The sequence below is a fragment of the Mesorhizobium sp. WSM3879 genome (assembly GCF_002294915.1).
Classification (GTDB): domain Bacteria; phylum Pseudomonadota; class Alphaproteobacteria; order Rhizobiales; family Rhizobiaceae; genus Mesorhizobium.
Window position 1 is genome coordinate 1 of sequence record NZ_NSFZ01000005.1, and the last position, 55,919, is coordinate 55,919.

General features: G+C 63.5%; 57 protein-coding genes and 1 pseudogene (1 of these 58 running past the window's edge). 22 read left to right on the top strand and 36 right to left on the bottom strand.

What is annotated here, in order from left to right; translation table 11 throughout:
• Positions 1-153 precede the first annotated feature (153 nt).
• The 3 genes from CK218_RS12990 to CK218_RS13000 form a co-directional block, all read right to left on the bottom strand.
• Positions 154-1,014: an NlpC/P60 family protein gene (locus CK218_RS12990; RefSeq protein ID WP_095828002.1), complete on the bottom strand. Its 861-nt coding sequence runs from the start codon at positions 1,012-1,014 to the stop codon at positions 154-156.
• Between the two features lie 50 nt (positions 1,015-1,064).
• A complete protein-coding gene (locus CK218_RS12995) occupies positions 1,065-1,415 on the bottom strand; it encodes a MarR family winged helix-turn-helix transcriptional regulator (RefSeq protein ID WP_066996450.1) in 351 nt (116 codons plus the stop codon).
• Positions 1,416-1,489: 74 nt separating this feature from the next.
• On the bottom strand, positions 1,490-2,854 hold the full coding sequence (locus CK218_RS13000; RefSeq protein ID WP_095828003.1) for a leucyl aminopeptidase family protein: 1,365 nt from the start codon (positions 2,852-2,854) through the stop codon (positions 1,490-1,492).
• A gap of 122 nt (positions 2,855-2,976) precedes the next feature.
• Between CK218_RS13000 and CK218_RS13005 the strand changes: the two genes are divergently transcribed.
• A complete protein-coding gene (locus CK218_RS13005) occupies positions 2,977-3,804 on the top strand; it encodes a tetratricopeptide repeat protein (protein ID WP_095828205.1) in 828 nt (275 codons plus the stop codon).
• A 186-nt stretch (positions 3,805-3,990) separates the two neighbouring features.
• Here CK218_RS13005 and CK218_RS13010 read toward each other — a convergent pair whose 3' ends face one another.
• The 9 genes from CK218_RS13010 to CK218_RS13050 form a co-directional block, all read right to left on the bottom strand.
• Positions 3,991-5,007 (bottom strand): type II secretion system F family protein, encoded by a 1,017-nt coding sequence (locus tag CK218_RS13010; protein WP_066996444.1) that lies wholly within the window; start codon positions 5,005-5,007, stop codon positions 3,991-3,993.
• A gap of 13 nt (positions 5,008-5,020) precedes the next feature.
• Positions 5,021-6,034, bottom strand: a complete 1,014-nt coding sequence (locus tag CK218_RS13015; protein ID WP_066996441.1) for a type II secretion system F family protein — start codon at positions 6,032-6,034, stop codon at positions 5,021-5,023.
• Between the two features lie 131 nt (positions 6,035-6,165).
• Positions 6,166-7,665 (bottom strand): CpaF family protein, encoded by a 1,500-nt coding sequence (locus CK218_RS13020; protein WP_066996438.1) that lies wholly within the window; start codon positions 7,663-7,665, stop codon positions 6,166-6,168.
• 30 nt (positions 7,666-7,695) lie between these two features.
• On the bottom strand, positions 7,696-8,979 hold the full coding sequence (locus CK218_RS13025; protein WP_170950412.1) for a CpaE family protein: 1,284 nt from the start codon (positions 8,977-8,979) through the stop codon (positions 7,696-7,698).
• A 31-nt stretch (positions 8,980-9,010) separates the two neighbouring features.
• Complete coding sequence (locus tag CK218_RS13030; RefSeq protein ID WP_095828004.1) at positions 9,011-9,748, bottom strand: CpaD family pilus assembly protein; 738 nt, start codon at positions 9,746-9,748, stop codon at positions 9,011-9,013.
• 14 nt (positions 9,749-9,762) lie between these two features.
• The gene (locus tag CK218_RS13035) at positions 9,763-11,292 is read right to left on the bottom strand and encodes a type II and III secretion system protein family protein (protein ID WP_095777482.1); all 1,530 of its coding nucleotides are present in this window, start codon (positions 11,290-11,292) and stop codon (positions 9,763-9,765) included.
• Entirely contained in the window at positions 11,289-12,101 is an 813-nt protein-coding gene (gene cpaB, locus CK218_RS13040) for a Flp pilus assembly protein CpaB (RefSeq protein WP_067324575.1), read from the bottom strand. Before cpaB ends, CK218_RS13035 begins: the two co-directional genes overlap by 4 nt.
• 275 nt (positions 12,102-12,376) lie before the next feature.
• A complete protein-coding gene (locus CK218_RS13045) occupies positions 12,377-12,895 on the bottom strand; it encodes a prepilin peptidase (RefSeq protein WP_095777483.1) in 519 nt (172 codons plus the stop codon).
• 169 nt (positions 12,896-13,064) lie between these two features.
• The gene (locus tag CK218_RS13050) at positions 13,065-13,238 is read right to left on the bottom strand and encodes a Flp family type IVb pilin (RefSeq protein ID WP_067324571.1); all 174 of its coding nucleotides are present in this window, start codon (positions 13,236-13,238) and stop codon (positions 13,065-13,067) included.
• 356 nt (positions 13,239-13,594) lie between these two features.
• On the opposite strand from CK218_RS13050, the gene CK218_RS13055 reads away from it, so the two are divergent.
• The 3 genes from CK218_RS13055 to CK218_RS13065 all read left to right on the top strand — a co-directional run bounded on the left by CK218_RS13055 (position 13,595) and on the right by CK218_RS13065 (position 15,502).
• Positions 13,595-14,017, top strand: a complete 423-nt coding sequence (locus CK218_RS13055; RefSeq protein WP_095777602.1) for a pilus assembly protein N-terminal domain-containing protein — start codon at positions 13,595-13,597, stop codon at positions 14,015-14,017.
• Between the two features lie 135 nt (positions 14,018-14,152).
• Positions 14,153-14,752 (top strand): TadE/TadG family type IV pilus assembly protein, encoded by a 600-nt coding sequence (locus tag CK218_RS13060; RefSeq protein ID WP_095828005.1) that lies wholly within the window; start codon positions 14,153-14,155, stop codon positions 14,750-14,752.
• A gap of 129 nt (positions 14,753-14,881) precedes the next feature.
• Positions 14,882-15,502: a TadE/TadG family type IV pilus assembly protein gene (locus CK218_RS13065; protein ID WP_095777485.1), complete on the top strand. Its 621-nt coding sequence runs from the start codon at positions 14,882-14,884 to the stop codon at positions 15,500-15,502.
• Positions 15,503-15,506: 4 nt separating this feature from the next.
• Here the strand turns inward: CK218_RS13065 and CK218_RS13070 are convergent, their stop codons facing one another.
• The gene (locus CK218_RS13070) at positions 15,507-16,433 is read right to left on the bottom strand and encodes a PhnD/SsuA/transferrin family substrate-binding protein (protein WP_066996502.1); all 927 of its coding nucleotides are present in this window, start codon (positions 16,431-16,433) and stop codon (positions 15,507-15,509) included.
• A gap of 128 nt (positions 16,434-16,561) precedes the next feature.
• Between CK218_RS13070 and CK218_RS13075 the strand changes: the two genes are divergently transcribed.
• From CK218_RS13075 to CK218_RS13125, 12 genes and pseudogenes are all read left to right on the top strand, one after another.
• Positions 16,562-17,809, top strand: coding sequence for a phosphopentomutase (locus tag CK218_RS13075; RefSeq protein WP_095828006.1), 1,248 nt, complete (start codon positions 16,562-16,564; stop codon positions 17,807-17,809).
• Entirely contained in the window at positions 17,793-18,683 is an 891-nt protein-coding gene (mutM, locus tag CK218_RS13080) for a bifunctional DNA-formamidopyrimidine glycosylase/DNA-(apurinic or apyrimidinic site) lyase (protein WP_095828007.1), read from the top strand. The genes CK218_RS13075 and mutM overlap by 17 nt, the downstream gene beginning before the upstream one ends.
• 40 nt (positions 18,684-18,723) lie before the next feature.
• Positions 18,724-19,497 (top strand): enoyl-CoA hydratase, encoded by a 774-nt coding sequence (locus CK218_RS13085; RefSeq protein ID WP_095828008.1) that lies wholly within the window; start codon positions 18,724-18,726, stop codon positions 19,495-19,497.
• A 246-nt stretch (positions 19,498-19,743) separates the two neighbouring features.
• On the top strand, positions 19,744-20,010 hold the full coding sequence (gene rpsT, locus CK218_RS13090; protein WP_066996401.1) for a 30S ribosomal protein S20: 267 nt from the start codon (positions 19,744-19,746) through the stop codon (positions 20,008-20,010).
• Between the two features lie 909 nt (positions 20,011-20,919).
• Positions 20,920-22,392 carry a chromosomal replication initiator protein DnaA gene (gene dnaA, locus CK218_RS13095; RefSeq protein ID WP_245299622.1) on the top strand — a complete coding sequence of 491 codons (1,473 nt, stop codon included), beginning with the start codon at positions 20,920-20,922 and terminating at the stop codon, positions 22,390-22,392.
• Between the two features lie 175 nt (positions 22,393-22,567).
• Positions 22,568-23,686: a DNA polymerase III subunit beta gene (dnaN, locus tag CK218_RS13100; protein ID WP_066996395.1), complete on the top strand. Its 1,119-nt coding sequence runs from the start codon at positions 22,568-22,570 to the stop codon at positions 23,684-23,686.
• Positions 23,687-23,773: 87 nt separating this feature from the next.
• Positions 23,774-24,934 carry a DNA replication/repair protein RecF gene (gene recF / locus CK218_RS13105; protein ID WP_095828009.1) on the top strand — a complete coding sequence of 387 codons (1,161 nt, stop codon included), beginning with the start codon at positions 23,774-23,776 and terminating at the stop codon, positions 24,932-24,934.
• A 265-nt stretch (positions 24,935-25,199) separates the two neighbouring features.
• Positions 25,200-25,955: a molybdopterin-synthase adenylyltransferase MoeB gene (locus tag CK218_RS13110; protein WP_095828206.1), complete on the top strand. Its 756-nt coding sequence runs from the start codon at positions 25,200-25,202 to the stop codon at positions 25,953-25,955.
• A 4-nt stretch (positions 25,956-25,959) separates the two neighbouring features.
• Complete coding sequence (locus tag CK218_RS13115; RefSeq protein WP_095828010.1) at positions 25,960-26,448, top strand: GNAT family N-acetyltransferase; 489 nt, start codon at positions 25,960-25,962, stop codon at positions 26,446-26,448.
• A 62-nt stretch (positions 26,449-26,510) separates the two neighbouring features.
• A pseudogene (locus tag CK218_RS31385) lies at positions 26,511-27,003 on the top strand (aconitase X); the annotation flags it as partial.
• Positions 27,004-27,066: 63 nt separating this feature from the next.
• Entirely contained in the window at positions 27,067-27,402 is a 336-nt protein-coding gene (locus tag CK218_RS31390) for an aconitase X (RefSeq protein ID WP_280950825.1), read from the top strand.
• Entirely contained in the window at positions 27,399-27,812 is a 414-nt protein-coding gene (locus CK218_RS13125) for a DUF126 domain-containing protein (protein WP_095828011.1), read from the top strand. The genes CK218_RS31390 and CK218_RS13125 overlap by 4 nt, the downstream gene beginning before the upstream one ends.
• A gap of 14 nt (positions 27,813-27,826) precedes the next feature.
• Here the strand turns inward: CK218_RS13125 and CK218_RS13130 are convergent, their stop codons facing one another.
• The gene (locus CK218_RS13130; RefSeq protein WP_066996380.1) at positions 27,827-28,828 is read right to left on the bottom strand and encodes a D-glycerate dehydrogenase; all 1,002 of its coding nucleotides are present in this window, start codon (positions 28,826-28,828) and stop codon (positions 27,827-27,829) included.
• Positions 28,829-28,996: 168 nt separating this feature from the next.
• Between CK218_RS13130 and CK218_RS13135 the strand changes: the two genes are divergently transcribed.
• Positions 28,997-29,554: an SH3 domain-containing protein gene (locus CK218_RS13135; protein ID WP_066996495.1), complete on the top strand. Its 558-nt coding sequence runs from the start codon at positions 28,997-28,999 to the stop codon at positions 29,552-29,554.
• A 76-nt stretch (positions 29,555-29,630) separates the two neighbouring features.
• On the opposite strand, the gene plsY is transcribed toward CK218_RS13135, so the two are convergent.
• Genes plsY through irrA form a run of 3 tightly spaced genes read right to left on the bottom strand, consistent with a single transcriptional unit; the run spans position 29,631 to position 31,142 of the window.
• The gene (plsY, locus tag CK218_RS13140) at positions 29,631-30,302 is read right to left on the bottom strand and encodes a glycerol-3-phosphate 1-O-acyltransferase PlsY (RefSeq protein WP_095828012.1); all 672 of its coding nucleotides are present in this window, start codon (positions 30,300-30,302) and stop codon (positions 29,631-29,633) included.
• A gap of 17 nt (positions 30,303-30,319) precedes the next feature.
• On the bottom strand, positions 30,320-30,700 hold the full coding sequence (locus CK218_RS13145; RefSeq protein WP_095828013.1) for a DUF4260 domain-containing protein: 381 nt from the start codon (positions 30,698-30,700) through the stop codon (positions 30,320-30,322).
• Between the two features lie 10 nt (positions 30,701-30,710).
• Entirely contained in the window at positions 30,711-31,142 is a 432-nt protein-coding gene (irrA, locus tag CK218_RS13150) for an iron response transcriptional regulator IrrA (protein WP_066996377.1), read from the bottom strand.
• 241 nt (positions 31,143-31,383) lie between these two features.
• Between irrA and fabA the strand changes: the two genes are divergently transcribed.
• The 4 genes from fabA to CK218_RS13170 all read left to right on the top strand — a co-directional run bounded on the left by fabA (position 31,384) and on the right by CK218_RS13170 (position 35,728).
• On the top strand, positions 31,384-31,899 hold the full coding sequence (gene fabA, locus CK218_RS13155) for a 3-hydroxyacyl-[acyl-carrier-protein] dehydratase FabA (RefSeq protein ID WP_095828014.1): 516 nt from the start codon (positions 31,384-31,386) through the stop codon (positions 31,897-31,899).
• A 127-nt stretch (positions 31,900-32,026) separates the two neighbouring features.
• Entirely contained in the window at positions 32,027-33,247 is a 1,221-nt protein-coding gene (fabB, locus tag CK218_RS13160; RefSeq protein WP_066996374.1) for a beta-ketoacyl-ACP synthase I, read from the top strand.
• 12 nt (positions 33,248-33,259) lie between these two features.
• A complete protein-coding gene (gene fabI, locus CK218_RS13165) occupies positions 33,260-34,072 on the top strand; it encodes an enoyl-ACP reductase FabI (RefSeq protein WP_095799331.1) in 813 nt (270 codons plus the stop codon).
• Between the two features lie 102 nt (positions 34,073-34,174).
• Positions 34,175-35,728, top strand: coding sequence for a bifunctional diguanylate cyclase/phosphodiesterase (locus CK218_RS13170; protein WP_095828015.1), 1,554 nt, complete (start codon positions 34,175-34,177; stop codon positions 35,726-35,728).
• A 71-nt stretch (positions 35,729-35,799) separates the two neighbouring features.
• Here CK218_RS13170 and CK218_RS13175 read toward each other — a convergent pair whose 3' ends face one another.
• The 10 genes from CK218_RS13175 to rimP form a co-directional block, all read right to left on the bottom strand.
• Positions 35,800-36,810 carry a class I SAM-dependent methyltransferase gene (locus CK218_RS13175; RefSeq protein ID WP_095828016.1) on the bottom strand — a complete coding sequence of 337 codons (1,011 nt, stop codon included), beginning with the start codon at positions 36,808-36,810 and terminating at the stop codon, positions 35,800-35,802.
• Positions 36,811-36,891: 81 nt separating this feature from the next.
• The gene (gene pnp / locus CK218_RS13180) at positions 36,892-39,042 is read right to left on the bottom strand and encodes a polyribonucleotide nucleotidyltransferase (RefSeq protein WP_095828017.1); all 2,151 of its coding nucleotides are present in this window, start codon (positions 39,040-39,042) and stop codon (positions 36,892-36,894) included.
• Between the two features lie 384 nt (positions 39,043-39,426).
• Positions 39,427-39,738 carry a 30S ribosomal protein S15 gene (gene rpsO / locus CK218_RS13185; protein ID WP_275955123.1) on the bottom strand — a complete coding sequence of 104 codons (312 nt, stop codon included), beginning with the start codon at positions 39,736-39,738 and terminating at the stop codon, positions 39,427-39,429.
• A 147-nt stretch (positions 39,739-39,885) separates the two neighbouring features.
• Positions 39,886-40,980, bottom strand: coding sequence for a magnesium/cobalt transporter CorA (gene corA, locus CK218_RS13190; protein WP_067324768.1), 1,095 nt, complete (start codon positions 40,978-40,980; stop codon positions 39,886-39,888).
• Between the two features lie 167 nt (positions 40,981-41,147).
• The gene (gene truB / locus CK218_RS13195) at positions 41,148-42,110 is read right to left on the bottom strand and encodes a tRNA pseudouridine(55) synthase TruB (protein WP_095828018.1); all 963 of its coding nucleotides are present in this window, start codon (positions 42,108-42,110) and stop codon (positions 41,148-41,150) included.
• Positions 42,111-42,530: a 30S ribosome-binding factor RbfA gene (gene rbfA / locus CK218_RS13200; protein ID WP_067324535.1), complete on the bottom strand. Its 420-nt coding sequence runs from the start codon at positions 42,528-42,530 to the stop codon at positions 42,111-42,113.
• Positions 42,531-42,657: 127 nt separating this feature from the next.
• Complete coding sequence (gene infB / locus CK218_RS13205; RefSeq protein WP_095828019.1) at positions 42,658-45,225, bottom strand: translation initiation factor IF-2; 2,568 nt, start codon at positions 45,223-45,225, stop codon at positions 42,658-42,660.
• Positions 45,222-45,872, bottom strand: a complete 651-nt coding sequence (locus CK218_RS13210; RefSeq protein WP_082980511.1) for an RNA-binding protein — start codon at positions 45,870-45,872, stop codon at positions 45,222-45,224. The genes infB and CK218_RS13210 overlap by 4 nt, the downstream gene beginning before the upstream one ends.
• A gap of 32 nt (positions 45,873-45,904) precedes the next feature.
• Positions 45,905-47,497, bottom strand: a complete 1,593-nt coding sequence (gene nusA, locus CK218_RS13215) for a transcription termination factor NusA (protein WP_066996346.1) — start codon at positions 47,495-47,497, stop codon at positions 45,905-45,907.
• A gap of 45 nt (positions 47,498-47,542) precedes the next feature.
• Positions 47,543-48,178: a ribosome maturation factor RimP gene (rimP, locus tag CK218_RS13220; protein WP_095777503.1), complete on the bottom strand. Its 636-nt coding sequence runs from the start codon at positions 48,176-48,178 to the stop codon at positions 47,543-47,545.
• Positions 48,179-48,410: 232 nt separating this feature from the next.
• On the opposite strand from rimP, the gene CK218_RS13225 reads away from it, so the two are divergent.
• Positions 48,411-48,626 (top strand): hypothetical protein, encoded by a 216-nt coding sequence (locus CK218_RS13225; protein WP_066996340.1) that lies wholly within the window; start codon positions 48,411-48,413, stop codon positions 48,624-48,626.
• Between the two features lie 101 nt (positions 48,627-48,727).
• Here CK218_RS13225 and CK218_RS13230 read toward each other — a convergent pair whose 3' ends face one another.
• The 9 genes from CK218_RS13230 to CK218_RS13270 all read right to left on the bottom strand — a co-directional run.
• Positions 48,728-49,237: a GNAT family N-acetyltransferase gene (locus tag CK218_RS13230; RefSeq protein WP_095828020.1), complete on the bottom strand. Its 510-nt coding sequence runs from the start codon at positions 49,235-49,237 to the stop codon at positions 48,728-48,730.
• A 3-nt stretch (positions 49,238-49,240) separates the two neighbouring features.
• Complete coding sequence (locus CK218_RS13235; protein WP_066996334.1) at positions 49,241-49,540, bottom strand: DUF1778 domain-containing protein; 300 nt, start codon at positions 49,538-49,540, stop codon at positions 49,241-49,243.
• Between the two features lie 180 nt (positions 49,541-49,720).
• Positions 49,721-50,422: a tRNA (guanosine(46)-N(7))-methyltransferase TrmB gene (locus tag CK218_RS13240; protein WP_095777506.1), complete on the bottom strand. Its 702-nt coding sequence runs from the start codon at positions 50,420-50,422 to the stop codon at positions 49,721-49,723.
• Positions 50,423-50,442: 20 nt separating this feature from the next.
• Complete coding sequence (metK, locus tag CK218_RS13245) at positions 50,443-51,720, bottom strand: methionine adenosyltransferase (RefSeq protein ID WP_066996328.1); 1,278 nt, start codon at positions 51,718-51,720, stop codon at positions 50,443-50,445.
• A 167-nt stretch (positions 51,721-51,887) separates the two neighbouring features.
• Positions 51,888-52,310: a helix-turn-helix transcriptional regulator gene (locus CK218_RS13250; RefSeq protein ID WP_066996325.1), complete on the bottom strand. Its 423-nt coding sequence runs from the start codon at positions 52,308-52,310 to the stop codon at positions 51,888-51,890.
• A 140-nt stretch (positions 52,311-52,450) separates the two neighbouring features.
• Positions 52,451-54,040 (bottom strand): apolipoprotein N-acyltransferase, encoded by a 1,590-nt coding sequence (gene lnt, locus CK218_RS13255; RefSeq protein ID WP_095828021.1) that lies wholly within the window; start codon positions 54,038-54,040, stop codon positions 52,451-52,453.
• 200 nt (positions 54,041-54,240) lie between these two features.
• Entirely contained in the window at positions 54,241-55,317 is a 1,077-nt protein-coding gene (locus CK218_RS13260) for a hemolysin family protein (protein ID WP_066996489.1), read from the bottom strand.
• 27 nt (positions 55,318-55,344) lie between these two features.
• Complete coding sequence (ybeY, locus tag CK218_RS13265) at positions 55,345-55,842, bottom strand: rRNA maturation RNase YbeY (protein ID WP_066996319.1); 498 nt, start codon at positions 55,840-55,842, stop codon at positions 55,345-55,347.
• A 10-nt stretch (positions 55,843-55,852) separates the two neighbouring features.
• Positions 55,853-55,919 carry the 3' portion of a PhoH family protein gene (locus CK218_RS13270; RefSeq protein WP_245299624.1) on the bottom strand. The gene runs 926 nt beyond the window's last position, so only the last 67 of its 993 coding nucleotides appear in the window; its start codon lies off the right edge, out of view; its stop codon occupies positions 55,853-55,855.

Here is a 55,919-nt window from a genome sequence, read left to right on the forward strand (position 1 = left end):
CATTCTCAATGCAAAAGCACGCGACGCGCGAAGCGAGTTCGCAAATGCAACTTGACACCTCAGATAGTCGCTCATCCAGATTGCCAACCGACTTCCGAAGAGCAAATCGGGGCAATCCGACTTCTCTCCCATGGGGAGAGGTTAGGGCCGGCGCTAAGGCCTGCGGAACCCGGTCGGGCCGCCATAGAGATAGCCGATCCGCTCGACGGCCTCCTTCAGCCCTTCGCGCGAGACCAGCATCGTGTGGCCATTGGCGTGGATCATGTCCTTCGCGTCGGTCATGATCGCGACGTGGCCCTTCCAGAAGACGAGGTCGCCGCGCTGCAGCCCGGAAAAGTCAGGGCCCGGCTCGAGCGGCGCCCCGATCGATGCCGCCTGCATGTCGGAGTCGCGCAGCACATCCTTGCCGGTCATGCGCATCGACAGTTGCACGAGGCCGGAGCAGTCGATGCCGAAGCCGGAGACGCCGCCCCAGAGGTATGGCGTGCCGAGGAAGCTTTCGGCGACCGTCACAAAGTCGGCTGCCACCTCGGTAAGCGGCCGCAGATGGCGGGCAATGACGGCTTGGCCCGATGGCAGCAGCGCGTAGTGCGTGCCGCGCGTTTCCGCGGAACCCGCCACCGTCACCGCGGAGCCCATCGACAGTTGCCCGCCGATCGGAAAGCGCAGGTCCGGTCCGGGATAGAGGAAGGTGCGCGGCACGGAGACGATGTGGGTGGGCGCATGCTCACGTGCGCCGAGTACATTGTCGGCGGCATAGCCGACATAGCCGTCGCGCTCGGCCTGCACCCAGGCCCAGCCTTCCGCAATCTCGAAGACCAGCACGTCGTCGCCGAACAGCGCCTGCGTGTTGATGCCGGCATCGGGGCGCGGAGCCTTGCGCAGGTCGGCGACGGCGGTGGTGATCCGCGCCGGGCGGCCGGCGACAAAGCGGTCGGCGGCGACTTCCCCCTTCAGCCTGGCATCGGCGAGATCAGAACGAAAGGCGTGAAGGCGGGCATCCCTGGCGGTCAAATCGGTAGTCCAGTCAAATGGGTTAATCGGTCAAACAGACGAGTTATCGGTCAGATGGGCAGCTCATGCGCCTTTGCGACGATACCATCGCCGAAGCGCTCGACAAAGAGCGCGCCCTCCACCGTGCGCCGGATCAGCACATTGCGCTTGTCGAGCTCGTCGCGGTGGCGCGAAACCAGCTTCAGCGCGCCCATCGTGTCGAGCGCGCGGGTAATGACCGGCTTGGTGACGTTGAGCCTCGCGGCCAGCCCGCGCACCGTATGCGGCGGCGGATCGAGGTAGATGGTGAGCAGGATGGCGGTCTGGCGCATGGTGAGGTCGGGCGCGTCGTCGCGCACCTGCGACAGCAATACCTGCTGCCACAGTCGCAAGGCCTGGCTCGGGCGCATCGAGATCGACATTTGCCAACCATGACGGCAAATTGTTTCGCTTCCGTTTCAGTCCGCGGCGGCTTTTGCCAGTTTTCTCGTCACACTCACCCGAAGCGCTTCGAGATCACTCGCTCCAGCGCGCGAATGCCTTGCGCCTCGCCCCCGGTCAGGCCGTGCGGGCGGTCATTCGGGTTCCAGGCAAAAATGTCGAAATGCGCCCAGCCGGGCGTCTTCTCGACAAAGCGCTTGAGGAAGAGCGCCGCCGTGATCGATCCGGCGAAGCCGTCCGCCGTGACATTGTTGACGTCGGCGATCTTCGAGGAAAGCTTCGCGTCATAGGGACGCCACAGCGGCATGCGCCACAGCGGATCCTCGACAGCAAGCGAAGCCGCAGCCAGGTCGGACGCCAGTGCCTCGTCGTCGGTATAGAAGGGCGGCAGATCGGGGCCGAGCGCAACACGGGCCGCTCCGGTCAAGGTCGCCATGTCGAACAGCAGGGCCGGCCTTTCCTCGTCGGCAAGCGCCAGAGCGTCGGCCAGCACCAGCCGGCCTTCAGCATCGGTGTTGCCGATCTCCACCGTTATGCCCTTGCGGCTCCTCAGCACGTCGCCAGGCCGGAAGGCATTGCCGGCGATCGAATTCTCGACCGCAGGGATCAGCACGCGCAGCCGCACATTCCGTTTCGCCGCCATGATCATCGAGGCGAGACCCAGCACGTTGGCGGCGCCGCCCATGTCTTTCTTCATCAGCAGCATGCCCGACGACGGCTTGATGTCGAGGCCGCCGGTGTCGAAGCAGACGCCCTTGCCGACCAGCGTCACCTTCGGCGCGTCGCTCGGGCCCCAGGTCATGTCAATCAGCCGCGGCGCGCCGGCCGAGGCGCGGCCGACAACATGGATCATCGGAAAATTCCGCGCCAGGAGATCGTCACCCTTGACGACGGAGACGTCGGCGCCGTGCCCGGCTGCCAATGCCTGGACAGCCTCCTCCAGCTCATCCGGCCCCATGTCGCTCGTCGGCGTGTTGACGAGGTCGCGCGTCAGGAACATAGCCTCGGCGGTGCGGCGCACATGCGCGCCGTCGGCGCCCGACGGCAGCGCCAAGCGCAACGCCCTGCCGGGTTTCTTGCCGTAGCGGGTGAATGCGTAGCCGCCGAGGACGACGGCCAGCGCCGCAAGATCGGGCGCTGGCAGTACCTGGGCGAAATGCCATTCGCCCTCGGGCAGCGACCGCGCCAGGGCGCCCACGGCAAGCTGGCTCTCGCCGTCGCCGGTGCCGAACAGCGCGCCGGCGAGACCGCCACCTTCGGCCGGCAGAACGAGCGTGCGGCCCGCCTCGCCGGAAAAGCCGTTGGCCCGCGCCCAGGCGATGACGGAAGGGGAAAGGCCAGTGCCGTCGAGGCCATCCTTTCCCACCAGATAGACTGGCAAGGCTGCTTCCGGTTTCTGGTCAACGAGTTCGACAGGCATTCGACGGTCTCCGGCCGGCACGGCGAGTCGGCTTCTTAACGATCCGTTAGGGTTAACAGAATATTTCTGTGGGAGGGAAGACGGCCAGCTTAATGGCCGCGCAGGAATGGAGACAGGCGCCGATGCCGATCAAAGCGTTGACCTTCACAAGCAAGCGTCTGGTCACCACGGCATTGATGGCGGTGCTGGCGGCCAGCGTGGCCGGCTGCGGCAGCACCAGCAAGTTCACGACCGGCTCCATTTCCCGCTCCGACAACCGGCCCCTGGAAACGATGTCGGCCAGCGAACTGCACAGCGCCACGACCAAGCTCGGCGAATCCTACGCCCGGAACCCGAATGACAAACGCATCGCCACCAACTATGCCGCGGCGCTGCAGATGGATGGCGACGCCGACCAGTCGCTGGCGGTAATGCGCAAGCTCGCGATCGCCTATCCCAAGGACCGCGACGTGCTCGCCGCCTACGGTAAGGCGCTTGCCGCCAACGGGCAGTTCGAGCAGGCGCTCGATGCGGTGCGCCGCGCGCAGACGCCGGAATATCCGGACTGGCGCCTGGTTTCGGCGGAAGCCGCCATCCTTGACCAGATGGGGCAGCGGGACGAGGCACGTCAGGACTACCGGAAGGCGCTCGAGCTCAAGCCGAACGAACCCTCGATCCTTTCCAATCTTGGCATGTCCTATGTGCTGGAGGGGGATCTGCGCACCGCCGAGACCTATATGCGATCGGCCGCGCAGCAACCCAACGCCGACAGCCGGGTGCGGCAGAACCTGGCGCTGGTCGTCGGCCTGCAGGGTCGTTTCGACGAGGCCGAAAAGATCGCCTCGCAGGAGCTTTCGCCGGAGCAGGCGCAGGCCAACATCGCCTATCTGCGCCAGATGCTTGCGCAGCAGAATGCCTGGAGCCAACTCAAGGATCAGGACAAGGGCAAGGCGAAGGTCGCGACCAACTGACCGCCCGGCACCTACAGAGGTCACCGTTCTACGGAAACCGCGAATTGCTCTAGCTGTTTGTTTTTTCCGCAATTCCGGACGGAAAACCGTTACACACTTTTCCTGGAATTGCTTCAAGGCTAGGCTAGACAGCAAAGCCGCGCGGCGCCTGCCACGCGGCTTTTGTCATGACTTCGATGGCTTCGCCTATTGGCTGCTGGAATTGTGCTGATCGCCAAAGATGCCGCGCTGGCTGACCTGGATGCCGGCCGGCCCTAGAATGATGGCGAACAGAACCGGCAGGAAGAAGAGGATCATCGGCACGGTGAGCTTGGGCGGCAGTGCTGCGGCCTTCTTTTCGGCCGCATTCATCCGCATGTCGCGGCTTTCCGAGGCAAGCACGCGCAGCGCATGCGCCACCGGCGTGCCGTAGCGCTCCGCCTGGACCAGGGCCTGGGTCACCGCCTTCACCGAATCCAGGCCGGTGCGGCTTGCCAGGTTCTCGTAAGCGACCCTGCGGTCCTGCAGATAGGAGAGCTCGGCATTGGTGAGCACGAATTCCTCGGCGAGGGCGACGGACTGAGTACCGATCTCGTCGGCAACCTTGCGAAGCGCTGCTTCCACCGACATGCCGGATTCGACGCAGATCAACATCAGGTCGAGCGCGTCCGGCCACGCCAGTTGGATCGACTGCTTGCGTTTGGTGGCGCGGTTGTTGACGTAGAGGATCGGCGCATAGAAGCCGCCATAGGCGACAAGAATGCAGACGAACAGCTTGATGAAGGCAGGCTGCTGCGCCAGACCGCCGAGAAGGAACAGATAGATCGCCGCGAGCGCGAATCCGACAAAGGGCAGGATCAGACGAAAGAACAGGAAGCGCGTCAGCGGATTCTGGCCGCGGAAGCCCGCGACTTTCAGCTTCTGCAGCGTGCCTTCGTCGGCAAGCGCGCGCTTGAGATCCAGCCGTTCGACGATGTTGCGCATGCCGATCGACTGTTCCTCGCGCAGACCCTTGCGGCGGCGGTCGGCTTCATTGGCGAGCCGCTGACGCTGCTTTGCGCGCAGCTCATCCCGCTCGAGCGCCACCGTTTTCATGCGCGCCTTGAGCTGATTGCCGCCAAGCGCTGGCATGAGCGTGAAGACGGTCGCAAAAACCGCGATGCCGACCAGGAGCGCGATAAGAAACGAAGGATCGGTTAGCGTCTTGACGACCTGGTCTGTCATTGGATCCGCGTCCCTACACTTCGAAGTTCATCATCTTGCGCATCACCAGGATGCCGATCGACATCCAGACGCCGGAGCAGCCGAGGATCAGATTGCCGACGCTGGTGGTGAATAGCGGCATGATGTAGTTCGGACTTGTCAGATAGACGAGAAAGGCGACGACGAACGGCAGGGCGCCGATGATGACGGCGGATGCCTTTGCTTCCATCGACAGCGCCTGTACCTTGGCCTTCATCTTCTTGCGGTCGCGCAGCACGCGCGAAAGGTTGCCCAGCGCTTCGGAGAGATTGCCGCCGGCCTGCGACTGGATCTGGATGACGATGCCGAAGAAGCCGGCCTCGGTGCATGGCATGGTCTCGGACATGCGCATGGTGGCATCGGGGATCGACATACCCATCTGCTGGGAATCGACGATACGGCGGAATTCGGAGCGGACCGGCTCCGGGGATTCATTGGCGATCAGGCGGATCGCGTCGTTGAGCGGCAGACCGGACTTCACCGCGCGCACGATGATGTCGAGGGCATTCGGGAATTCCTCCAGGAAGGCCTTCACCCGGCGCGCGCGACGAAACGAGACGAACCAGCGCGGCAGGCCGAGGGCTCCGGCCAAGAGAGCGCCGGGCAGGACCAGCAACGGCGCGCCGGCAAGAAAGGCGAGGATCGTAAGCACGATGCCGCAGATCACCGAGTAGATGTAGAAGCGCTCGAGGGAGACGGTCATGCCGGCCTGGCGGATCTGGGCCCTCAGCGGCGGTTTCTTGACGTTGCGGTCATTGGTTTTCTGCTTTTCATCGAGCTGCTTGAGCGAATCCTGAAGCGTCTTGCGCCGTCTGACCGCTTCCGCGGCGCGGTCGCGCGTAGCCTTCACCACCGATCGGTCGGTCTCGGCCGTCTTGATCGTTTCAAGCCGCTTGCCGGCCTGCTTCTCGTTATCGATGCGCTTGAACAGGAAGGCATAGGCTATCGCGCCGGCGCTGAGGCCCGCGAGCACGACGAAAGCCAGAACCGTGGTGTCAATTCCGAACATCGACCGGGGCCCCTACACCTCCAGATGCACTAGAGCGGTTCAGCTTTTTATAAAAGCGCTGACCCGCTCTAAGTATTTGTTTTTACGCAATTCCGGACGGAAAACCGCTACGCACCTTCCCTGGAATTGCTCTAGTCAGCGCGTTTCTCCATGGCCTCGAGCGCGTTGGCGAGGCGCTGCTCCTCGCCATAGTAGCGGGCACGATCCCAGAAATGCGGCCGGCCGATGCCGGTGGAGACATGCTCGCCGATCAGACGGCCGCTCGCGTCCTCGCCCTTGATGTTGTAGAGGACGAGGTCCTGGGTGATGACGACGTCGCCTTCCATGCCGATCACCTCGGTGATGTGGGTGATGCGGCGCGAGCCGTCGCGCAGACGAGCCGCCTGGATGATCACGTCCACCGAGCCGACGACGATCTCGCGCACCGTCCTCTGCGGCAGCGAATAACCGCCCATGGCGATCATCGATTCAATACGGTTCAGGCATTCGCGCGGGCTGTTGGAGTGGATCGTTCCCATCGAGCCGTCATGGCCGGTGTTCATCGCCTGCAGAAGGTCGAACACTTCCGGTCCGCGCACCTCGCCGACGATGATCCGTTCGGGCCGCATGCGCAGGCAGTTCTTGACGAGATCGCGCATGGTCACCTCGCCCTCGCCTTCGAGATTGGGCGGCCTGGTTTCGAGACGGACCACGTGCGGCTGCTGCAGCTGCAGCTCGGCCGAGTCCTCGCAGGTGATGACCCGCTCCTCGCGATCGATGTAGTTGGTCAGGCAGTTGAGCAGCGTCGTCTTGCCCGAGCCGGTACCGCCCGAGATGACGACGTTGCAGCGGACGCGGCCGATGATCTTCAAGATCTCCGCGCCTTGCGGCGAGATGGCGCCGAACTTGACCAGCTGGTCGAGCGTCAGCTTGTCCTTCTTGAACTTGCGGATGGTTAGCGCGGTGCCATCAAGCGACAGCGGCGGCGCGATCACGTTGACGCGCGAGCCGTCGGGAAGGCGCGCGTCGCAAATAGGGCTCGATTCGTCGACGCGGCGGCCGACCTGGCTGACGATGCGCTGGCAGATGTTGAGCAGCTGCTGGTTGTCGCGGAAGCGAATGCTGGTCGGTTCGACCTTGCCGTTGACTTCGATGTAGACGTTCTTTGAACCGTTGACCATGATGTCGGCGATGTCGTCGCGCGCGAGCAGCGGCTCCAGCGGCCCATAGCCGAGCACGTCGTTGCAGATATCCTCGAGCAGCTCTTCCTGCTCGGAGATCGACATCGCGAAATTCTTGATCGCGATGATGTCGTTGACGATGTCGCGGATTTCCTCGCGCGCGCTTTCCGGATCGAGCTTGGCGAGCTGCGAAAGATCGATCGTGTCGATGAGCGCGGAAAACACCTGGCTCTTGGTGTCATAATAGGTTTCGCCGCGCTCGCGCTGGACCCTTTTCGGCGGCTCGGGCGCCATCGGCGGCGCCTCCACCGGACGGCGAACGGGGGACGCGGCGGGCGTGCTCGGCGCGGGCGCGGCCGGCCGATCGACAGCGATCGTCCCAGCCGGAGCGGGAGCGGCCGGAGGAGGTGCTGGCGGACGGAATTCGGGAGCTGCCCGGCTGCCGTCGTCTGTGCCTCTTTTACCAAACATGATCGACTACCCGATGCCGCTCAGCGAGCGTCATTTCTTGCTGCGTGAAAGCTTGCCGAGGATGGCGCCAAGGCTTGCCTTCTTCTTCGCCTTGATCTCGCTGCGCCCTGTCAGCACATGCGCTATTTCGTTGATCGTGCCGACGACCGGACTCTTGGCATCCATCTCGCCGAGCATGCGGCCATTGTTGGCGGCGTTGCCGAACAGCAGCGGCTCGAAATTGATCACCGCCATCGGCGTGATGCCGAGCGGTTCGGAAAAATCCGATGCCGCGATCTCCGGTCGTTTGGGAACGCCCGCCTGATTGATGATCAGCTTCGGCGGCGGATCGTTCGGACGCAGCCGCTTCAGCATGTCGACCATATTCTTGGTGTTGCGCAGATTGGCGAGTTCCGGCGTGGCCGTGATGACGATCTCGTCGGCCTTGATCAGCGTGCTCTTGGTCCAACCGCTCCAGACGTGAGGGACGTCGAGCACGAGCAAGGGCGCGCTGCGCTGCGCCGTTTCGATGACCTGGGAGAAGGCGTCCGGATCGAAATCATAGACGCGCTCGAGCGTGGACGGTGCCGCCAGCAGCGACAAATGCTCGGCGCATTGCGCGAGCAGCCGGTCGAGATAGACCTCGTCGACGCGCTCGGGCGAAAACACCGCCTCGGCGATGCCCTGCGCGGGGTCCCGGTCGAAGTTGATATTGGCGGTGCCGAAGGCGAGATCGAGATCGGCGACGACGACTTCGGACTTGAACAAGGACGACATCGCCCAGGCGACGTTGTGGGCGATCGTCGAGGAGCCGACGCCGCCCTTGGCGCCGATGAAGGCGATGGAGCGGCCGATCGGATCGGACTCGGGGTCGACGAAGATCGACGAGACGACGCTGACGATATCGGTCATCGAGACCGGCGCGATGACATATTCGGAAATGCCCGAACGGATAAGCTCCCGGTAGAGGCCGACATCATTGTAATGGCCGATGACCACGACCTTCGAGGTCGGATCGCAATATTCGGCGAGCTGAGCGAGCTGCTCCAGCAGCTGTTTCGGCTCGCTGCGCGATTCCAGCAGGATCAGGTTTGGCGTCGGCGCCGACTGGTAGAATTCGATCGCGGTGGCGATGCCGCCCATATGGACCTTGAGATGGGCCTTGGCCATGCGGCGGTCCTCGCCGGCGCGCCCGATCGGATTTGCGACGCCTTCGGTCTCGCAGAAAGCCTGGATCGAGATGCGCGGCACCGGGCGCAGCGCCTGCATGGCGGCGATGTCCTGTTGCGAAAGATCGCCGGTATCCGCAGGCGTGTCGTAGGCAAGATTGCTCATCGTCATGCTCTTTCCGTGATCCGCAGCGGGCTCAGTAGGTCACTTCCGAATTGCCGAGGAACTCATCCGAAATGCCTCTCGCCCGATAGACGTCGATCACCGCGCCGCGATTTTCGGCATCGATGTCGGACTGCTTGCGTGGCCCGAGCAGATCGTTGGGATTGGCCATCTGGGCGGCGAGGTTGTTCTGATAGGAGCACCCGAAATCGGCGTAGTGCTTGTTCTCGGAAGTCTCGGTCAGATCCTCGGGCCAACGCCCGCATTTGTCGGTCTGTGCCCTCACCGCCACGAAGGCCACGCGGACCGGCGCCGAAGCCTCGGGCACGGCCGACTGATAGGAGGTCATGATGATATTGTTGCGCTTGACGCCTGCGGCCATCGCAAGTCTGGCGAAATCGCGGCTCGCGGCCTGGGCGGCGGCCTGGTTCGCGGAACCCACCGGGGCCGCGATCGTCAGCGCCGGCGCGGCGCTCCTGTCGTAGCCGTCGAGGAAGCCGAGCAGAGTGTCGCGCTGCGAAGCCGTCATGCCGCGATCACCGGCGCCGACCGGGAGGTCGATCTTCTGGTTCTTCTCGGCGATAACGATCGGATGATTGGTGCGGTAGTCGTCCGGAATGGAGCCCACTGTCACACTATCGCGATGGAAGTTGGCGCATCCGGCGAGCGACGCCGCAAAGGCGATCGCCAGGACCGGAGCCGACCCGCGGAATCGTCCGCGGCCCGATTGTGCCGCTGCGATCGTCATGGCCTTCGATGTTGAGTTGGACATGTCCGCTTTCCCGCTCACTTGTAGATGAAGCCGACAACGCCGTGGTAACGGCCAGGTGGCCTATCGGTCTGCATGGTGCCGTAGACGCGATTGACGCGACCGAGGAACATGCCGGCGCCGTCGCTCGGCGCATTGAAATTATCGTCGGGCTTGGCCAATTCGTTGCGCGCCACGGGCCGCGCCAGATAGGGCGTGATGATGATCACGAGCTCGCTCTCGTTGCGCACGAAGTCGCGGCTGCGGAAGAGCGCGCCGAGCACCGGAATCTTGGTCAGTCCGGGCAATCCAACGACGGCCTGCCTGACGTCGTCGCGCACAAGGCCTGCGATCATCATCGAGCCGCCGGAAGGCAGTTCCACCGTCGTATCGGCCAGGCGTTTGCGGAGCGACAAAGCGTTCATGCCGATGCTGCTGTTATCCGTGGATGCCGACACGGAGCCCTCGGTTGTCGGTTCGGAAACCGACGTTCTCACCTTCAGGCTGATGCGGCCGGGTGACAGCACCACCGGCTGAAACTCCAATCCGATGCCGTATTCGATCTTCTCGACCTGATAGTTCTTCAGGCCGGTCTGGTTGTCGTTGGAGACGTTGGCGGTAACATTGGTCACCATATTGTATTCGCCGCCGACCTTGAAGGTCGCCTTCTCCCCGGACACGGCGGTCAAGGTCGGCTCGGCCAAGGTCTTCATGACCCCCGACTGCTCCATTGCGTTGATATAGGACTGCAGCCCGGACGCACTGATCCCTAGGCCCGCGTTCGACAGCGGCTTACCGAGACCAGCGTAAGGGTCGCTGAGCGCGCCCCAGGAGATGCCGTTGCTGCCGCCGCTGGCCATCATGTTGACGCCGAGCTGCTTCATCACCGAGCGGCTGACTTCGGCCACCGTCACCTTCAGCGTCACCTGATCGTCGCCGATGATCTGCAGCAGATTGACGATCTTGGAAACCCGGCGCTCCTGGTCGGGATTGTTGATGTCGACGCCGCCGTTGGCGGACCCGCCGGCGGCCGTCTGTGAATATTGGCCGGTCGTCGCTTCACCGCCCGAGACGAAGATGGTGGCCAGGTCGACGGCGCGCTTGGCGTCGAGCGGTGTATCGACATTGCCGGTGAGAATCACGTTGTCGTTCAGCAGCTCGACCTTGATCTGCGACGTCGGGAGGAAGCGCTTGAGATAGTCTTCCAGCCCGGCCACGTCGCGTTCGACCGCCAGGTCAAGACTGGCGATCTGCTCGCCGTTGGGGCCGAAGACGAAGATGTTGGTTTCGCCGACCGCCTTGCCGAACAGATAGATGCGGCGCGCCGTGCGCGTGACTGCGTCGGCGACCGCGGGATTGGCGACGAGTATGTCGTAGGCGTCGCTCGGCAGGTCGATGACCACCGACTTGTTGAGGCCGAGCTTGACGCGCTGCGAGGCAACCGAGGCCGTCACACCCGCTGCCCTGTTCGCGGCCTTGGCCTCGACGAGCCCAGGCGCATTGGTGCCGATCAGGAACAGGCCGATGGCGGCCGCCGCGATGACGGGCAGTTTGCCGATTAGGCTCATTTCCTTGCTCCCACTTCGGAAACCTGGCCCGACTTGATCAACCGCACCGTGCCGCGCCGGCCATTGCCGTTCACCAGATAGTCGGCTTCGCCCAGGTTCTTCTCATTCGTGTCGGTGATCGAACGCAGCGCCAGGGTCAGGCGGTCCGCCATCTGCTGCGCCACGGTGATGATCTCCGCCTGCTGCGGCGTGAGCTCCAGCGTCGCGGTCTGGCCGACCCTGGTCTTCTTGCCTTCCTCGTCCTCCTGGATGGTCTGGTCGATGGCCAGGACACGGATGTTCTTCAGGATGGTCTCGGTATTGAAGCCGCTGCCGCCATTGCTGGCGTCGGCGCGCCGGGTCATGATGACGTCGACGAAGTCATTGGGCAGGATGAAGCCGCCGGCGGACGTATCGGCCGATATGGCGGTCGCGACCGCGCGCATGCCGGACGGCAGGATCGAGGACATGAAGCTCTGCCCCTCGCCGACCAGCTTGGAACGCCGCAACGGCTCACCGGCATACATGGCTACACGCGCCACCGAGCCCTTCAGCTTTTCGACTGCGTCCGGTTCGGCCGCACGGGTGATGAAATTGGCGTTGATGCCGCTCGCCGGCCACTGCTCCCACCTGATGTTGTCACCGAGCTGGCTGCCCATTGCGACATCGCCGGAAAGCGCCAACACGTCCTGCAGCGCGATCGCCGGCTGCTTGGGAGCGTTGACGACGACTTGAGCCGGCGGCGCCACTACCATGTTCTTCGCGACATAACCCGCGCCACCCGCCGCGGCCACGGCCACGCTCAGAATAATCAGTCGGGATGCTGGCATTCGTCCGGACCCTTCGCCTCAAGGCAAACCACCTCGCCAAGCCGGACTTTGCAGCCGCAATCGTCAAAACAAGGTTAATGCAATGCTTACGATCGTGATTAATTTAACGTTTACTCAAATTGGACCGAACCGCCTTGCCGTTAACAAAAAAAGGCGGCCAAGCGCCGCGAGAACCCTTGTCACAGAAACGGATTTTCCGAAGGCAACAAGCTGTTTGGTAGGCGTAAAGCCAGACTCCGTAGCGCACCGAGCGCATCTGAAGATGGCGATATGCTTTAGGTCGTGAGCCTATCCAGCGCCCAGACCATCAACGAAGAATCCGGAAAGGTGAGGAGCCCGCCAAGACCAAGCGCGACGCCATAAGGAATGCCTGCGGTCTCGTCGGCGAAATGGCGCAGAAAACGGTTGTGGCCGGTGTAGATCGCAAATGGCGATTTCCGGTAGGCCAGAATGGCAACCGTCAGCAGGCCGCCGATCAATGTCGAGGTGACTAGGTAGCCGATGAGATTGATGTTGAGCCCCATCCATACGGCGGTCGCGGCCAGCAGCTTGGCATCGCCGCCGCCCATGCCGCCGAGCGCGAATAGTCCGAACGTCGCGGCCAGCACCAGGGCACCTGCCGCGAAATGCCCGCCATAGATGGCCCAGTCCATCCCGGTCAAAGGAGCGACCAGAGCGAACGTCGCCACGAGCAGCACCGGCACGCGGTTGGCGATCGTCATCGAAAGCATGTCGGAGATCGCCGCAAACAGCATGCAGAAAGGAAAGACGACGAAGATTACAGCTTCAAGCATGAGACAACACAATGCCGTGAGAAAAGTAACACGCCCAGTCTAGCCACACGCCATTAACGGTCGGTGAGTGCCGACGACCAATTCGCGCGCAACCAGATGCTGCAACGAACAAGGGCCGCCTCGAGGCGGCCCTTCTCGTCGAGAGCGACTTCGTCGTCCTCGGTTGATCTTAGTTGGAGTTTTGGACCGCACTGGCAATTGCCTTGAACTTGGTGTTCAGGGCAGTGCCGAGCTGGCCGGCGCCGACCATGATGGCGAGCGCGATGAGGGCGGCGATCAGACCGTATTCGATGGCGGTCGCGCCGGATTCGTCCTTTACGAAACGTGCGATGAGGTTAGACATTCGAGAGCTCCTACTCCACGTGTTACAGCACTTCCGTCAACTTCTCTTGCCGGTTGATCGGATGTGACAAATCTAGAGGGAAGCCCTTTCGATCGGCTTAATAAATACCCTTACCGATTCCTTTCCGGAGGCGATCCCGTTGCTTGGTTAACCGTGGCCTAAACCTCCAGAGGCGGAGCGGCGGGCAGGAAAAGCGCGGAGATCCGGCCCATCCGCGATTTCGCTAAAGCAGCGTAGGTTCTCGGCTTATGACCGCGGAGCCGACCAATCCTTATCGCGGCCATGCGGCGCTTAACCGTCGGTTCACCAATTTCGTTCATGTTCCGTTGAACAGTCTGCCGCTCCGGAGCGCTTCAATGACCTCGTCGAGATCGCCATTTTCAGTCGTCACGCTGTTGGCTGTCGCCGCATCCGTCATGCCGGCCAGCGCCGGCGCCGGCATCGAGGTCACCATGAATCAAGCAAAGATCGTCAAGTTGTCGCGCGCGGCCGATACGATCGTCGTCGGCAATCCGGCCATCGCCGATGCCGCCGTGCAGGACGCCTCGACAGTCGTTCTCACCGGCAAGGGTTTCGGCGTGACCAATCTGGTCGTGCTCGATTCCGATGGCAGCCCGATCATAGATGAGCAGGTGACGGTCGTCCGACAAGCCGCGTCCTCGGTGCGCATCTATCGACGCGCCGAAGTCCAGACCATGTCCTGCACGCCCTATTGCGAAAGCTCGTACAAGAGCGAGGCTGAGAAAACGTCCGAAACGGAAATGAACGCAGCCCGCTGAGCTTAAGGACGCAAGCGCCCGCAGGTTAACAGCGGGTTAAGGGCAGCCCACCGAGTTTAACGCTGATCCAAACCGGACCTCAATGGGTGGTCGATAGGTTGCAGCCGACATTGCAAGGATCGGCAGGAACGGAACATGAGCAGGGCGCCCAAGGGTGGCATGGACGGCAAGGCCGAGGCAAAGCCACGCCCCGGTTTCTTCAGCGACAGGCGCGGCAGCACGGCATTGGAATTCGCAATGCTGGCCATGCCGTTCGCGTTGCTCGTTTTCGCCATTCTGGAGAGCTGCATCTCGTTCGCCGGCCAGGAAGTGATGGCCAACGCCACCGACGATATCGCGCGCCAGCTGCGAACCGGCCAGCTCAAGAAGGCCAACGTCACCGACGCCTCGATCAAGACGATGATCTGCGACAGGCTGGAGATCATGGTCGCCACGAACTGCCCCGGTTCCGGGTCAAATGCTTCCCTGTTGGTGGACCTGCGCGAATATCCGACCTTCGCCGACGCCGCAGCGGCGGGCTTCAAGATCCAGAACGGCGAAATCGTGCTGACAGGCACGAGCTCGACGACTTTCACGGTGTCGCCGGGGCTGGCGGAATCGAAGAACATGCTGCGGGTTTTCTACAAATGGCCGGTGATCACCGATTTCCTGGCTAAACAGATGTCCAATCTGAATGGCGGCAAGACGCTGCACTTCGCATCGGTGACCTGGCAGAACGAACCATTCGACGACTGAAGCAGGTCGCGTGAGGCAACCTGCTTTGGCTTTTTGATTTTCGGCATGTCTCCCGAAACCGGGTCCACTTCGGGAGACATGCTTCAAGATTGCGGCCGGCCGAGACTTACGGCGGTGTGGGGGTAGGATATGTACCGTGCGGGGGCACAGCGGCGAGTTTCGGCTTTCGTGACGAAGGCGGCACGGTTTTGCCTCGATCGCCGCGGCGTCGCGGCAATCGAGTTCGCGTTCATCGTGCCGGTGCTGCTCATCATGTACTTCATCACGATGGAAGCCTCGCAGGCCATCGAGACCAGCAAGAAGGTCAGCCGCATCGGCAGCATGGTGGCGGATCTCGTCACGCAGCAGACCAGCGTCACGAAAGCCGATCTCGACGCGATCATGAAGATCGGCACCTCGACGCTGCAGCCCTACAACCGCTCCACGCCGACAATCATCATCACCGGGATCCAGATCTCCGACGAGGCATCGCCCAAGGCGACGGTGGCCTGGTCGCGCAAGCTAGTGGGCACCACCTATAGCGCCGACGCGGCGAAGACCAGCCCCACCAACGTTCCGTCGACGCTGAATATCCGCAACACCTTCCTTGTTCGGGTGGAAAGCGACCTCGGCTATAAGCCGATCATCACCTGGTCAGCCGACAGTTCGTCGACGCTTGGATTGACCTCGGCCTTCAACAACATATCGATGGGCGAAACGTACTATCTGAGGCCGCGCCGCGGTCCTACGGTTCCTTGCACCGACTGCTGACGGACTAATCCCCGCGAGTTTCCCGCCGCACGATGGCCAGGGCCGTTGCGTAGTCCTTTGATACGGCCAGTTCGAAGCCGCCGGAGTGCGTCGGCTCCAGAAGATCGTAGACGTCCGGAGTCAGCGACTTGAGATTGGTCAGAAACACGGCCAGCCGGCGCTTGGCTTCGGCGTCGAGATCGCTGCGCACCGCATGAGGCCCATATCGCAGCGGAGCCGAGCTCCACAGCACCCGAAGCGACGTCTTCGGGACGCCGGCGGCCGCAAGCCGCAGGATGGTGCCCCCCGTGTCGGTAGGCTGGCCGTCGGCGCCGACAGGCTCCCAGCCGAACAGGCCGTCGGCTTCGCCGTCGCCGAGCATCGCCTCGGCCGCGGTGGCCGACGAGGCGCGCGCCAGGAAAGGTGAATCCTGCGCGATCTGCACCCCTTCGCCGGCCAGTCCGGTCAGCGGCAGGAGAGAACCGGCGACATTGTCGGCGGGCGCGATGGCGATCCGATGCGAGGCGATCGCTGTGAGGCCCGGCACTTTGCCGTCGCGCGTCACCAGCACGGAACGCACGCCGGCGGCTCCATCGGCATCGACAGGCGCCACCAGCGGCTCGACACAGCCGCAGCGCTCCGAAGCCGTAGCATAGGCGAGCGCCGAATAGACCGCATACTGTATGCGGCCGCTCGCCTGAGCCTCGATCAATGCCGCATAGTCGCGAGCAACCACGAACTCGACCTTCATGCCGAGAGCGTTCGTATAGGCATCCGTCAAGCGGGCCAGACCAGGTACCGTGTTGCCTCCTCCGGGCTCGGCGACGATTCCTATGCGAAACGTGCCGATGTCGTCGCGCCAGTCGGCATGCGCCGGCGGGGCCGCGGAGAGCACCGCGAGAGCCGCCGCGCAGGTCCTCAATGCCTGGCTTGCCGCCGATTTTGCGCCCATGCCCATCCTTGCCGCATTCCCTCGATCCGCACCACTTTGCACCAAGCCGTTGCGGTCTGGCATCCGATTTGCCAACGCCGCTGCGGAACTCTATGTCTGGCTGGTTAGATTGGCACGATGGCACCCCTATGGCGCGGGCTTTCCTATTCGTTCTCGATTCTTTCGGCATCGGCGGAGCGGCCGATGCCGAACGCTACGGCGATGCCGGCGCCGACACATTCGGACACATCGCACAGGCTTGCGCCGAGGGCCGTGCGGATCGTGGAGGCCTGCGCAGCGGACCGCTTGCCGTGCCCAACATGATCTCGCTCGGGCTCGCCCGCGCCGCCAAGACGGCAACCGGGCTGACGATCGACCTCGACGCGCCGCTGCTTGCCGCGTCGTTCCATGGCGCTGCCCAGGAGGTCTCGAGCGGCAAGGACACGCCGTCGGGCCATTGGGAGATTGCCGGCCTGCCCGTGCGTTTCGACTGGGGTTATTTTCCCGACACCGCGCCCGCCTTCCCGGCCGAGCTGACCGGCGCGATCATCCGCGAAGGCAAGGTGCCGGGCATCCTCGGCGATTGCCATGCGCCAGGGACCGAGATCATCGAGCGCTTCGGCGAGGAACACATCCGGACCGGCAAGCCCATCTGTTACACATCGGTCGACTCCGTATTGCAAATCGCCGCGCACGAGACGCATTTCGGCCTGGAGCGGCTCTACGAGCTTTGCTTGACGGTGCGCCGGCTGGTCGATCCGCTCAACATCGGGCGGGTGATCGCGCGGCCCTTCGTCGGCGAGACAAGCGCCACCTTCCAGCGCACCCACAACCGCCGCGACTATGCCGTGCCGCCGCCGGAGCCGACCTTGCTCGACCGGCTGACCGAGCGCGGCAGCAAGGTCATCGCCGTCGGCAAGATCGGCGACATCTTCGCCCATCGCGGCATCGCGGAGGTGCGCAAGGCGGGCGGCAATATGGCGATGTTCGACAAGGCGCTCTCCGCCATGGACGACGCCGGCGAAGGCGATCTGGTCTTTGCGAATTTCGTCGATTTCGATACCGAGTTCGGCCATCGGCGCGATGTCGCCGGCTACGCCGGAGCGCTTGAGGCCTTCGATCGCCGGCTGCCGGAAGCGCTGTCGCGCTTCAAGTCGGGCGACCTTCTCATCCTCACCGCCGACCACGGCAACGATCCGACCTGGCGCGGCACCGATCATACCCGCGAACGCGTTCCGGTGATCGGGATAGGGCCGGGACTGAAGGGCGGCGACATCGGGCTCAGGCCGACCTTCGCCGATATCGGCGAAACCATCGCGGATCATCTCGGGCTTGCGCCTGGCCGCCACGGCACCTCTTTCCTCGCGACGATAGGCGGCCATGCCCGAACTGCCTGAAGTCGAAACGGTGCGGCGGGGGCTGCAGCCGGTCCTGGAAGGGGCGCGGCTCGTAAATGTCGAGGCGCGACGGCCAGACCTTCGCTTTCCCTTTCCCGAACGGTTCTCGGAGCGGCTTGCCGGCAAGACCGTGACGGCGCTTGGCAGGCGCGCCAAATATCTGACGATGCACATCGAAAACGGTCCGGTGCTGATCTGCCATCTCGGCATGTCGGGATCGTTCCGCGTCGAAACCGATGGGAACGGACAAATTCCCGGCAGCTTCCATCACGAGCGCTCGAAGAGCGCGGCGCATGACCACGTCGTATTCGATGTCGACTCCCCGAAGGGCGAGCGGTCCCGCGTCATCTTCAACGACCCGCGCCGTTTCGGCTTCATGCTGTTTGCCGAAGGCGCGCCGGACGCGCATCCAATGCTGGCGGGGCTGGGCATCGAGCCGACCGGCAATGCGCTCGACGGTCCCCTGCTCGCCTCGCTGCTCGAAGGCCGCAGATCGCCGCTCAAGGCCGCGTTGCTCGACCAGCGGCTGATCGCCGGGCTCGGCAACATATATGTGTCGGAAGCGCTGTGGCGCGCCGGCCTGTCGCCGCTGCGCGAAGCCGGCACCATAGCCGGCTCCGGCAAGAGAGCGAAAGAGCAATGCGAACGCTTGGCCGCCGCCATCCGCTCGGTCATCGCCGACGCGATCGCCGCCGGCGGTTCCTCGCTGCGCGACTATGTCCAGGCAGACGGGTCGCTTGGCTATTTCCAGCATTCCTTCGCGGTCTATGACCGCGAAGACGAGCCATGTCCGAAACCGGGCTGCGGCGGCCATATCGAGCGCATCGTGCAGAGCGGCCGATCGACGTTCTATTGCCGGACCTGTCAGCGGTGAGCTAGACCGGTCTCCTCAATCGAAGCGAGGAGACGATGCCATGGCCTATGAAACCATTCTCGTGGAGACACGCGGCAAGGTCGGGCTGATCACGCTGAACCGGCCGAAGGCGCTCAATGCCCTGAATTCGCAGGTGCTGGCCGAGATCGTGGCGGCGGTGAATGCGTTCGGCGCCGATGCCGGCATCGGTGCAATGGTGCTCACGGGTTCGGAAAAAGCCTTCGCGGCCGGCGCCGACATCAAGGAAATGCAGGCGATCTCCTTTGTCGACGCCTATACTCGGGACTTCTTTGTCGGGTGGGAGGAGCTCACCCGTGCGCGCAAGCCGATCATCGCCGCGGTCGCCGGCTACGCGCTTGGCGGCGGCTGCGAGCTGGCCATGATGTGCGATTTCATCATCGCAGCCGACAACGCAAAATTTGGCCAGCCCGAGATCACGCTCGGCGTCATGCCGGGCATGGGCGGATCGCAGCGATTGACCCGCTTCGTCGGCAAGTCGAAGGCGATGGACATGTGCCTGACCGGGCGGATGATGGACGCTGCCGAGGCCGAGCGCTGCGGACTGGTGTCGCGAGTGGTGCCGGCGGCCGAGCTGGTCGAGGAGGCGCTGAAAGCGGCAGCGAAGATCGCCGAGTTTTCCCTGCCGTCGGTGATGATGACGAAGGAAGCCGTCAACCGCGCTTTCGAGACGACGCTTGCCGAGGGGCTGCGCTTCGAGCGCCGCCTTTTCCACTCGCTGTTTGCGCTCGATGACCAGAAGGAGGGTATGGCCGCCTTCGTCGAGAAGCGGAAGCCGGATTTCAGCAACAGCTAGGGCATGTCGGCCTAATGCGTGCCGCGATTTCGGCAAGAAGCCGGGCATGCACCAAGACAACGGCTTTAGGCGTGCGGACCCGTTTCAGCGCGGTACGGCTTCAAGCCCCAAAAAGACCGCGAAGCGGCGTTGACGCGCCGGAAAAGCTGAACTATAAGCCGCACCAACCGAGGCGGCCCGTGGCTGCCCGTTTGTTTTTTGCGCCCTGCGACCCGCTGGCGCCCACCAGATCAGAAGAGAGGCATCATGGCCAATACGTCCTCGGCCAAAAAGGCAACGCGCAAGATCGCCCGCCGGGCGGCGATCAACAAGAACCGTCGGTCGCGCGTCCGCACCTATGTTCGCCAGGTCGAAGAGGCGCTCGCCGCCGGCGACAAGGCTGCTGCGCTGGAAGCGTTCAAGGCCGCGGAGCCGGAATTGATGCGCGCAGCAACCAAGGGTGTCCTCCACAAGAACACGGCTTCGCGCAAGGTTTCGCGGCTGGCCCAGCGGGTCAAGGTGCTGTCGGCCTGACCGACTTCCCTTTAGAACCGTTATCCTTGAACCCGGCCGCACAGGCCGGGTTTTTTCGTTTGCCGGCAAGTACTTAAAAAGAACGGTCGGACAACGACGCTTGGGCCGAATTTCAAAGTAGCCAATGTTTTGCCGGCATATACATAATCGCTCATGTCGACGACCGCTGGATGCGGGCACGGCCATAGATGAGCCTGCCACAAAATCCATATATTTTTCAAAATCTTACAGACGGTCATCCACAGCTTGTTCAACTCGCGGAGGAGCGGCGGGGGACAAGTAGCTGTCAAGAGAATTATTTCAGAAAATTTCCGAAGGTGTGGCCTTTTTCACATTCCACGGAAAAGGGTTTGAATCACAATGGCTTTATGAAAATGGGCCGCAGTGGCACCTGCTTTGAACACGTCTCCGGTAACCAGATTCGTTAAAAATCCGTTAGACGTGGCCTTGCCCTATCCACAGCGATTTCGGTAATGTCCATCCATCGAAGGGACGGGCACCTGCCCTTAACCCAGCCTGAATCGGCCAGCAAAAAATGGCGGAATTCATGACGCGGAGCAATTCCGCGTGCGGCTTGGTTTGTCTCTTCGGTGCGGGTAGGGGACTGGCGTAATTGTACATGGCAGTCGACGTTGGGCCGGCATTTTCGCCGGGCGGTGTTGTATTGTCTTGGCATGATCAAGCCGGCTTGCGAGAGCCGGCAGAGGTCCCTTGCGCAACGTTGCAACGATATCGCCGGCGGCGGCGATAGAGGCGCAGCGAAAAACGTCGCCGGACCCAGGGTGCAGGAGGCGCACTCCCGGCGGAAAAAGGGTACGAGAGACAAGGAACTTGATCATGCAGAGCGGCATCGAAGGGGAGATTGCGGGCGAACTCCCATTCCCAGCAACTATCGTCGGAGGGGACGACATGGCGGCATCCAGCGACGCTGAACAGAAGTTCGAGCGGGTCAAGGCCCAATTGAAGGCGCGTCTGGGAGCCGAGGTCTATTCGAGCTGGTTCGGCCGCATGAAGGTTGCCGAGGCGTCGCGCGGCATGGTCCGCATCTCCGTACCGACGGCCTTCCTGCGGTCGTGGATCAACGGCCATTACCTTGATCTTATCGCCGAACTGTGGAGGCACGAGGATCCCGACCTTCTCAAGATCGAGATCGTCGTGCGGACCGCCACGCGGCAGGGCCGCAACAATGTCGAGCCGGAGATCGCGCCGGCGCGCAAGATGACCAAGCAGGCCCAGACCGCGCTTGCCGCCGGCACCGCGAGCGCCGGTCGGGTGGAGCGGACGCCGGCGCCCCGCCAGGGCGTGCCGGCGGAGACCGAGTTCCGCCACAATGTGCTGGGGTCGCCGCTCGATCCGCGCTACACTTTCACTTCCTTCATCGAAGGTCCTTCGAACCGTGTTGCTTTCGCGGCGGCCAAGGCGGTGGCGGAATCGCAGTCGAGCGCGGTGCGCTTCAACCCGCTCTTTCTCCATGCGACCGTCGGCCTGGGCAAGACGCATCTGTTGCAGGCGATCGCGGCGGAATCGCTGCGGCACAATCCGAAATCGCGCGTGGTCTACCTGACGGCGGAATATTTCATGTGGCGCTTCGCCACCGCGATCCGTGACAACAATGCGCTGACGCTCAAGGAGCAGCTGCGCGACATCGATCTGCTGATAATCGACGACATGCAGTTCCTGCAGGGCAAGTCGATCCAGCACGAGTTCTGCCATCTCATCAACATGCTGCTCGACAGCGCCAAGCAGGTGGTGGTCGCCGCCGACCGGCCGCCGTCTGAACTGGAGTCGCTGGAGCCGCGGGTGCGCTCGCGCCTCAACGGCGGCGTGGCGCTCGAAATGTCGGCACCGGATTTCGGCATGCGCCTCGGCATGCTGAAGCTGCGCCTTGCCACTGCCAAGATCGACGATACCTCGCTCGACATTTCGGATGAGATCCTCGATCACGTCGCCAGAACGGTGACGGGCAGCGGGCGCGAGCTCGAAGGCGCCTTCAACCAGCTTCTGTTTCGCCAGTCCTTCGAGCCGCAGATCACTATCGACCGCATCGACGAGATCCTCGGCCATATCTACCGCTCGGGCGAGCCGAAGCGGGTGCGTATCGAGGACATCCAGCGCATCGTGGCACGCCACTATAACGTTTCGAAGACGGAACTGCTCTCAAACCGTCGCACGCGCACCATCGTCAAACCGCGGCAGGTAGCGATGTATCTCTCCAAGGTGATGACGCCGCGCTCGCTGCCGGAGATCGGACGCCGTTTCGGCGGCCGCGATCACACGACGGTTCTGCACGCCGTGCGCAAGATCGAGGATCTTTCCGGCGCCGACAACACGCTGGCACAGGAACTCGAACTGCTCAGAAGGCTGATCAACGAGCAGGCCTGAGCGCTTAGCCCGCTTTATCCCCAGAAAGCCCGCGCAACCGGCTGGAACCGGTGCCGCGGGCTTGCGTTTGCAGGGTTTTTACTGTCAGCTTACATAGATTCTGAGCTTTTCGGAGCTTTTGCGGGACGCCGCTGCCCGGTGACCCGCTCATTCATTGAAGCGAGCCTGTTTCGTCATGCGTGTTATCCTGGAACGATCCAATCTTCTGAAGTCCCTCAACCACGTCCATCGCGTGGTGGAGCGGCGCAACACCATCCCGATTCTGTCGAATGTGCTGCTCAGCGCCGAGGGCGCCAGCCTGGAAATGAAGGCCACCGATCTCGACCTTGAAGTGACCGAAGCCACGCCGGCCAAGGTCGAGCGCGGCGGCGCGACGACGGTTCCGGCGCATCTGCTCTACGACATCGTGCGCAAGCTGGCCGACGGCGCCGAGGTGATGCTGAAGACCGACGAGGACGGCAACGCGATGACCGTCACGTCCGGGCGCTCCAGCTTCCGCCTGCAGTGCTTGCCGCAGTCCGATTTCCCGGAGCTTTCAGCCGGCTCCTTCTCGCACATCTTCCGGCTCGATTCGGTGGCGCTCAAGGGCCTGATCGAGAAGACGCAGTTCGCGATCTCGACCGAGGAGACGCGCTACTATCTCAACGGCATCTTCCTGCACACGCATGAGGCGGGCGGCAAGCTGAAGCTGCGCTCGGTCGCGACCGACGGGCACCGACTGGCGCGCGCCGAGATCGACGCGCCGGCAGGCTCCGAAGGCATGCCCGGCATCATCATCCCGCGCAAGACGGTGAGCGAGCTGCAGAAGCTGGTCGACGACCCGGATATCGCGGTGACGACGGAGCTGTCGGATACCAAGATCCGCTTCACCATCGGCAGCGTCATCCTGACCTCGAAGCTGATCGACGGCACCTTCCCCGATTATCAGCGCGTCATCCCGACCGGCAATGACAAGAAGCTGGTTATCGACCGCCAGAGCTTTGCCGCCGCCGTCGACCGCGTCTCGACCATTTCGTCCGAGCGCGGCCGAGCCGTGAAACTGTCGATCAATGACGGCCAGCTCACGCTCGCCGTCAACAATCCGGATTCCGGCAGCGCAACCGAGGAGCTGGCGGCCGAATACTCGTCCGACCCGATCGAGATCGGCTTCAACGCCAAATATCTGCTCGATGTCGCCGCCCAGCTCACCGGTTCGGAAGCCAAGTTCATGCTGGCGGATGCCGGGTCTCCGACGCTGATCCACGACATGGCCGACGAGACCGCGCTCTACGTGCTGATGCCGATGCGGGTCTAGGCTTTGTCTCTTTTGTTGACGCAATTGCGGACGGAAAACCGCTATGCACTTTTCCTGGAATTGCTCTAGCAGGCCTCACATGTCGCCGTGACCTCGGACGCCAAACAGCTTCGGCAGCAGAGCTATATAAGTAAGCTTACACTTACAAATTTTCGCAACTATGCGGGACTTTCGCTTGATCTCGGCCCTGGCGCTGTCGTGCTGTCCGGCGACAATGGCGCCGGCAAGACCAATCTGCTCGAAGCAGTCTCGCTGCTGACGCCGGGGCGCGGGCTGCGCCGCGCGCCTTACGCCGACGTCGCCCGCGAGGGCGGCGATGGCGGCTTTGCCTTGCATGCGCGCATCGAAGGACCGGAAGGTCAGGTCGAAATCGGCACCGGCATTGCCGGCGGCGATGGTGCCGCGGAAGGCGGCAGGCGCGTGCGCATCAACGGCGCGCCGGCAAAATCGGCCGAGGATATGCTCGAATGGCTGCGGGTCGTCTGGCTGACGCCGGCGATGGACGGGCTGTTTCCAGGGCCGGCCGCCGACCGCCGCCGCTTCCTCGACCGGCTGGTGCTGGCGATCGACCCCGGCCACGGGCAGCGCGCGCTCGATTACGAGAAGGCGATGCGTGGCCGTAACCGTTTGCTTACGGAAGGCTCGCGCGACGCCGGCTGGTTCGACGCGATCGAGATGCAGATGGCCGAAACCGGGGTGGCGATCGCGGCGGCCAGGGCCGAGCTGGTGCGGCTGCTTGCGGCCATGATCGACAAGCTGCCGGGCAGCGGCCCGTTTCCGCAGGCCGACATCAGCCTCGCCGGCGAATTGGAAAGCGAAATCGCGGTCACACCGGCAGTCGACGTCGAGGAGCGATTCCGCGCCATACTCGCCAATGGCCGCGAGCGCGACCGCGCCGCCGGCCGCACGCTCGACGGTCCGCACCGCTCCGACCTCGCGGTCCGTCACCGGCCGAAGTCGATGCCGGCCGAATTGTGCTCGACCGGCGAGCAGAAGGCGCTGCTTGTCGGCATCGTGCTGTCGCACGCGCGGCTGACCGGCGAGATGTCGGGCCTGACGCCGATCCTGTTGCTCGACGAGATCGCCGCGCATCTCGACAGCGGCCGGCGCGCTGCGCTGTTTTCCATCCTCGAAGAGCTCAACTGCCAGGCCTTCATGACCGGCACCGACGCGGCGCTGTTTTCCAGCCTCGCCGGGCGGGCGCAATTCCTGACGGTCGATCACGGCAGCGTCGGCCCGACCGGCTGAACTGTCGAAGAGTTCAAAGCGCCTTGCACGAGCAAGGCTTTGTGCTGCGGGACAAGGCTTCGCTTTGCATGTGAGTGACAAAGCTTCGCTTTGCATATGCATGACAAGGCTTCGCCTTGCATGTGAGTGACAAGGCTTCGCCTTGCATGTGAGTGACAAGGCTTCGCCTTGCATGTGAGTGACAAGGCTTCGCCTTGCATGTGAGTGACAAGGCTTCGCCTTGCATGTGCATGACAAGGTTTCCTGCCCGCTATATGGTCCGGCCATGACGAATGCTGCCCTCACCGACGAAGAGCTCGAGCGCTATGCCCGCCACATCGTGCTGCCCGAAATCGGCGGCTCCGGCCAGCAGAAGCTGAAGCGGGCGCGGGTGCTGGTGATCGGCGCCGGCGGGCTTGGGGCGCCTGTGCTCGAATATCTCGCCGCGGCCGGCGTCGGCACGCTCGGCATCGTCGACGACGATGATGTCTCCTTGTCCAACCTGCAGCGGCAGGTGATCCATGGCAGCGATACTATTGGCATGGCGAAGACCGACAGCGCTTCGGCGGCGATCATGCGCATCAACCCCAATGTCAGGGTGGAACTGCATCGCCTCAGGCTGACCGAGCAAAATGCCCCTGCCCTCGTCGCCCAATACGATATCGTGGTCGACGGCTCCGACAATTTCGAGACACGCTATGCTCTGGCCGATGCCTGCGCCCAGGAAAAGAAGCCCCTGGTCACTGCCGCCGTCGGCCGCTTCGACGGCTCGGTGACGGTGCTGAAGCCATTTGAAACGGGCGCCGATGGCCAGCGCAATCCAGGCTACCGCGACCTTTTTCCGGAAGCGCCGCCCGAAGGGCTGGTGCCATCCTGCGCCGTTGCCGGCATCGTCGGCGCGCTGACGGGCGTCATCGGCACGCTGGAGGCGATGGAGGCGATCAAGCTGATCGCCGGCATCGGCGAGCCGCTGGTCGGCCGGCTGCTGCTTTACGACGGGCTGACCGCCCGTTTCGATACCGTCCGCTACAAGGCACTCTGAACGCATGGATCAGACGGCCACTCTCCTCGTCAGCGAGCTTCCGCCGGACTTCGCGCAGTGGGACGAATTGCTGGCGCTGATCCGGCGCGCCTTCGCCTATATGGACGGCGTCATCGACCCGCCATCCTCGGCGCATCAGCTCACACCCGAAAACCTCAAGAGCAAGGCCGGGCAAGAAACGGCGTTCCTGGCCATGCAGAACGGCCGGATCGCCGGCTGCGTCTTTGCGATGGAGAGGGCAGACGATTTCTATGTCGGCAAGCTTGCCGTCGAGCCTGGCCTTCAGGGGCGAGGCATAGGCGGACGGCTGATGCAGGCCCTCGACGATCTTGCCCACCGGCGCGGCAAGCAGGCCCTCGAGCTGCAGACGCGTATCGAGCTTACGGCGAACCACGCGGCCTTCGCCCGGCTCGGATTTCGCGAGACCGGGCGCACCGCGCATGCGGGCTACGACAGGCCGACCTCGATCACCATGCGCAAGGTGCTGTCTTGAGCCTCGCGCTCAGCCCGCTGGAACAGGCAACCGCCGCCGGTAAGGACGGCGCGGGAATGGCGATGCGCATCGTCGCCGAGAGCGCGCGCCTGCTCGGCGCGCCACGGCTGATCCCGATCTGTTCGGCGCATATCGACGGCGCGCTCTATCATGGCGATTCCGGCACGCTGTTCGCCGAGCGGCTGGTCGAAGGCGGCGCCAGGATCGCAGTGCGCTCGACGCTCAATGTCGGGGCGCTCGACCTGACGGGCTGCTCGCGCATTCGCCTGGAAGAGCCGCAGCGCGGCATGGCGCGGCGGATGATGGATGCCTATCGCAAGCTCGGCTGCGAGCAAAGCTGGACCTGCGCGCCCTATCAGGCCGGGCACAGGCCGGCACAGGGCAGCGATGTCGCCTGGGGCGAGTCCAATGCGGTGGTGTTCTGCAACTCGGTGCTGGGCGCCCGCACCAACCGCTACGGCGATTTCCTCGACATCGCCTGCGCCATCACCGGCCGCGCACCCGATTATGGCCTGCACCGGGCCGAGAACCGCCGGGCGCGACTGGTGTTCGACGTCTCGGGCCTATCGCCTTCCTTCCTCGCTTCCGAGATCGCCTGGCCGGTGCTGGGCAGCCTCTATGGCCGTGTTCGAGATGCTGGAGCGGCTGATTGCCGGAAGACGGCTCGCCGTGCCGATCTATGCCTGCACCGGCCGTCATGTGCTTGCCTTCCTGGAGCAGGACGGCCGGCGGAAGAGGCTCGAAGGAAGCGGCGTCGTCATCGTTGCCGACACATGCGTGGTGGTGACGCCGATCATGCCGGAACTTTCCGGCGGCGTGCTGATGACCAATTCGGGCAAGTTCGCGCATTACGCTCCAGGCAACACCGGCTATGCGGTGCTCTATGCCTCGCTCGCCGATTGCGTCGAAAGCGCGGTCGCCGGCAAGCCGCGCTTCACGGACCTCGCCGCATGAGCGCCGCCGCGGAGATATTGGTACGGGGCAAGGCCGGTAAAGGCGAAGCGCTGGTGCTGACGGCGCCGATCAGCTTCTGGGGCGGCGTCGACCCGAAGACAGGGCGCATCGCCGATGTCCGCCACCCGCAGCATGGCGAGGTGATTTCCGGCCGGGTGCTGTTCCTGCCGGGCACCATCGGCTCCTCGTCGGCTTCGGCAGTGCTGATGGAACTGGTCCACAACGGCCGCGGGCCGGCAGCCCTTGTGCTGCACGAGCCGGACGCCATTCTTCTGCTCGGCCTGATCGTCGCGCGCGAAATGGGCTGGGAAACGCCTATGGCGGTGCGGCTCGGACGCGGTGTGTTCGACGCCTATCGCGGAAGCACCGTCAAAGTCGACGACGACGGCGCCGTGAGCGTCGCCGCCTGAACAAATCGTGGTTTTCAGGTCCTGAGCGGCAACACACGGTCCGGCGGGCGATGGCCGTCGAAGAAGGCGCGAATGTTGATGATCACCTTCTCGCCCATGTCGATGCGGCCTTCGAGCGTCGCCGAGCCCATATGCGGCAACAGAACGACCTTGCCCTTGTGGGCGAGCTTCAACAGCTTGCTGTTCAGCGCCGGCTCGTGCTCGTAGACGTCGAGGCCGGCGCCGGCGATCTTGCCGTCCTGGATGAGTTTGATCATCGACTCTTCGTCGATGATGTCGCCCCGCGCTGTGTTGACGATGTAGGCCGCCGGCTGCATCAGCGCCAGCCGCCGGGCCGACAGCAGATGAAAGGTCGCCGGCGTCGACGGGCAGTTGACCGAGATGATATCCATCCGGGCGAGCATCTGGTCGAGGCTTTCCCAATAGGTCGCTTCCAATTCGTCCTCGACCGCCGGCAGCACGCGGTGGCGGTTGTGGTAGTGGATGGACAGACCGAACGCCTTGGCGCGCCTGGCGACCGCCGTGCCGATACGGCCCATGCCGACAATGCCCAGGCGCTTGCCCCAGATGCGGCGGCCGAGCATCCAGGTCGGGGACCAGCCGGCCCATTTCTTCTCGCCGGTGAGCACGTTGGCACCTTCGGCCAGCCTGCGCGGCACGGCGAGCATCAGCGCCATGGTCATGTCGGCGGTGTCTTCGGTGAGCACGTTCGGCGTGTTGGTGACGGTGATGCCTTTCTTGGCAGCCGCCGAGACGTCAATCTTGTCGACGCCGTTGCCGAAATTGGCGATCAGCTTGAGGTTCTCGCCGGCCTGGGCGATCAGCGCGGCATCGATGTGGTCGGTGATGGTCGGGACCAGCACATCGGCTTCCTTGACCGCCGCAACCAGCTCAGGCTGGGTCATCGGCCGGTCCTCGACGTTGAGGCGCGCATCGAACAGTTCGCGCATGCGGGTCTCCACCGGATCGGGCAGCTTGCGCGTGATGACGACGAGGGGCCGTTTTTTGCCTGCCATTGTTTCCCCGAAGCTTCCTCGAAACCGATCTCGTTGAGACCTCTTTAACCAAGACAAGCGAAACTTGAAGCCAGTCGCGGTATCAGCCCACTCCTGTAACAAGCGGTGCCGCCGAAGACAAAGAAAAAGGGGCGCTCCTCCCACGGACCGGCGCCGAAAGGAATGAACGTGTCTGGTTTCGCCTCGCTCCGCCTGGCTTTCAGCGCAGCCGTTCTCGGCACTCTGCTTTGGGCGCCGCAGACATCCGCGCAAGGCGCGGCCACGTCGGCGCAGACCGTGACGCTGGGGCCGAGCGGCCTGCCGCTGCCGCGCTTCGTCAGCCTGAAATCCGGACGCGTCAATTCGCGCGTCGGTCCGGGCGCCAACTATTCCGTCGACTGGATGTACATGAAGGCCGGACTGCCGATGGAAATCATCCAGGAATTCGACACCTGGCGCCGCGTGCGCGACGCCGACGGCTCCGAAGGCTGGATCAACCAGTCGCTGCTTTCGGGCCGCCGCACCGCGATCGTCGCCCCCTGGCAGCGCGGCAAGGGCGGCCGAATCAATCTGCTCGACGATCCCGACAAGGACGCCGCCGTTGTCGCCATCCTCGAGCCAGGCGTGATGGGCTCGATCAAGAAGTGCGACGGTCAGTGGTGCGAGATGACCTTCGACGGCCATACCGGCTGGGTCGCCCAGTCGCAGGTCTGGGGCGCCTACCCGGGCGAAAAGGTCAAGAACTGATCTCAGCGAGGTCATAAATATCGGGAGTCCCGGCCCGCCGCCGGGCGGCCTGTCCGACAGTCTTGAAGTGTAACCACTAAGCTCGGGGTTCCGTGCTTTGCCCCAGGCGAGGCTCTGTCCCGGCCAGAAGCCGCTGAATGTTGGCGCGATGGCGCACGATCACGTAGATGCCACCTGCAACCACCAGCAAGCGGTAGGATAGAGGTTGCTCCAAGCCGCAGACGAGGGCGATGGCCGTCAACGCCGCCAGCATCGAACCAAGCGAAACAATCCGGAAAACAGCCAGCACAAAGACAAAAACCGTGGCAGCACCTAAGCCTACCGGCCAGGACATCGCCAGCAATACGCCGAGCCCCGTCGCGGCGGATTTGCCGCCTGTGAAATTCAGCCAGATCGAACGAGCATGGCCCAGCAGAACGGCAAGACCGGCCAAGCAGACAGCCCAAGGTACAAAGGTTTGCAGATCAAGCGATTGCGATGGCGTGAGGGCCGGCCATCCATAGAGCCACGAATAAAACCAGCGGGCAAAAACGATGGCTGCGCTACCTTTCAGTACATCCATCAGGAGCACCGCCAAAGCGGGCCATTTGCCGAGGGTTCGCAAGACGTTCGTTGCGCCGGTGGACTTGGAGCCATGCTCGCGTATGTCGATGCCTTTGAGCAGTTTCCCTGCGAGATAACCGGTGGGCGTGGAGCCGAGGAGATAACCGATCGACAGTCCAATCGCGCTCGCTATCCAGAAAACCATGGATTGACCTCGCCGCTCTAGCCGGCCGCGCCGCTCCGGTCGCGTCCGATGCGGCCGAGATGCGTATCCTGAAAACCAGTGGAAAGCTTCAGGCCGTAGCCAAGAGCACGGTCGATGGCGATGTGGGCGATCCAAATGAGCGCCACAGCGATGGCGACCGGACCGGCAAGCAGGATGCCGGCAAGCGCCAAAACGAGCGGAGCAATCAGAACGTGCAGGGCGTTGTAAGCTATCGCGCCGGTCCGCGGCCCGGCGAGATAGCCGAGCATCGACAGGTCCGGTGCCAGGATGAGCAGCGCCAACAGCCACCACGACACCCCGGTCATTTTGTAGAAGATAGTGGCCGCCGCGGCTATTGCGGCCCATTCGAGCCGTATCGCCAGATCGACGGGCCTCATCGCGGGCAGATCAGTCGCGGCGCTTGGGGCGCAGCCTCACCACGATATCGACGTTGGCGATCTCCATGCCTTCCGGAGGCTCCGGCAGGTTGGAGACGCTCACCGGGCCGCTGGCGATATCGAAGATCCGGTTCTCGCCCTCGACATAGAAGTGGTGGTGATCGGAAGTGTTGGTGTCGAAATAGGTCTTCGACCCTTCGACGGCGAGGATGCGCAGCATGCCGGCCTGGGTGAATTGATGAAGGGCATTGTAGACGGTGGCCAGCGAAACCGGCACACCGGCGGCGATCGCCTCTTCATGCAATTCTTCGGCCGAAAGGTGACGGTCGCCCTTGGCGAAAAGCAGGTCGGCCAGCGCAATGCGCTGGCGCGTCGGCCTCAGGCCGGCTTCGCGAACCCGCTTGTCCACAGCGACATTTTCCTTCCGGCAGCCCGAATCCATCTATCCCGTCTAAGCTTGCAAGCCCCATAGACCGGTCCAGAATGGCAAAAAGAGGTCAATGCCAAAAACTGGACACCACCCGACATATATTCTGTCGCCCAAATGCGATCAATAGCGCGCATTGACCCAGGCAGGCGCACGGGTTAAGCGCAAACGCCGGTTTCCGGCCACAAACAGAGTGTGTTAGGAAACCAACGACATGGGCGCCCTGCCGCCCGGAACGAGAACGGGGACGGAATTAATGGCGGGTCAAAAGTCCAGCTACGACTACGAGGAACTGCTTGCCTGCGCCCGCGGCGAGCTGTTCGGACCGGGAAACGCCCAGCTGCCCTACCCGCCGATGCTGATGTTCGACCGCATCACCGAGATCAGCGAGACCGGCGGCGCCTTCGACAAGGGCTTCATCCGTGCCGAGTTCGACATCAAGCCGGATCTTTGGTTCTTCGCCTGCCATTTCATCGGCAATCCGATCATGCCGGGTTGCCTCGGCCTCGACGCCATGTGGCAATTGACCGGCTTCTATCTCGGCTGGCTCGGTGAACCCGGCAAGGGCATGGCGCTGTCGACCGGCGAGGTGAAGTTCAAGGGCATGGTGACGCCATCGGTCAAGAAGGTCGAATATGGCGTCGACTTCAAGCGCGTGATGCGCGGCCGCCTCGTGCTCGGCATCGCCGATGGCTGGCTCAAGGCGGATGGCGAACCCATATACGCGGCAACGGATCTGAAGGTGGGCCTGTCCAAGCAGGCCGCCGCCTGATCGCCATCGCCACGGGGCCTGGCGTGTCCGACGGATGCGCAAGGACGCCGCGGCAGTTTATTTTGCGTATGATCGAAGGCGGGAACCAATTAGGTTTTTCGCCAAACTACGCCGGAAGGAGTTGCGAATGAGACGCGTCGTAGTGACAGGCCTCGGCATTGTGTCGTCGATCGGCAACAACGCCAATGAGGTGCAGGCCTCACTTTACGATGCCAAGTCCGGCATCAGCTTTTCCAATTCCTTCGCCGAGCACGGTTTTCGCTGCCAGGTGTGGGGCGCGCCGACGCTCGATCCGTCGGCGATGATCGACCGCCGCGCAATGCGTTTCCTGAGCCAAGGCGCGGCCTGGAACCATGTCGCCATGGATCAGGCGATCGCGGACGCCGGCCTCGGCGAGAGCGACATCACCAATGAGCGGACCGGCATCGTCATGGGCTCCGGCGGACCGTCGACCAGGACCATCGTGGAAGCCGCCGAAACGACGCTCAAGAACAGCAGCCCGAAGCGTATCGGTCCGTTCGCGGTGCCGAAGGCGATGTCGTCGACCGCTTCGGCCACCTTGGCAACCTGGTTCAAGATCCACGGCGTGAATTACTCGATCTCGTCCGCCTGCTCGACCTCCGCGCACTGCATCGGCAATGCCTGCGAGCTGATCCAATGGGGCAAGCAGGATATGATGTTCGCCGGCGGCCACGAGGATCTCGACTGGACGATGTCGGACCTGTTCGACGCCATGGGCGCCATGTCGTCGAAATTCAACGACAAAGCATCGGCCGCTTCGCGCGCCTATGATGTCAACCGCGACGGCTTCGTTATCGCCGGCGGCGCGGGCGTTCTGGTGCTGGAAGAGCTGGAGCACGCCAAGGCACGCGGCGCCAAGATCTACGCCGAGATCGTCGGCTACGGCGCGACCTCCGACGGCTACGACATGGTGGCGCCGTCCGGCGAAGGCGCCGTGCGCTGCATGCGGCAGGCGCTTGCCACTGTCTCGACGCCGGTCGACTACATCAACACGCACGGCACATCGACGCCGGTCGGCGATTCCAAGGAAATGGGCGCCATCCGCGAGGTGTTCGGCGACCAGATGCCGTATATCACCTCGACCAAGTCGCTGACCGGCCATTCGCTCGGCGCCGCCGGCGTCCAGGAATCGATCTACTCCATCCTGATGATGCAGGGCGGCTTCATCGGCGAGAGCGCCCATATCGAGGAGCTCGATCCCGAATTCGAGGGCATGCCGATCGTGCGCAAGCGCATCGACAATGCCAAGATCGACACCGTCCTGTCCAACTCCTTCGGTTTCGGTGGCACCAACGCAACGCTGATTTTCCAGCGCTATTCCGCATAAGGATTGCCTTTTATGGAAGGGTTGATGAAGGGCAAGCGCGGGCTTGTCATGGGGGTCGCCAACGATCATTCGATCGCCTGGGGCATCGCCAGGAAATTGTCCGAACACGGGGCGGAACTCGCATTCACCTATCAGGGCGACGCCTTCGGGCGGCGGGTCAAGCCGCTGGCCGAGAAGCTCGGTGCCTCGCTGGTCGTGCCTTGCGACGTCGAGGACAGCGCCTCGGTCACCGCAACCTTCCAGACGCTTCGCGAAGCCTGGGGCGGCCTGGATTTCGTCGTTCACGCCATCGGCTTCTCCGACAAGAACGAGCTCAAGGGCCTCTACGCCGACACCAGCCGCGACAACTTCGTCCGCACCATGGTGATCTCCTGCTATTCCTTTACCGAGATCGCCCGCAATGCCGCAGCGCTGATGACGAACGGCGGCTCGATGATCACGCTGACCTATGCCGGGTCGGTGCGGGTCATGCCGAACTACAACGTCATGGGCGTCGCCAAGGCCGGACTGGAGGCCAGCGTGCGCTACCTCGCCAACGATTACGGCCCGCGCGGCATTCGGGTGAACGGCATCTCGGCAGGACCGGTGCGGACGCTCGCCGGCTCCGGCGTATCCGACGCACGCCACATGTTCTCTTATCAGCAGCGCAATTCGCCGCTACGGCGCACCGTCACCATCGACGAGGTCGGCGGCTCGGCGCTCTACCTGCTGTCCGATCTGTCTTCGGGAGTCACAGGCGAGATCCACTATGTCGATTCCGGCTATCATATCGTCTCCATGCCGACGCTAGAGGAACTGAAGCAGAACGACGGCCCCCGCGAATAATTCGCTAACGAAAAAAGCACCTTCCAGTAAAATTGGAGGCATTGGCGGAAACCCATTTTAAGGAGGTATCCGCTAAACGGCCCTGTAGTTCAGGGACCTTGCATGTCTGCAGTCAGCAACCCGAAGCGAACACCGCTGTTCCGGCTGGTCACCATCGCCAGCTCGGCCATGGGCAGTTTTATCCTCGGACTTTGGGGGTTGCGCTTCGGCTTCGGCGACGGCCTGGCCGGCATGTCTGCCGGGACGATGGCGGGTATCATCGCCGCGCTCTGTGCCCTTTCCGCCGGCGGCGCCGCGATGTCATTCTTCGCAGGCATCGATGAATCGGCCGAATACGTCTTCAAGGAAACCCATTTCGACAAGATGACCGGCCTGCTGACGCGCCAGGCGATCGTCGGAAAGGTCGCGGCGGCGGCAGCGGAAACGCTGGAGACCGGCGAACCGGTCTACTTGATCGATATCGACATCGACCGCTTCAAGCAGATCAACGACGCCATCGGCTACAGTCATGGCGACGAGCTGATCCGCGCCTTCACCAAAAGGCTGAAGGAGAGCATGCCGGAGGATGTCGTGATCGGACGGCTCGGCGCCGGCGAATTCGCCGTGCTCTTGCCGGACCGTGAGATCCGGGGATATCTCGAACGGTTCCTCGAAACATTCATCAACCGCATGATGGAGCCCTACCAGCTCCAGACGCATCTGCAGTCGGTCAGCATGTCCGTCGGTATCGTGGCGATGCCGAAGGACGGCGTCGATCCGGTGCTCATCCTTCGCCGCTCAAACCTGGCGCTGCAGAATGCGCGCGCAAGCGGCATCGGCAACTGGTCAGTCTTCCACGCCGACATGGGCCGCGTTGCGGACCACCGGCAATGGATTGAATCGGAGCTGAAAACCGCCTTCGACCGCGGCGACTTCAGCCTCCACTACCAGCCGCAATTCGACCTGCAGGGCGGCCGTGTCGTCGGCTATGAAGCGCTGATCCGGTGGAAGCATCCGGAACGCGGCATGATCCCGCCGATGGAATTCATTCCGATCGCCGAGGAAACCGGCATGATCAACCCGATCGGCGAATGGGTGCTGCGCAAGGCTTGCAGCGACGCCCAGTACCTGCCGGAGGATTGCTTCGTCGCCGTCAACATCTCGCCGGTCCAGTTCATGACCAGGGACTTCGTCGGCATCGTGCGCCAGACCATGGCATCGACCGGCATCAAGCCGTCGCGGCTGGAACTCGAAGTCACCGAAACGGCGATGATGCAGGACCGCGACCGCGCGGCCGTCATCCTGCGGCAACTCGCCGAGATGGGCATCTCGGTCGCCGTCGACGATTTCGGCACCGGCTATTCCAACCTGAGCTATCTGATCGACTTCTCGTTCGGCAAGCTGAAGATCGACCGCTCCTTCGTCAGCCGCATCGATACCGATTCCAGCTCGGGCGCTGTCGTCTCGACCATCGTCGGGCTATCGCGGGCGCTCGGCGTCGGCATCATCGCCGAAGGCGTCGAGACCGAGAACCAGGCGACGCTGCTGAGAGCCGCCGGTTGCGAGGTCGTGCAGGGTTATCTGTTCGGCCGCCCCGCGCCACTCGAGATCGAGCTCGGCGCGTTGCGCCCTGTCCATGCCAGGCGCGAGCCGGCACGCCTCGTCAGCCTGCAGTAGGGCGCTGCGTTCTTTTCCTGGAGCAATCACGGGACGGAAAACCGTCTCACGCGCTTTTCCTGGAATTGCTTTTAACGCCGCGCCGAAAACACCTTGAACATGCCATCGCGCGCAACCTCGGCGTGGCTGGAGAAGGCTCCCGCCAGCACCTGTTCGTAAGGCAACTGCCGGTTCGCCACCATGAACAGGCGTCCACCTGGTTTCAGCGCCTTCGACGCCGCGCGGATCATGCCAGCGCCGATGCCCGGGTCGGCAGCCCTGCCGCTGTGGAAGGGCGGGTTCATGACGATCGCGTCGTAACCTCGCTCGACCGTTTCGGTCAGCAGATCGGTCCAGAAGAAGCGCGGCTCGACTGCGGTTGCGCGGATATTGGCCTTTGCCGCCTGCAGGGCCTCGAAATCCGCTTCGTAGAGGTCGAGACCGGACAGCCCTGTCGAGCGTTCCATCACTTCGGCCGCCAGATAGCCCCAGCCGGCACAGAAATCGGCGACATTGCCCGCAAGCCCCTGCGGCAGGCTGTCCAGCAGAAGCTTCGATCCTGCGTCGACCCGATCGAAGGAGAACATGCCGGGCGCGGTGCGGAAGCGGCCTTCGACGATCAGATTAGGGTTGGCGGCGCGAAGCGCCCGGGCCGCATCCATGCCGGCCTGGCGGAACCAGAAGGCGACGCCGTGATGCTTCGGCAGGTGGGCTTCGAGCGGCGCCAGCGCGCCCACGCGCTTGCGCAGGCTATCGATGCCGTCTTCCTTGCCGCCGGCGACGACGATCAATCCGCCGGGCGCGACGCGCTCGATGGCTTCGGCGATGCGCAGCTCGTTCTGGCCGCGATGCCGGCCGGCCAGCACAAGGGCAGCATCGAAGGCCGAGCCTTCCGCCCTCGGCGTGACCGAATAGCCGGCTGCCTGCAGAGCACGAAAATGCGGCCGAAAGCCTTGCACGAGATGCAGCGCCGCAGCGACGCCGCCGGGCAAACGGAAACCAGGCTCAGCGCCAAGAAAGAGGAGCCGGGCATCGCTTCGCGGCCAAGGCAGCGCTTCGGCCTCAAATGGATAGAACAGCGTCTTCAGCGGCTCAGCGGCCATTCACCTACCCTTGAAGGGCGCTTGAAATAGAAACGGGCGCGACCTTGCAGCGCGCCCGTCTCAATCATGCGGTCAGGCCGATCAGGCGGCGTCTTCCTCGCCTTCCGGCTTCTTCTTTTCCTGAACGATTTCCTTGCCGGTCGCCTGGTCGACGACCTTCATCGACAGGCGCACCTTGCCGCGCTCGTCGAAGCCCATCAGCTTGACCCAAACCTTGTCGCCTTCCTTGACGACGTCGGAGGTCTTGGCGACGCGCTCATTGGCGAGCTGCGAGATGTGGACGAGGCCGTCGCGCGGGCCGAAGAAGTTGACGAAGGCGCCGAAGTCGGCCGTCTTGACGACGGTACCTTCATAGATCTCGCCGACTTCCGGCTCGGCCACGATGGTGTGGATCCACTTCTTCGCCGCCTCGATCTCCTTGGCGTTGGCCGACGCGATCTTGACCGTGCCGTCATCCTCGATGTTGATCTTGGCGCCGGTCTTCTCGACGATCTCGCGGATCACCTTGCCGCCGGAGCCGATGACGTCGCGGATCTTGTCGGTCGGGATGTGCATGACCTCGATGCGCGGCGCGAATTCGCCGAGCTCGGCGCGCGAGGAAGATATGGCATGCGCCATCTCGCCCAGGATGTGCAGCCGGCCTTCCTTGGCCTGGCCGAGCGCGATGCCCATGATCTCCTCGGTGATGCCATCGATCTTGATGTCCATCTGCAGCGAGGTAACGCCGTTGGCGGTGCCGGCGACCTTGAAGTCCATGTCGCCGAGATGGTCCTCGTCGCCAAGGATGTCGGAGAGCACCGCGAAGCGCTCGCCTTCCTTGATCAGGCCCATGGCGATGCCGGCCACGGGTTTGGCGATCGGAACGCCGGCATCCATCAGCGCCAGCGAGGTGCCGCAGACGGTCGCCATCGAGGACGAGCCGTTCGACTCGGTGATCTCCGAGACGACGCGCAGGGTGTAGGGGAACTGGTCCGCCGAAGGCAGCATCGGGTGGATCGCGCGCCAGGCAAGCTTGCCGTGGCCGATCTCGCGCCGGCCCGGCGAGCCCATGCGGCCGGTTTCGCCAACCGAATAGGGCGGGAAGTTGTAGTGGAGGAGGAACTTCTCCTTGTACATGCCGGTCAGCGAATCGACGAACTGCTCATCCTCGCCGGTGCCGAGCGTGGCGACGACCAGCGCCTGAGTCTCGCCGCGGGTGAACAGCGCCGAACCATGGGTACGCGGCAGGACGCCGACTTCGGCGACGATCTTGCGCACGGTCTTCAGGTCGCGGCCGTCGATCCGCGAGCCGGTGTCCAGGATGTTCCAGCGTACCACCTTGGCCTGGAGCTCCTTGAAGACGCTTGCGATCTGCTCGGAGGAATATTTCGGATCCTCGCCTTCGGCCGGCGTGAACGCGGCCTTGACCTTCGCCTTGACGGCGTCGACGGCCGCGTAGCGGGACTGCTTCTCGGTGATCTTGTAGGCGTCGCGAAGCTCGTCGCCGACAACCTTCAGCATCTCGCCTTCGAGCTGCGAATGGTCCGGCGCGGTGAAGTCGCGCGGATCCTTGGCGGCGACCTCGGCCAGCTTGATGATGGCGTCGATCACCGGCTGGAAGCTCTTGTGACCGAACACGACGGCGCCGAGCATGAGCTCCTCGCTGAGCTCCTTGGCCTCGGATTCGACCATCAGCACGGCGTCGGCGGTGCCGGCGACGACGAGGTCGAGCTTCGATTCCTCCATCTCGTCGATATGCGGATTGAGCACATATTCGCCGTTGATGTAGCCGACGCGGGCGCCGCCGATCGGGCCCATGAAGGGCACGCCGGACAGCGTGAGCGCGGCCGAGGTAGCGACGATCGACAGGATGTCAGGATCGTTCTCGAGATCGTGCTGGACGACGGTGACGACGATCTGGGTGTCGTTCTTGTAGCCGTCAGCAAACAGCGGGCGGATCGGGCGGTCGATCAGGCGGGAAACCAGCGTTTCCTTCTCGCTCGGACGGCCCTCGCGCTTGAAGTAGCCGCCCGGAATCTTGCCGGCGGCATAGGTCTTTTCCTGGTAGTTGACGGTGAGCGGGAAGAAATCGAGGCCGGGCTTCGGCTCCTTCATCGAAACGACGGTGGCGAGAACCACGGTCTCGCCGTAGGTGGCGAGCACCGCGCCGTCAGCCTGGCGAGCGATCTTGCCGGTTTCCAGGATGAGCGGACGGCCGCCCCATTCGATTTCCACTTTGTGTTGATTGAACATATCTTGTCCTTCATGTGCGGAAAGGGCCGCGCCGTCTCAACGGTCGCGGAGCATCCCTTCCCTGGCTTCCTTCGGGCAGCCACGGGCAAGACAACGGGAAGCTCGACAGGTGGCGATTGCCGAGCGAGCATCCTGCAATCCTGCCCCATGACCGTCCATGGGCGGTTCCGAACGGCCCTTTGCGCTTCCGGAACCGGGTCTGGCCGACCGGTCGGCCGGCCTTTTGCGCACGACGCCGGAAACCCCTGTTTCCGAGACGCGCCATGCGCGAATGCGAATTTCGAGAGCGCGCGGCGCGCTCCACTCCAGCATCGGGCACCGGAGCGACCGGTCCGCCAATGCGCGACCGGCGGGCTCTCCGCAGAGAGCCCGCCGGTCAATTCGTCAGCGACGGAGACCGAGCTTGTCGATCAGCGTCTGATAGCGCGTGTCATCCTTGCGCTTGAGGTAATCAAGCAGGCTGCGGCGCTGGGAAACGAGAGCAAGCAAACCACGGCGGGAATGGTTATCCTTCTTGTGGTCCTTGAAGTGCTCCGTCAGGTTCTTGATGCGCTCGGAAAGGATGGCAACCTGGACTTCCGGGGACCCGGTATCGCCCTTCGCGGTCGCGAATTCGGCCATCAGTTCTTTTTTGCGATCGGCAGTAATCGACATCGTGTTTTTCCTTATCTGTTCGAGGAAACGGGACGCCCTCAGCCGGGATGTCGTCCAGCAGGGGCCGGTGCAAGCAACGCGTCAGGGCGCGAAGCTGCCGCGCATATAGTGCAATTTCCCGCAAAACACCAGCCTAATTGTCAAGCCGGCTTGTCGCATGTCCTGCCGCAAAAACAGAGGGTTCTGCTGCTACAGCCACTTCTTCCATTTGAAGAAGGCGACGAGCCCGACAGCAACGACCAGCATGAACAAAAGTGCCGCCGGGTAGCCGTAGTAGGCCTTCAGCTCCGGCATGTTCCAGGGCGAGCTATCCGGGTCGAAGTTCATGCCCCAGACACCGACGAGGAAGGTGAGCGGCATGAAGATCACCGAGACGATGGTCAGATAGGAGATGACGTCGTTGGTGCGTGCCTGGGTCAGCGACAGATGCATTTCGATCAAGCCGGTCAGCATGTCGCGCTGGGTCTCGACCAGCTCGATCAGCCGCAGCGCATGGTCGAGCGTGTCGTTGAAGAATATCTTGGTCTCGGCCTTCACGAAGAGCACGTCGTTGCGGATCAGCGTCGCCAGCGCGTCGCGCATCGGCCACAGCACGCCCTTCAGCACATTGGCGTCGCGCCGCAATTCGTGCAACTGCCGCATCTGGTGCTTGTGGGGCGTGCTGAGCATCTGGTCTTCGATGCCGTCGACCAATTCGCTCACCGTCTCGATCGGCGGGAAATAGCTGTCGACGATGGCGTCGATCAGCGCATAGGCGAGATAGTCGGCGCCGCGCGAGCGCAGCCGGTTGGGCATGGGAGCCGCGATGCGCTTGCGCACTGGATCGAACGGGTCGCCCTCGCGCTCCTGAAAGGTGACGACGAAATTCTCGCCGAAGAACACCGCGATCTGCTCGTAGCGATGCGCGGCGACATCGTCGATCATGCGCATGACGACGAAGGCGTGGTCCTCGAAGAAATCCACCTTCGGCCGCTGGCCGGTGTTGACGACATCCTCGAGCGCCAGCGGATGAAGGTCGAAAATCCGGCCGATCTCTTCGATCAGCGGGATGTTCGCGAGCCCCGTGCAATCAAGCCAGACGACCGGCCAGCGGTCGCAATGGGTGTTGAGCTCGTCGATGCTGGCATTGTCGATGGTTTTGTATTTCTCCGGCGAGATCAACGTCAGCCGAAGCTCGCTGCGCCGCGCCGCCGGATCGGCGATCAAGGTGCCGGGCGAAGCGCCGACCGGCGGCCGGCGGATTTTCAGCGGCGCCCGCTTTCCGACGGTCTCAGCCATTGCCACAATCCTCTGGGCCATAATCCTCTGGGCCATGATTCCTCTGGGCCATGAGCTCCCCTGGGGCGCGACGTCATAGCAGATCGCTGCTCTAACCGTCGGTTTTCATGCAATTCCGACGAGAACCGTTACACGTTTTCCTGGAACTGCGAGCCGAAACTAGCCGAGTGCCGTCAACCGGCAAAGACCCGCTTGGGCTTGAACATGCCCTGTTCGATGGCGCCGATGGCGACGAGCTTGCCGCGCGCCGTGGCACAGGCCTCCTCGGCCTCGACCGGCGCGTCGCGCCCTCGAATGATGACGGGATTGCCGAGGCGGATCTTGGTCGCGGCGTCGTCGCTGACGGCGACCTGCGGCAAGCAGTCAAGTGCTGCGGCGGTCTCGACCAGCAGCGCATCGATGGCGCCGAAATCGACCGACACCTCGGCTTCTTCGTCCGAATTCTCATCCGTCTTGCCGCCGAAGCGCGCCGCTTCGAGCTCGGCGACGGTGACGAAATCGTCCGCCGTGAACGGCTCGACCTCGACGCGGCGCAACTCGGAGATGTGGCCGAAGCAGCCCAGATCGCGACCCATGTCGCGCGCCAGCGAGCGCACATAGGTGCCCTTGCCGCACTCGACCACGAAGACGGTTCTATCGACTCCATGCTCGACGATGTCCAAACGGCCGATTTCGATCTCGCGGGCGGGAATGTCGACCGTCTCGCCGTCGCGGGCAAGATCGTAGGCGCGCTCGCCGGCAATCTTGACGGCAGAAAATTGCGGCGGCGTCTGCATGATGACGCCGGTGTATTTCGGCAGCAGCGCCCGCACCTCGGCCTCGGCCGGGCGGCGGTCCGAGCTGTTCGTCACCGGCCCTTCGAGGTCGTCGGTCGACCGCTCCTCGCCCCAGGCGACGGTGAAGCGGTAGATCTTGGCGCCATCCTGCACGTAAGGCACGGTCTTGGTCGCCTCGCCGAGCGCGATCGGCAGCATGCCGGAAGCCAACGGGTCGAGCGTGCCGGCATGGCCGGCCTTCTCCGCTTGGAACAGCCATTTGATCTTGGAGACGGCTTCGGTCGAGCCCATGCCGACCGGCTTGTCCAGCACCACCCAGCCGGAGACCGGCCGGCCCTTTTTCTTGCCGCGGCGCGCCACCTATTCCTCGTCCTTGTCGTTGTTTTTATTCTGGTGGTCGAGATCGCGCGCGACCTCGGGCGATTTCAGCAATTCGTTGATCCTGGCGAAATTGTCAAAAGACGTATCGAGCCGGAAGCGAAACTCGGGCATGTACTTCATCTGCCTGAGCGCGCCCGAGACGCGGCCGCGAATGAATTTCGCATGCCTGTTGAGCGCCCCGACCACGGCATCGGCGTCGCCGACACCAAGCGGTGAAACGAAGGCGGTGGCGATCTTGAGGTCGGGCGACATGCGTACTTCCGAGACCGAGACGACACTGTTCTCGATCACCGGGTCGATGATTTCGCCGCGCTGCAGGGTCTCGGATAGGGCGTGACGCACCTGCTCGCCGACGCGCAGCATGCGCTGGGAGGGGCCTGATGTTGTCGAACGGGACATTTTTCTTCAGTCCTGAAATCGTGAAGCGCGGGATGGGACCGCGCCACATGTCTCAACTACGAAACAAGGATCTCGGGCGGCAGCCTTGCGGCCGCCGCCCGGTGAATTCCGGCAAGTATATCCGAAATTAGAGCGTCCGGCTCACCATCTCGACGCGGAAGCACTCGATGACGTCGCCGACGCGCATGTCCTCGTAGTTCTGGAAGGCCATGCCGCATTCCTGACCGCCCGGCACTTCCGAAACCTCGTCCTTGAAGCGCTTCAGCGTCTTCAGCGTGCCTTCGTGGACGACGACGTTGTCGCGGATCAGGCGCACGCCCGCGCCACGCTCGACCTTGCCTTCGGTGACGCGGCAGCCGGCGATCTTGCCGACCTTCGAGATGTCGAAGATCTCGAGGATTTCGGCATTGCCGATGAAGGTCTCGCGCCGCTCGGGCGAGAGCATGCCGGAAAGAGCTGCCTTAACGTCATCGACGAGGTTGTAGATGATCGAATAGTAGCGGATCTCGATGCCGGCAGCGGCAGCAGCCGTGCGCGCCTGCGCATTGGCGCGGACGTTGAAGCCGATGATCGCAGCGCCCGAGGTCTCGGCAAGCGAGACGTCGGTTTCTGTGATGCCGCCGGCACCCGAATGGACGATCCGTACCCTGACCTCGTCGTTGCCGAGCTTTTCGAGCGCAGCGTTGATCGCTTCGATCGAGCCCTGCACGTCGCCCTTGATGACCAGCGGAAACTCCTTCAGCCCGCTCGCCTGCAACTGCGACATCATCTGCTCGAGCGAGCCGCGCTGGCCGGCATGCTTGGCCACCGCCTTCTCGCGCGCCAGGCGCTGGCGATACTCGGTGATCTCACGCGCACGCGCCTCGTTGTTGACGACCGCGAAGCGATCGCCTGCCTGCGGCGTGCCCTGGAGGCCGAGCACCTCGACCGGCATTGCCGGCGGCGCTTCCGGCACATGCTCGCCGCGATCGTTGACCAGCGCGCGGACACGGCCCCATTCGTTGCCGGCGACGATGATGTCGCCGGGCATCAGCGTGCCGGTCTGCACCAGCACGGTGGCGACCGGACCGCGGCCCTTGTCCAGCTGCGCCTCGATGACCGCGCCTTCGGCGGTGCGGTCGGGATTGGCCTTGAGGTCGAGGACTTCGGCCTGCAGCAGAATCGCTTCCAGCAGCTTATCGAGATTGGTGCCCTTGGTCGCCGAAACCTCGACGTCCAGCACCTCACCGCCCATCGATTCCACGAACACTTCGTGGCGCAGCAGTTCAGTGCGCACCTTCTGCGGGTCGGCGTCGCGCTTGTCGATCTTGTTGATCGCCACGATGATCGGCACGCCGGCCGCCTTGGCGTGATTGATCGATTCGATCGTCTGCGGCATGACGCTGTCGTCGGCCGCCACCACCAGCACGGCGATGTCGGTCACCTGGGCGCCGCGAGCGCGCATCGCCGTGAAGGCGGCGTGGCCGGGCGTGTCGATGAAGGTGATCTTCTGACCGTTCTTCTCGATCTGGTAGGCGCCGATATGCTGGGTGATGCCGCCGGCCTCGCCGGAGACGACATTGGCGTTGCGGATGGCGTCGAGCAGCGAGGTCTTGCCGTGGTCGACATGGCCCATGATGGTCACCACGGGCGGACGCGACACCAGGTCTTCCGGGCGGTCGGCGATGTTGAACAGGCCTTCCTCGATGTCGGACTCGGCGACGCGGCGGACCGTATGGCCGAATTCGGAAGCGACCAGCTCGGCCGTGTCGGCGTCGATGACGTCGCCCGGCTTCAAGATCTGGCCCTGCTTCATGAAGAACTTGACCACGTCCACGGCGCGCTCGGACATGCGCTGCGCCAGTTCCTGGATGGTGATGGTTTCGGGCAGGATCACTTCGCGCATGACTTTCTCGCGCGGCTCGTTGTGCATCGCGCGCTTGAATTTTTCCTGGCGGCGGCGCATCGACGACAGCGAGCGTCCGCGCGCATCTTCATCCGACAGCGCGGTGTTCAGCGTCAGCTTGCCGCGGCGACGGTCTTCCTCGCCCTTGGTCGGCTTGGCCGGCCGCGCGACTTCCGGCGTGGCCAGACGGCGCACAGGCGCTCCGGCGCCGGCACCACCAGGGCGCCGCGGCTTGACCTCCTCTTCCTCGTCGGCCGTGGCCAGCTCGGCGGCTTGCGGGGCGCGGCGGCGCGCTTCTTCCTCGGCGCGGCGGCGGGACTCGGCCTCGGTTTGCAGACGCGCCTCTTCCTCGGCCTGACGGCGGGCGGACTCCTCACGCTCGCGCTTGCGGCGCTCTTCCTCCTCGGCGCGGCGCTTGGCCTCTTCCTGGGCGCGCTGACGATCCTCGATCTCACGCGCCTTGGAGCCTTCGAGCGCCCTGCGGCGCGCTTCCATCTCGCCGCGCGACAACTCGTTCAGCACCATTCCGGAGCGTTCCGGCTGCGGCGGCGCCTTCGGCGCTTCCGGCACGGCAGGCGCGGGTGCCGCGGCTGCGGGCTTCGGGGTGAAGACGGACGGCGCCACCGGCTCCGGCTTGTCGCCGGGCAGCGAAAACTTGCGCTTCTTGGTCTCGACCACGACCGACTTGGTGCGTCCGTGCGAGAAATTCTGGCGCACGGTGCCCTGCTCGAGGCCAGGGCGCTTCAGCGTCAAGGTCTTCTTCGGCGTAACGCTCAACGTCTTGTCGTCGCCCGATTTCGTATCGCTCATTCCATATCCTCTGCGGCATCATCATCGTCAGCAACGGCCGCAAGCATTGCCAAATCGTCCGGGGTTCCGCCCCGATAACGGTCGAGCGCAACCATGCGCTTCTCAACCGCCTTACCCGCATCCTGCGCGAGGACGGCAGCATGTATCACATTTGTACCCCCCAATGCCAAGCTCAACTCGGCTTCGGGGAAAAGTTTGTAGGCCGGTGTAGCGGGGCCGCCGAGATGAACGGTTGCCCGCCGCGCCTGACTGATCTTGCGCACGCCGTCGTCCGAGGCTTCCTTCGCGTGCAGCACGAAGAGCGCCTGCCCGTCGCGCACGGCAGCCTCTACCTTGGCGGCGCCCAGTACGACCGCTCCGGCCTTGCGAGCAAGACCCAACATGCCCAGGGCGGATCTGGAAAGCAGCCCGTCGACCATGTCGCCGAGTTCGGCTGGAACGGTGACCTGCGCCTTGAAAGCGCGGGCAAACAGGTTCTTCGCCGCTGCCTTGTCGATATGTAGGCGATCGGCGGTGACCCAGCAACCGCGGCCGGGCAGATTTCGCTTGATGTCCGGAACGACGGCCGAATCCGGGCCGACGACGAAGCGGATCAGTTCATCCGCTTCGGCCTGCCTGCGCGTGACGATGCAAGTGCGATCGTTCATGTCGTCCACGGGTTTTGCGATTGGTGGTCACCTCACGCACCGACGGTTTCACCGGCCGCTTCCTCAGCGGCCAGTTCTTCCTCGGAAATCCAGCCGGCCTTCTTGCGAGCGGTCAGCACCATCTGCTCGGCATCGGCGCGCGAGACGCCGTGATCGGCGAGCACACCGGGATAGACCTTGGTCTCGCCGTCCTTGCGTTCCTTCCAGCCGATCAGGTCGTCGGCGGCATAGCCGGCGAAGTCCTCGATCGTCTTCACGCCGTCCTCGCCGAGGGTCACCATCATGGCCGTGGTGATGCCGGGGATCTCGCGCAGCTCGTCCTCGACGCCGAGCGCCTTGCGCTTCTCGTCGTGCTCGGCCTCGATCTTCTCCAGATATTCGCGGGCGCGCGACTGGATTTCCGAAGCGGTGTCCTCGTCGAAGCCGTCGATCGAGGAGATTTCGCCAGAATCGACATAGGCGACTTCCTCGACGCTGGTGAAGCCTTCCGAGGCAAGCACCTGGCCGACCATCTCGTCGACATCGAGGGCTTCCATGAAGAGGGCCGAACGCTCGACGAATTCCTTCTGGCGGCGCTCGCTCTCTTCCTGCTCGGTCAGGATATCGATGTCCCAGCCGGTGAGCTGCGAGGCAAGACGAACATTCTGGCCGCGGCGGCCGATGGCCAGCGACAGCTGGTCGTCCGGCACGACCACCTCGATGCGCTCGGCATCCTCGTCGAGCACTACCTTGGCGACTTCCGCCGGCTGCAGCGCGTTGACGATGAAGGAAGCGGCCGAAGGCGACCACGGAATGATGTCGATCTTCTCGCCCTGCAATTCGCCAACCACCGCCTGGACGCGGCTGCCGCGCATGCCGACGCAGGCGCCGACCGGATCGATGGAGGAATCCCGCGAGATGACGGCGATCTTGGCGCGCGAGCCCGGATCGCGGGCAACCGACTTGATCTCGATGATGCCGTCGTAGATCTCCGGCACTTCCATGGTGAAGAGCTTGGCCATGAACTGCGGATGCGTGCGCGACAGGAAGATTTGCGGGCCGCGCTGCTCGCGGCGCACGTCGTAGACGTAGGCGCGGACGCGGTCGCCATATTTGTAGTTCTCACGCGGGATCAGCTCGTCGCGGCGGATGATCGCCTCGCCGCGGCCGAGGTCGACGATGACATTGCCATATTCGACGCGTTTGACGGTGCCGTTGACGATCTCGCCAATACGGTCCTTGTACTCGTCATACTGACGATCGCGCTCGGCCTCGCGCACCTTCTGGACGATGACCTGCTTGGCCGACTGCGCGGCGATGCGGCCGAAATCCATCGGCGGCAGCTGTTCGGCGATGAAGTCGCCGAGTTGGGCGTCGGGATTGCGCTCGCGCGCCGTGGAAAGGGCGATCTGCGTCGCGTAATCCTCGACCTTCTCGACCACTTCCATCAGCCGCTGCAGCTTCATCTCGCCCGTATTGGGATTGATGTCGGCACGGATATTGGTTTCCTGCCCATAACGCGAACGCGCCGCCTTCTGGATCGCATCGGCCATCGCGGCGATGACGATCTGCTTATCGATCGACTTTTCACGCGCGACCGCATCGGCGATCTGCAGCAGTTCGAGCCTGTTGGCGCTTACAACCATTGTCTTTCTCCCGACTTCGCTCCGGGCATCGGCCCTGAAGCTCGATCAACTTTCCTGTTCGGTTTCGTTTTCTTCGCCGGCGATTGCATCTTCTTCCGCTTCGCCCCGGCGTTTTTTTGCTTCCTTGCGGGCCCTGTTGTCCTTCGACAGGGCCTCGCGGATAAGATCGTCGGTCAGCACCAGGCGCGCCTCGGCAATCGCGTCATAGGGCACGCGTACCGTCGGCTCTTCGCCATAGGCCGCCTTGTCGCGCTCCAGCAAAATGCCGTCGGAGTCCGCCTCGGCGATCTTGCCTTTGAAGCGCTTGCGGTCGCCGATGAGGACCGACGTCTCCATCTTGACCAGATGGCCGGTCCAGGTGGTGAAATCCGATTTGCGCACCAGCGGCCGGTCGATGCCCGGCGACGAGACTTCGAGATGATACGCCTTTTCGATCGGATCTTCGACATCGAGCGCAGGCGAAACCGCGCGGCTGACCTCTTCGCAATCCTCGACGGTCATGGTGCCGTCGTCGCGCTCGGCCATGATTTGCAGCGTCAGCCCGTTCTGGCCGGTCAGTTGCACCCGCACGAGGCGGAAGCCGATGGCCTTCAGCACCGGCTGTATGATCAGCGCAATGCGCGCATCGATACCGCTTTCGCGGATGATACGGTCGTCGGCCTCGCTTGCCGCTGCGGTCATAAGTTTCCTGTCGCCTTGTCGCTCCGGCCGGCAGGTAACAAAAAAGAGCGGGACCGGGTGGACCCACTCTTCGTCATACCGACCAAGAATTTGAGGCTGATATAAACGATCCCGCCCGGCGTTTCAAGCCTGACGATGCATCGGACAAGCCCCGGGGGGTAGCAGCGTTGCGTGCCGAGCATGGCGGCTATGCGCCGGCGCCTCTGTAATCTTCGCCTGCCGGCACCCATCTATGCTGCAGTGCAGAAAGAAAGGTCGCGCGCACTGGCGCGCGAAGGTATTTGTCATGGACCGTGGATTGTTTTTTGTGATTGGCGATTTTCTTGGCACGTTCGGCAGCGCGGCTGCCGCATCGCGGGCCGTCGAGGCGAACCGCAAGCCGCGTCGCAGCGACCTGAAGAAACTCGGCATCGACCCGGCCGCTTTCGACAAGCTCGGCCGCTTTTAGGCCGCCCACGGAAGAAACGGACAATAACTGAGTACGAGCTTAAGCCTCGAGGCGCAGAATTCGTTGGCGGTCGCGGCTTCTTCGAGAGGCAGCCCTCGCCCCTACTTCTGGGCTTCTACGAGCGACGCAGCGATTGCAGCAATCGAACGGAACAAGACAAGCGGATCGTCCTTCGTCGGCAGAAATCCCCGTCTTTGCCAGAATTGCGCCGCCTCCCCGTCGATTGCATTGACCATGAGCGCACGTCCTCCAATCAGATCTGCAGCCTGAACGCAGCGCTGAAGCGCGTGCTTCAGCAAGCCAGTGCCGACACCGCGCCCAGCCCATTCTGTATCGGTCGCAAGCTGGCCAAGGAGAAGACAGGGCACCGGATCGGGCGGTTGCCCTGTGCGGATCGACCGGGGCAAGATCGACGGCACCACAGCCGTCGGCGCCAAGCCATAATATCCGACCACTCGGCCGGCCTCGTGGACAACGAGAACGGCCGTGAAGCCTTTCTCCTGATTGGAGAGCGCGCGCGTTTTCAGCCAGTGATCAAGTGTAGGTTTCCCGCAGGAAAACCCGGAAACGTCGTGAGCTGCGCCAAGCGGTTCGGGAGCCGATAAGGCCACGGCCTAGCGCTTTGCTGCGTAACCGGCTTCCCAGGGCGCGGGCCGCTTTGCCAATTCCACCATGTCGGGAACCGGAGCGACCGGGGCTGACAGAACCTCCATAAACTCCGCGAAGCCTTCCGGGCTCATGCGGATAAGGCGGCTGTCCATCAACACATCTTCGGCCGCGCGCACGGCAGCATCGCGCACGAAATCCGTGCGGGACCGGCCGCGGAGAGCGGCGGCACGATCAATGATCGCCACGTCCGCCTCCGGCAGGCGCATCGAGATCGGGTATTCCTTACGTTCCACCGTGGCGGCCATAATTATCTCCCTGCCGTTTATATGGCTAATATGGCAGCATGTAGCGCGAACTGCAATACATGAATCATCCCAGGCCGGCCGCAAGCCGGGTTCTCTGCGACCGGGAAGACCACTTTGCAAGCGATCGCCCGCTGCTGAGCGGCTGGTTACCGGTTCCTGGGAAGTTAGTGCTCGGTCGGCCTACTTCCGGATAAAGGTCAGATAGGCGGGCCGCCTTCCCGCGCGAAGGGCCTTCGCCTCGTAGCGGGTGCCGGGCCAGCCCTCATAGGGCGTGTGCCAGTCGGCAGCCTCGTTTGCCTGCCAGGCGAAACTGCCATTGGCGCTGCAGGCGAGCAGCGTCCAGTTCACATAGCTGTCGATATCGGAGGCGAAGCGGAATCTCCCGCCCGGCTTCAGCACCCGGGCGAACCGGTCGAGATTGGCGGGGCTGACAAAGCGCCGCTTCCAGTGCTTCTTCTTCGGCCAGGGATCGGGATAGAGCAGGTCGATGCCGTCGAGCGAGGCTGGCGGCAGCCAGTCGAGCAGACGCGTGGCGTCGTCGTCATAGACTTTCAGATTGGCGAGCGGGCGCTTGTCGAGCGCCGTCATCATCTTGGCCATGCCGTTGACGAAGGGCTCGACGCCGATGAAACCGGTCGCCGGAGCCTCCGTCGCGCGATGCAGAAGATGTTCGCCGCCGCCGAAGCCGATCTCGAGCCGACAGGCTGAAACCTCCGCCTTGAACAGCGTTCCAAGGTCCGCGGGTGTCTCCGCCGTCAGGTCGAGGCGATAGGCGCGCAAGCCACGTTCAAGCGCCTCGGCCTGCTGCGGACGAATGGTCTTGCCGTGCCGGCGGCCGAAAAATCCTTCGGTCGCGCGGCTTGGCCTGTCGGTTGGCTCCATGAACAGGTCTGGCGACGCCGTCAGGCGGCAATCGCATCGGCAACCGCGTCCTTGAGCGCCTTGGCAAGGTCCGTCTTCTCCCAGGAGAAGGAACCGTCGCGGCCGGCCTTGCGGCCGAAATGGCCATAGGACGAGGTTTTCGCGTAGATCGGCTTGTTGAGGTCGAGATGACGGCGGATGCCGGAAGGCGAGAGATCCATCACCTTGCGCAGCGCCTCCTCGAGCCTGGCCTCGTCGACCCTGCCGGTGCCGTGCAGGTCAACATAGACCGACAGCGGCTGGGCGACGCCGATGGCGTAGGAAAGCTGGATGGTGCAGCGGTCGGCGAGCTTGGCCGCTACCACGTTCTTGGCGAGATAGCGCGCCGCATAGGCAGCCGAACGGTCGACCTTCGTGGTGTCCTTGCCGGAGAAGGCGCCGCCGCCATGGGGCGCCGCACCGCCATAGGTATCGACGATGATCTTGCGGCCGGTCAGGCCGGCATCGCCGTCGGGCCCGCCGATCACGAACTTGCCGGTCGGGTTGATGTACCAGTTGCAGTCGTCGGCGACCTTGAGTTCGCCAAGCGCCTCGCGGACGTAAGGCTCGACGACATTGCGGACCTTCTTCGAATCCCAGCTCGAGTCGAGGTGCTGGGTGGAAAGCACGATCTGCGTCACTTCCGCCGCCTTGCCGTTGGCATAGCGCACGGTGACCTGACTCTTGGCGTCCGGGCCGAGCTTGGCGGCCTCGCCGTTGCCTTCGTGGCGCGCGGCGGCAAGCAATTCGAGGATCTTGTGACTGTAGTAGATCGGCGCCGGCATCAGGTCCGGCGTCTCGCGGCAAGCATAGCCGAACATGATGCCCTGGTCGCCGGCGCCTTCCTCGCCCTGGCGGTCGGCGGCATTGTCGACGCCCTGGCCAATGTCCGGCGACTGCCCGTGCAGCAGCACCTCGATCTTGGCCGTCCTCCAGTGGAAGCCGGCTTGCTCGTAGCCGATCTCACGGATGGCCTTGCGGGCGACCGATTTGAACTTGGTCGGATTGACGACCGGGTGGCCCGCCGCATCCTTGAGGATGTTGCCTGCCTTGTCCTTCTTCAGCAGCGTCTCGGGAACCCTGACCTCGCCGGCGATGACGACGCGGTTGGTGGTGGCCAGCGTCTCGCAGGCAACGCGCACCTTCCACGGGTCCATGCCCGTCTTCCTGGCCTCGCGATAGACGAGATCGACGATCTCGTCGGAGATACGGTCACACACTTTGTCGGGATGGCCTTCGGAGACGGATTCCGAGGTGAAGAGATAGTTCTGCCGCGTCACGGGTGTCCCCTCTTGAAAAGGATCGGCAAGGCTGCCGATTTTGGCGCGCCACGTGTTAGCGGTGCCGGGCGCCGCTCGTCAAGCGGCGCGACAGATCTGGCATGACTATCGGCACAATCAACTTGTGCCACCGGCGGCAGGGCACCGCCGGCGACATGAGCCTGGATTCACTCGGCGTCGTCCGGCGAAAGGGACTTCACAAGATCGATAATCCGGCGCCGCACCTTGACGTCGGGAATCTTGACGAAGGCACGATTGAGCTGAAGCCCTTCCGGGCTGCCGCAGAATTCGATCGCGAAAGTCATCGAGGCATCCTCGGCAAATCCCCGATTGCCGGCGACGGCCTCCTGACCCGGGGCGTCCTCGAAGAAGAAGGCGACAGGGACGCTCAGGATGGAGGCGATTGCCTGCAGGCGGCTGGCGCCGACCCTGTTGGTCCCCTTTTCGTACTTCTGTATCTGCTGAAACGTGATGCCGAGATTTTCACCCAGCTTTTCCTGGCTCATTCCAAGCATATTGCGACGCAGCCGAATACGACTGCCGACATGAATGTCGATCGGATTCGGCTTCTTCTTGTTCTCTTCTGTCATTTTTTCCTCGCCGAATTTTTCCGGCTTTTTTCTATTTTTGCCGCCCAAACGAAACCGGAGCCACCTGCCCCAACAGACCCCTCCAACCGACTTCGAGAAAATTTTAGGCGTTACAGTATGAGTTTCTAATGTGCCGACTGTCAATTCACCCGTAGCCGCTGCCTTACATTCAATGTGAAGGCCGCGAGGGCAAACAGCAACATGATCAGCAATCCGTTAATTCGCCGCTGATCGGCGGTTAGCAGGGCGCGCCCGGAAACCGGCACATGGGCGTCGATGGCGCCGCGCGCATCGACCGCCAGGGCATCGACGATGCGCCCACGCGAATCGACAACGGCGGAGATGCCGTTGTTGGCCGCACGCAACAAAGGCACTCCATTCTCCACCGCACGAATCTGCGCCTGCCTGAAGTGCTGGTAGGGGCCTGGCGTGTCGCCAAACCAGGCGTCGTTGGTGACGTTCACAATAAGCTCGGATGACGCTGCATCGATGGCAACGAGGTCAGGAAAGATGACCTCGTAACAGATAAACGGAACGGCGCGCAGGCCGTTCGGCACCGCGATCGGATGGCGTTCGTTGCCGGCGGCGAAATTCATCGGTCCGGCAACGAGCTGACCTATGCCGAAACGCTCGAACAGGCCGGCAAAAGGCAGATATTCGCCGAACGGCACCAGATGCACCTTGTCGACAGCATCGACGATCTCGCCCTTGTCGTTGATCGCCACCACGGAGTTGTAATAACGGCTGCCGGCATTGCCTGCGCCACCCTCCTCGCGCACCACGCCGGCGATCAGCATCTGGCCGTCGCCCAGCATATCGCCCAAGGCCGTCAGCGCGTCCGGACGCTCCGTGAACAGGAACGGCACGGACGTTTCCGGCCACAGGATCAGTTGCGGCTTGGCATGGCCTTGCTCCGGTGCCTTCGCCGAAATCCCCATCAGCGTGGCGAAGATGCGGTCGCGCACCGAGGCATCCCATTTCTCGGTGAGGTCGACGGCGGGCTGAACGATGCGCACGTCGATCGAGCGGGTGGCCGGCGGGGCTGGGATGGCAAGCCTGAAATAGCCGAAGCCGACGTGAGCGGCAACGAGAGCGACGAACAAGGCCAAGCCCAGCCTGAGATGCCGGCGCGCCGCGACAAGCGCCGGCAGGGAAAAGACAAAAACGGCGAGCGCGTTCATGCCGATCATGCCCGTCACCGACACGCTTTGCATCAGGAGGGGCACCGGCATTGCGGCATAGCCGACGGCATTCCAGGGAAAGCCGGTGAACAGGAAATCGCGCAGCCATTCCGCAAGGCCGAAGCCGAAGGCAAGTGCGGCGATGCGGCCGATATCACTGCTCCAGCAAAGCCGCGCCACGAGCGTCGCGAAACCATAGAAGAAGGCGAGCCCAAAGGGGATGCCGACGACGGCGAAGGGCAGCGCCCAGGCGAAGCTGTCGGCCTCGACAAGAAGGGCCTGGCCGATCCACCAGAGGCCGGCGAGGAAATAGCCGAAGCCGAACCACCATCCGATGGCGAAAGCCGGGCGAAGGCGACGCAGCCAGCCGTCGGAGGCTTCACCGGTGGCGCCGTCGAGCAGCCAGACAAGCACCGGAAACGAGACGAAACAGACGGCGAAGAAATCGTAAGGTGCCTGGGCGAGAACCGCGAGCGCTCCCGCGACAAACGCTACCAGCGACCGCCGCCACCCCCACAGCAGAATTATCCGGCCGGCAAAGCGCTGCATTCAACTTTCCAAGTCGCGCGAATCAGGCAGCCAGAGATTTAACAGGCCGAGCCGGATGCTCCAAACATGAGTGAGCGCAACCAAATTCACGGTCGCGCTAACGGTGCCACCCTTCAATGCTGAGGCCGCTCAGTCGCTCGGCCTCCTCTTTGGGCACAATGCGCACGGTCTGTGTGGTCATCGATCGGCATGAGCGAATATCAGGCCTGCTCGGTGCGCGCCGCGCGGCGGCGCTGCCGTTCGCCCTTCGGGCTCTGCACGATGCGCACCCGCTTGACGCGGCGCGGATCGGCGTCGAGCACGTGGAATTCGAAGCCCGGTATGGCCTGCACCACTTCGCCACGGGCCGGAACCCGGCCGAGCGTGTTGAAGATCATGCCGCCGATGGTGTCGACATATTCGCCGTGCTCGCCGGCGGCGAAATCCTCGCCGATCATCTTGGCGACCTCGTCGATCTCGGCCTTGCCGTCGACCACGAACACGCCGTCTCCGATCCGGGTGATCATCGGCTCGTCGTCGTCGTGCTCGTCCTCGATGTCGCCGACCACCATCTCGACGATGTCTTCCAGCGAGGCGAGGCCGTCGGTGCCGCCATATTCGTCGATGACCAGCGCCATCTGGGTCCGCGTCGTCTGCATGCGCCCCATCAGGTCGGAAGCAAGCATCGATGGCGGCACGAACAGCACCGGACGGATCAGGTCGAGATCGCCGATGGTGCGGGCGAGATCGACCTGGGCCAGATCGAGGATCGTCGGCGCCTGGGTCTTCCTGTTCGCCCGGCCCTTCTTGACGCGGGCGACCTTGGTAATGTGGGCAAGAACGTCGCGTATGTGGACCATGCCGCGCGGATCGTCGAGCGTTTCGGAATAGACCGGCATGCGGGAATGACCGGACTGTTCGAAGAGGCCAAGCAGATCGCCAAGCGAGGTGGTGATCTCGACCGCCTCGATATCGGCACGCGGCACCATGACGTCCTCGACGCGCACTTCGCGCAGCCGCAGGATGTTGTTGAGCATCGCACGTTCGCCGGGCGAGAAGGATTCGGCATCGGTGGCCGTCTCGGCCAGCGCGTCGGCGATCTCCTCGCGCAGGTTGGTGCCGTTGCGGTGCCTGAACAGGCCTAGCACGCGATCGAAGAGAGAAGGACCGGCATGCGGAGGCTCGGCGGCCACGCTGCCGGTCGGAATACTCGGACTGGAGCCCTCTTCCGATTTTTCGGAAGGCTTGGCCGCACTGCCGGCGTCCGGACGGGCGGCAGTTTCTGGTTTGTCGTTCATCGCCATCAGGTCAATTGGTCTTTTTTGTTACGCGTAGGGATCGGGAATGGCAAGCCTCGCAAGCGCCGCGCGCTCGATCGCTTCCATCTCCTCGGCCTCGGCGTCGGTCTCGTGATCATGGCCCAGAAGATGCAGCAGGCCATGGATGACGAGATGGGTGATATGGTTCGCCAGCGGCTTGTCTTCCAGTGCGGCCTCACGCGCAACGGTCTCGGAAGCAAGCACGATGTCGCCCAGCATCGGCGGCAACTCGGCGCCTTTCGGAACGGAAAAAGCCGGGAAAGACAGTACGTTGGTCGGCTTGTCTTTGCCGCGCCATTCGGCGTTGAGAGTGCGGATATGGGCGTCGTCGGAAAAAACGACGCTGAGCTCCGAAGCGCCGCTCGCGCCGGTTTCGGCAAAGGCGGCAGCGACGGCCTGATCGACCAGGTGCGCCAGCTCGGCCTCAGGGGGCCAGTCGCCGGCCTCGACGAAAATATCGATGTCGACCGGCGTCTTGCCGCTGGATCCCGGATTTTCAGCCATGGGGCTTGGATCAGCTCTCGGCGCCGAGGCCCCTGGCGAACTTGCCGTCCCGGTCATAGGCCTTGACGATCTCGGCA

What these genes read in the sequence shown, in the direction of transcription:
- plsY (WP_095828012.1), bottom strand. Translation starts at nt 30,302, where the DNA reads ATGGTTTTCTGGATAGCGAGCGCGATTGGACTGTCGATCGGTTATCTC.
- CK218_RS12995 (WP_066996450.1), bottom strand. Translation starts at nt 1,415, where the DNA reads ATGTCGATCTCGATGCGCCCGAGCCAGGCCTTGCGACTGTGGCAGCAG.
- CK218_RS13085 (WP_095828008.1), top strand. Translation starts at nt 18,724, where the DNA reads ATGGCCTATGAAACCATTCTCGTGGAGACACGCGGCAAGGTCGGGCTG.
- CK218_RS13055 (WP_095777602.1), top strand. Translation starts at nt 13,595, where the DNA reads ATGACCTCGTCGAGATCGCCATTTTCAGTCGTCACGCTGTTGGCTGTC.
- pnp (WP_095828017.1), bottom strand. Translation starts at nt 39,042, where the DNA reads ATGTTCAATCAACACAAAGTGGAAATCGAATGGGGCGGCCGTCCGCTC.
- CK218_RS13115 (WP_095828010.1), top strand. Translation starts at nt 25,960, where the DNA reads ATGGATCAGACGGCCACTCTCCTCGTCAGCGAGCTTCCGCCGGACTTC.
- nusA (WP_066996346.1), bottom strand. Translation starts at nt 47,497, where the DNA reads ATGGTTGTAAGCGCCAACAGGCTCGAACTGCTGCAGATCGCCGATGCG.
- CK218_RS13050 (WP_067324571.1), bottom strand. Translation starts at nt 13,238, where the DNA reads ATGTCTAACCTCATCGCACGTTTCGTAAAGGACGAATCCGGCGCGACC.
- CK218_RS13030 (WP_095828004.1), bottom strand. Translation starts at nt 9,748, where the DNA reads ATGTCCAACTCAACATCGAAGGCCATGACGATCGCAGCGGCACAATCG.
- CK218_RS13235 (WP_066996334.1), bottom strand. Translation starts at nt 49,540, where the DNA reads ATGGCCGCCACGGTGGAACGTAAGGAATACCCGATCTCGATGCGCCTG.
- CK218_RS13005 (WP_095828205.1), top strand. Translation starts at nt 2,977, where the DNA reads ATGCCGATCAAAGCGTTGACCTTCACAAGCAAGCGTCTGGTCACCACG.
- dnaA (WP_245299622.1), top strand. Translation starts at nt 20,920, where the DNA reads ATGGCGGCATCCAGCGACGCTGAACAGAAGTTCGAGCGGGTCAAGGCC.
- CK218_RS13170 (WP_095828015.1), top strand. Translation starts at nt 34,175, where the DNA reads ATGTCTGCAGTCAGCAACCCGAAGCGAACACCGCTGTTCCGGCTGGTC.
- cpaB (WP_067324575.1), bottom strand. Translation starts at nt 12,101, where the DNA reads ATGCCAGCATCCCGACTGATTATTCTGAGCGTGGCCGTGGCCGCGGCG.
- CK218_RS13035 (WP_095777482.1), bottom strand. Translation starts at nt 11,292, where the DNA reads ATGAGCCTAATCGGCAAACTGCCCGTCATCGCGGCGGCCGCCATCGGC.
- rbfA (WP_067324535.1), bottom strand. Translation starts at nt 42,530, where the DNA reads ATGTCCCGTTCGACAACATCAGGCCCCTCCCAGCGCATGCTGCGCGTC.
- CK218_RS13045 (WP_095777483.1), bottom strand. Translation starts at nt 12,895, where the DNA reads ATGCTTGAAGCTGTAATCTTCGTCGTCTTTCCTTTCTGCATGCTGTTT.
- CK218_RS13070 (WP_066996502.1), bottom strand. Translation starts at nt 16,433, where the DNA reads ATGGGCGCAAAATCGGCGGCAAGCCAGGCATTGAGGACCTGCGCGGCG.
- infB (WP_095828019.1), bottom strand. Translation starts at nt 45,225, where the DNA reads ATGAGCGATACGAAATCGGGCGACGACAAGACGTTGAGCGTTACGCCG.
- CK218_RS13065 (WP_095777485.1), top strand. Translation starts at nt 14,882, where the DNA reads ATGTACCGTGCGGGGGCACAGCGGCGAGTTTCGGCTTTCGTGACGAAG.
- fabA (WP_095828014.1), top strand. Translation starts at nt 31,384, where the DNA reads ATGGCGGGTCAAAAGTCCAGCTACGACTACGAGGAACTGCTTGCCTGC.
- lnt (WP_095828021.1), bottom strand. Translation starts at nt 54,040, where the DNA reads ATGCAGCGCTTTGCCGGCCGGATAATTCTGCTGTGGGGGTGGCGGCGG.
- CK218_RS13110 (WP_095828206.1), top strand. Translation starts at nt 25,200, where the DNA reads ATGACGAATGCTGCCCTCACCGACGAAGAGCTCGAGCGCTATGCCCGC.
- CK218_RS13025 (WP_170950412.1), bottom strand. Translation starts at nt 8,979, where the DNA reads ATGAGCAATCTTGCCTACGACACGCCTGCGGATACCGGCGATCTTTCG.
- CK218_RS13060 (WP_095828005.1), top strand. Translation starts at nt 14,153, where the DNA reads ATGAGCAGGGCGCCCAAGGGTGGCATGGACGGCAAGGCCGAGGCAAAG.
- CK218_RS13130 (WP_066996380.1), bottom strand. Translation starts at nt 28,828, where the DNA reads ATGGCAGGCAAAAAACGGCCCCTCGTCGTCATCACGCGCAAGCTGCCC.
- CK218_RS13020 (WP_066996438.1), bottom strand. Translation starts at nt 7,665, where the DNA reads ATGTTTGGTAAAAGAGGCACAGACGACGGCAGCCGGGCAGCTCCCGAA.
- dnaN (WP_066996395.1), top strand. Translation starts at nt 22,568, where the DNA reads ATGCGTGTTATCCTGGAACGATCCAATCTTCTGAAGTCCCTCAACCAC.
- CK218_RS13145 (WP_095828013.1), bottom strand. Translation starts at nt 30,700, where the DNA reads ATGAGGCCCGTCGATCTGGCGATACGGCTCGAATGGGCCGCAATAGCC.
- rpsT (WP_066996401.1), top strand. Translation starts at nt 19,744, where the DNA reads ATGGCCAATACGTCCTCGGCCAAAAAGGCAACGCGCAAGATCGCCCGC.
- fabI (WP_095799331.1), top strand. Translation starts at nt 33,260, where the DNA reads ATGGAAGGGTTGATGAAGGGCAAGCGCGGGCTTGTCATGGGGGTCGCC.
- CK218_RS13250 (WP_066996325.1), bottom strand. Translation starts at nt 52,310, where the DNA reads ATGACAGAAGAGAACAAGAAGAAGCCGAATCCGATCGACATTCATGTC.
- rimP (WP_095777503.1), bottom strand. Translation starts at nt 48,178, where the DNA reads ATGACCGCAGCGGCAAGCGAGGCCGACGACCGTATCATCCGCGAAAGC.
- ybeY (WP_066996319.1), bottom strand. Translation starts at nt 55,842, where the DNA reads ATGGCTGAAAATCCGGGATCCAGCGGCAAGACGCCGGTCGACATCGAT.
- CK218_RS13000 (WP_095828003.1), bottom strand. Translation starts at nt 2,854, where the DNA reads ATGCCTGTCGAACTCGTTGACCAGAAACCGGAAGCAGCCTTGCCAGTC.
- CK218_RS13075 (WP_095828006.1), top strand. Translation starts at nt 16,562, where the DNA reads ATGGCGCGGGCTTTCCTATTCGTTCTCGATTCTTTCGGCATCGGCGGA.
- CK218_RS13015 (WP_066996441.1), bottom strand. Translation starts at nt 6,034, where the DNA reads ATGTTCGGAATTGACACCACGGTTCTGGCTTTCGTCGTGCTCGCGGGC.
- mutM (WP_095828007.1), top strand. Translation starts at nt 17,793, where the DNA reads ATGCCCGAACTGCCTGAAGTCGAAACGGTGCGGCGGGGGCTGCAGCCG.
- CK218_RS13010 (WP_066996444.1), bottom strand. Translation starts at nt 5,007, where the DNA reads ATGACAGACCAGGTCGTCAAGACGCTAACCGATCCTTCGTTTCTTATC.
- CK218_RS31390 (WP_280950825.1), top strand. Translation starts at nt 27,067, where the DNA reads ATGGCCGTGTTCGAGATGCTGGAGCGGCTGATTGCCGGAAGACGGCTC.
- CK218_RS13260 (WP_066996489.1), bottom strand. Translation starts at nt 55,317, where the DNA reads ATGAACGACAAACCAGAAACTGCCGCCCGTCCGGACGCCGGCAGTGCG.
- irrA (WP_066996377.1), bottom strand. Translation starts at nt 31,142, where the DNA reads ATGGATTCGGGCTGCCGGAAGGAAAATGTCGCTGTGGACAAGCGGGTT.
- CK218_RS13225 (WP_066996340.1), top strand. Translation starts at nt 48,411, where the DNA reads ATGCTGCAGTGCAGAAAGAAAGGTCGCGCGCACTGGCGCGCGAAGGTA.
- CK218_RS13125 (WP_095828011.1), top strand. Translation starts at nt 27,399, where the DNA reads ATGAGCGCCGCCGCGGAGATATTGGTACGGGGCAAGGCCGGTAAAGGC.
- fabB (WP_066996374.1), top strand. Translation starts at nt 32,027, where the DNA reads ATGAGACGCGTCGTAGTGACAGGCCTCGGCATTGTGTCGTCGATCGGC.
- CK218_RS13175 (WP_095828016.1), bottom strand. Translation starts at nt 36,810, where the DNA reads ATGGCCGCTGAGCCGCTGAAGACGCTGTTCTATCCATTTGAGGCCGAA.
- CK218_RS13240 (WP_095777506.1), bottom strand. Translation starts at nt 50,422, where the DNA reads ATGGAGCCAACCGACAGGCCAAGCCGCGCGACCGAAGGATTTTTCGGC.
- CK218_RS13210 (WP_082980511.1), bottom strand. Translation starts at nt 45,872, where the DNA reads ATGAACGATCGCACTTGCATCGTCACGCGCAGGCAGGCCGAAGCGGAT.